The organism is Pectobacterium polaris (assembly GCF_002307355.1).
In the GTDB taxonomy this organism is placed as follows: domain Bacteria; phylum Pseudomonadota; class Gammaproteobacteria; order Enterobacterales; family Enterobacteriaceae; genus Pectobacterium; species Pectobacterium polare.
The window spans coordinates 3,399,653-3,457,051 of record NZ_CP017481.1 but is presented as its reverse complement, the minus strand read 5'-3'; the positions used below and the strand labels follow the sequence as shown (position 1 = coordinate 3,457,051).

55 protein-coding genes, 1 tRNA gene, 1 other RNA gene and 1 riboswitch (2 of these 58 only partly in view) are annotated in these 57,399 nt (G+C 49.9%); of the genes, 31 read left to right on the top strand and 26 right to left on the bottom strand.

Annotated elements, in window-relative coordinates; all coding sequences use genetic code 11:
• Positions 1 to 1,178 carry the 3' portion of a cardiolipin synthase gene (gene cls / locus BJJ97_RS15605; RefSeq protein WP_095699423.1) on the top strand. Its footprint begins 283 nt before the window's first position, so 1,178 of the gene's 1,461 nt are visible here — the last part of the coding sequence; its start codon lies off the left edge, out of view; its stop codon occupies positions 1,176 to 1,178.
• A gap of 55 nt (positions 1,179 to 1,233) precedes the next feature.
• On the top strand, positions 1,234 to 1,557 hold the full coding sequence (locus BJJ97_RS15600) for an HI1450 family dsDNA-mimic protein (RefSeq protein ID WP_010275303.1): 324 nt from the start codon (positions 1,234 to 1,236) through the stop codon (positions 1,555 to 1,557).
• Between the two features lie 71 nt (positions 1,558 to 1,628).
• Here the strand turns inward: BJJ97_RS15600 and oppF are convergent, their stop codons facing one another.
• The 6 genes from oppF to oppA (BJJ97_RS15570) form a co-directional block, all read right to left on the bottom strand.
• The gene (gene oppF, locus BJJ97_RS15595) at positions 1,629 to 2,663 is read right to left on the bottom strand and encodes a murein tripeptide/oligopeptide ABC transporter ATP binding protein OppF (protein WP_039487107.1); all 1,035 of its coding nucleotides are present in this window, start codon (positions 2,661 to 2,663) and stop codon (positions 1,629 to 1,631) included.
• On the bottom strand, positions 2,660 to 3,655 hold the full coding sequence (gene oppD / locus BJJ97_RS15590; RefSeq protein WP_039487104.1) for an ABC transporter ATP-binding protein: 996 nt from the start codon (positions 3,653 to 3,655) through the stop codon (positions 2,660 to 2,662). Before oppD ends, oppF begins: the two co-directional genes overlap by 4 nt.
• Before the next feature lie 11 nt (positions 3,656 to 3,666).
• A complete protein-coding gene (oppC, locus tag BJJ97_RS15585) occupies positions 3,667 to 4,575 on the bottom strand; it encodes an oligopeptide ABC transporter permease OppC (protein ID WP_039514141.1) in 909 nt (302 codons plus the stop codon).
• 11 nt (positions 4,576 to 4,586) lie between these two features.
• Complete coding sequence (gene oppB / locus BJJ97_RS15580; protein WP_095994517.1) at positions 4,587 to 5,507, bottom strand: oligopeptide ABC transporter permease OppB; 921 nt, start codon at positions 5,505 to 5,507, stop codon at positions 4,587 to 4,589.
• A gap of 53 nt (positions 5,508 to 5,560) precedes the next feature.
• Entirely contained in the window at positions 5,561 to 7,198 is a 1,638-nt protein-coding gene (oppA, locus tag BJJ97_RS15575; RefSeq protein ID WP_010295222.1) for an oligopeptide ABC transporter substrate-binding protein OppA, read from the bottom strand.
• 191 nt (positions 7,199 to 7,389) lie between these two features.
• Positions 7,390 to 8,988, bottom strand: coding sequence for an oligopeptide ABC transporter substrate-binding protein OppA (gene oppA / locus BJJ97_RS15570; RefSeq protein ID WP_264372094.1), 1,599 nt, complete (start codon positions 8,986 to 8,988; stop codon positions 7,390 to 7,392).
• Positions 8,989 to 10,070: 1,082 nt separating this feature from the next.
• Here oppA (BJJ97_RS15570) and adhE point away from each other — a divergent pair.
• The gene (adhE, locus tag BJJ97_RS15565; RefSeq protein WP_095994515.1) at positions 10,071 to 12,746 is read left to right on the top strand and encodes a bifunctional acetaldehyde-CoA/alcohol dehydrogenase; all 2,676 of its coding nucleotides are present in this window, start codon (positions 10,071 to 10,073) and stop codon (positions 12,744 to 12,746) included.
• 153 nt (positions 12,747 to 12,899) lie between these two features.
• Here adhE and BJJ97_RS15560 read toward each other — a convergent pair whose 3' ends face one another.
• Positions 12,900 to 13,496 (bottom strand): thymidine kinase, encoded by a 597-nt coding sequence (locus BJJ97_RS15560; protein ID WP_095994514.1) that lies wholly within the window; start codon positions 13,494 to 13,496, stop codon positions 12,900 to 12,902.
• A gap of 393 nt (positions 13,497 to 13,889) precedes the next feature.
• On the opposite strand from BJJ97_RS15560, the gene hns reads away from it, so the two are divergent.
• Entirely contained in the window at positions 13,890 to 14,297 is a 408-nt protein-coding gene (gene hns, locus BJJ97_RS15555; protein ID WP_010275331.1) for a histone-like nucleoid-structuring protein H-NS, read from the top strand.
• Between the two features lie 145 nt (positions 14,298 to 14,442).
• On the opposite strand, the gene galU is transcribed toward hns, so the two are convergent.
• From galU to rssA, 3 genes are all read right to left on the bottom strand, one after another.
• Positions 14,443 to 15,354: a UTP--glucose-1-phosphate uridylyltransferase GalU gene (galU, locus tag BJJ97_RS15550; protein ID WP_095699417.1), complete on the bottom strand. Its 912-nt coding sequence runs from the start codon at positions 15,352 to 15,354 to the stop codon at positions 14,443 to 14,445.
• Positions 15,355 to 15,559: 205 nt separating this feature from the next.
• A complete protein-coding gene (gene rssB, locus BJJ97_RS15545) occupies positions 15,560 to 16,576 on the bottom strand; it encodes a two-component system response regulator RssB (RefSeq protein WP_095699416.1) in 1,017 nt (338 codons plus the stop codon).
• A 118-nt stretch (positions 16,577 to 16,694) separates the two neighbouring features.
• A complete protein-coding gene (gene rssA, locus BJJ97_RS15540; RefSeq protein WP_095699415.1) occupies positions 16,695 to 17,600 on the bottom strand; it encodes a patatin-like phospholipase RssA in 906 nt (301 codons plus the stop codon).
• Between the two features lie 132 nt (positions 17,601 to 17,732).
• On the opposite strand from rssA, the gene BJJ97_RS15535 reads away from it, so the two are divergent.
• The 4 genes from BJJ97_RS15535 to BJJ97_RS15520 all read left to right on the top strand — a co-directional run bounded on the left by BJJ97_RS15535 (position 17,733) and on the right by BJJ97_RS15520 (position 19,547).
• On the top strand, positions 17,733 to 18,200 hold the full coding sequence (locus BJJ97_RS15535; protein WP_095994513.1) for a YchJ family protein: 468 nt from the start codon (positions 17,733 to 17,735) through the stop codon (positions 18,198 to 18,200).
• Positions 18,201 to 18,286: 86 nt separating this feature from the next.
• On the top strand, positions 18,287 to 19,135 hold the full coding sequence (gene purU / locus BJJ97_RS15530) for a formyltetrahydrofolate deformylase (protein ID WP_010295235.1): 849 nt from the start codon (positions 18,287 to 18,289) through the stop codon (positions 19,133 to 19,135).
• Positions 19,136 to 19,289: 154 nt separating this feature from the next.
• Positions 19,290 to 19,374, top strand: a tRNA-Tyr gene (locus tag BJJ97_RS15525).
• 43 nt (positions 19,375 to 19,417) lie between these two features.
• Positions 19,418 to 19,547, top strand: a non-coding RNA gene (locus BJJ97_RS15520) — RtT sRNA.
• A gap of 743 nt (positions 19,548 to 20,290) precedes the next feature.
• On the opposite strand, the gene BJJ97_RS22100 is transcribed toward BJJ97_RS15520, so the two are convergent.
• Positions 20,291 to 20,473, bottom strand: a complete 183-nt coding sequence (locus BJJ97_RS22100; RefSeq protein ID WP_157910784.1) for a hypothetical protein — start codon at positions 20,471 to 20,473, stop codon at positions 20,291 to 20,293.
• 532 nt (positions 20,474 to 21,005) lie between these two features.
• Complete coding sequence (locus tag BJJ97_RS15500; RefSeq protein ID WP_039487083.1) at positions 21,006 to 21,632, bottom strand: trimeric intracellular cation channel family protein; 627 nt, start codon at positions 21,630 to 21,632, stop codon at positions 21,006 to 21,008.
• A 21-nt stretch (positions 21,633 to 21,653) separates the two neighbouring features.
• Positions 21,654 to 21,749: riboswitch (glycine riboswitch) on the bottom strand.
• A gap of 301 nt (positions 21,750 to 22,050) precedes the next feature.
• Between BJJ97_RS15500 and xthA the strand changes: the two genes are divergently transcribed.
• Positions 22,051 to 22,857, top strand: coding sequence for an exodeoxyribonuclease III (xthA, locus tag BJJ97_RS15495; RefSeq protein WP_095994510.1), 807 nt, complete (start codon positions 22,051 to 22,053; stop codon positions 22,855 to 22,857).
• A 117-nt stretch (positions 22,858 to 22,974) separates the two neighbouring features.
• Here the strand turns inward: xthA and BJJ97_RS15490 are convergent, their stop codons facing one another.
• The 3 genes from BJJ97_RS15490 to BJJ97_RS15480 form a co-directional block, all read right to left on the bottom strand.
• A complete protein-coding gene (locus BJJ97_RS15490; RefSeq protein ID WP_095994509.1) occupies positions 22,975 to 23,265 on the bottom strand; it encodes a YnjH family protein in 291 nt (96 codons plus the stop codon).
• On the bottom strand, positions 23,262 to 25,187 hold the full coding sequence (locus BJJ97_RS15485) for a DNA topoisomerase III (RefSeq protein WP_095994508.1): 1,926 nt from the start codon (positions 25,185 to 25,187) through the stop codon (positions 23,262 to 23,264). Before BJJ97_RS15485 ends, BJJ97_RS15490 begins: the two co-directional genes overlap by 4 nt.
• A 96-nt stretch (positions 25,188 to 25,283) precedes the next feature.
• Entirely contained in the window at positions 25,284 to 25,835 is a 552-nt protein-coding gene (locus BJJ97_RS15480; RefSeq protein WP_095994507.1) for an NAD(P)H nitroreductase, read from the bottom strand.
• A gap of 268 nt (positions 25,836 to 26,103) precedes the next feature.
• Between BJJ97_RS15480 and sppA the strand changes: the two genes are divergently transcribed.
• The 3 genes from sppA (at position 26,104) to pncA (ending at position 29,751) form a co-directional block, all read left to right on the top strand.
• Complete coding sequence (gene sppA / locus BJJ97_RS15475; RefSeq protein WP_095994506.1) at positions 26,104 to 27,954, top strand: signal peptide peptidase SppA; 1,851 nt, start codon at positions 26,104 to 26,106, stop codon at positions 27,952 to 27,954.
• A 111-nt stretch (positions 27,955 to 28,065) separates the two neighbouring features.
• Positions 28,066 to 29,085 (top strand): asparaginase, encoded by a 1,020-nt coding sequence (gene ansA / locus BJJ97_RS15470; RefSeq protein WP_014915324.1) that lies wholly within the window; start codon positions 28,066 to 28,068, stop codon positions 29,083 to 29,085.
• 18 nt (positions 29,086 to 29,103) lie between these two features.
• The gene (gene pncA / locus BJJ97_RS15465; RefSeq protein ID WP_095994505.1) at positions 29,104 to 29,751 is read left to right on the top strand and encodes a bifunctional nicotinamidase/pyrazinamidase; all 648 of its coding nucleotides are present in this window, start codon (positions 29,104 to 29,106) and stop codon (positions 29,749 to 29,751) included.
• 57 nt (positions 29,752 to 29,808) lie between these two features.
• Here pncA and BJJ97_RS15460 read toward each other — a convergent pair whose 3' ends face one another.
• Together BJJ97_RS15460 and msrB are read right to left on the bottom strand one after the other, a co-directional pair.
• Positions 29,809 to 30,087 carry a YeaC family protein gene (locus tag BJJ97_RS15460; RefSeq protein WP_010295246.1) on the bottom strand — a complete coding sequence of 93 codons (279 nt, stop codon included), beginning with the start codon at positions 30,085 to 30,087 and terminating at the stop codon, positions 29,809 to 29,811.
• A gap of 131 nt (positions 30,088 to 30,218) precedes the next feature.
• Entirely contained in the window at positions 30,219 to 30,638 is a 420-nt protein-coding gene (msrB, locus tag BJJ97_RS15455) for a peptide-methionine (R)-S-oxide reductase MsrB (RefSeq protein WP_095699404.1), read from the bottom strand.
• A 343-nt stretch (positions 30,639 to 30,981) separates the two neighbouring features.
• On the opposite strand from msrB, the gene gapA reads away from it, so the two are divergent.
• On the top strand, positions 30,982 to 31,977 hold the full coding sequence (gene gapA / locus BJJ97_RS15450; RefSeq protein WP_048260224.1) for a glyceraldehyde-3-phosphate dehydrogenase: 996 nt from the start codon (positions 30,982 to 30,984) through the stop codon (positions 31,975 to 31,977).
• Positions 31,978 to 32,084: 107 nt separating this feature from the next.
• Positions 32,085 to 32,954 carry a D-hexose-6-phosphate mutarotase gene (locus tag BJJ97_RS15445; RefSeq protein WP_095994504.1) on the top strand — a complete coding sequence of 290 codons (870 nt, stop codon included), beginning with the start codon at positions 32,085 to 32,087 and terminating at the stop codon, positions 32,952 to 32,954.
• 91 nt (positions 32,955 to 33,045) lie between these two features.
• Here the strand turns inward: BJJ97_RS15445 and BJJ97_RS15440 are convergent, their stop codons facing one another.
• Both BJJ97_RS15440 and BJJ97_RS15435 read right to left on the bottom strand, forming a co-directional pair.
• Complete coding sequence (locus tag BJJ97_RS15440; RefSeq protein ID WP_095994503.1) at positions 33,046 to 33,897, bottom strand: aldo/keto reductase; 852 nt, start codon at positions 33,895 to 33,897, stop codon at positions 33,046 to 33,048.
• Positions 33,898 to 34,055: 158 nt separating this feature from the next.
• Positions 34,056 to 34,805: a MipA/OmpV family protein gene (locus BJJ97_RS15435; protein ID WP_095994502.1), complete on the bottom strand. Its 750-nt coding sequence runs from the start codon at positions 34,803 to 34,805 to the stop codon at positions 34,056 to 34,058.
• A gap of 455 nt (positions 34,806 to 35,260) precedes the next feature.
• Here BJJ97_RS15435 and yeaG point away from each other — a divergent pair, with 455 nt between their 5' ends.
• The 4 genes from yeaG to BJJ97_RS15415 all read left to right on the top strand — a co-directional run bounded on the left by yeaG (position 35,261) and on the right by BJJ97_RS15415 (position 40,443).
• Positions 35,261 to 37,195 carry a protein kinase YeaG gene (gene yeaG / locus BJJ97_RS15430; protein WP_095699399.1) on the top strand — a complete coding sequence of 645 codons (1,935 nt, stop codon included), beginning with the start codon at positions 35,261 to 35,263 and terminating at the stop codon, positions 37,193 to 37,195.
• A 36-nt stretch (positions 37,196 to 37,231) separates the two neighbouring features.
• A complete protein-coding gene (locus BJJ97_RS15425; RefSeq protein ID WP_039487111.1) occupies positions 37,232 to 38,506 on the top strand; it encodes a YeaH/YhbH family protein in 1,275 nt (424 codons plus the stop codon).
• A 137-nt stretch (positions 38,507 to 38,643) separates the two neighbouring features.
• On the top strand, positions 38,644 to 39,054 hold the full coding sequence (locus tag BJJ97_RS15420) for a hemerythrin domain-containing protein (RefSeq protein WP_095994501.1): 411 nt from the start codon (positions 38,644 to 38,646) through the stop codon (positions 39,052 to 39,054).
• 189 nt (positions 39,055 to 39,243) lie between these two features.
• The gene (locus BJJ97_RS15415) at positions 39,244 to 40,443 is read left to right on the top strand and encodes a multidrug effflux MFS transporter (RefSeq protein ID WP_095994500.1); all 1,200 of its coding nucleotides are present in this window, start codon (positions 39,244 to 39,246) and stop codon (positions 40,441 to 40,443) included.
• A gap of 24 nt (positions 40,444 to 40,467) precedes the next feature.
• Here BJJ97_RS15415 and BJJ97_RS15410 read toward each other — a convergent pair whose 3' ends face one another.
• Positions 40,468 to 41,721, bottom strand: a complete 1,254-nt coding sequence (locus BJJ97_RS15410; protein ID WP_095994499.1) for a D-amino acid dehydrogenase — start codon at positions 41,719 to 41,721, stop codon at positions 40,468 to 40,470.
• A 484-nt stretch (positions 41,722 to 42,205) separates the two neighbouring features.
• Here BJJ97_RS15410 and BJJ97_RS15405 point away from each other — a divergent pair, with 484 nt between their 5' ends.
• The 8 genes from BJJ97_RS15405 (at position 42,206) to BJJ97_RS15370 (ending at position 48,858) form a co-directional block, all read left to right on the top strand.
• Positions 42,206 to 43,186 carry a 6-phosphofructokinase gene (locus tag BJJ97_RS15405; RefSeq protein WP_095699395.1) on the top strand — a complete coding sequence of 327 codons (981 nt, stop codon included), beginning with the start codon at positions 42,206 to 42,208 and terminating at the stop codon, positions 43,184 to 43,186.
• 10 nt (positions 43,187 to 43,196) lie between these two features.
• Positions 43,197 to 43,490, top strand: a complete 294-nt coding sequence (locus tag BJJ97_RS15400; protein ID WP_039288047.1) for a PTS sugar transporter subunit IIB — start codon at positions 43,197 to 43,199, stop codon at positions 43,488 to 43,490.
• A gap of 13 nt (positions 43,491 to 43,503) precedes the next feature.
• On the top strand, positions 43,504 to 44,841 hold the full coding sequence (locus tag BJJ97_RS15395; RefSeq protein WP_095994498.1) for a PTS sugar transporter subunit IIC: 1,338 nt from the start codon (positions 43,504 to 43,506) through the stop codon (positions 44,839 to 44,841).
• Positions 44,842 to 44,885: 44 nt separating this feature from the next.
• Positions 44,886 to 45,164: a hypothetical protein gene (locus BJJ97_RS15390; RefSeq protein WP_095994497.1), complete on the top strand. Its 279-nt coding sequence runs from the start codon at positions 44,886 to 44,888 to the stop codon at positions 45,162 to 45,164.
• 6 nt (positions 45,165 to 45,170) lie between these two features.
• The gene (locus tag BJJ97_RS15385; protein ID WP_095994496.1) at positions 45,171 to 45,608 is read left to right on the top strand and encodes a PTS sugar transporter subunit IIA; all 438 of its coding nucleotides are present in this window, start codon (positions 45,171 to 45,173) and stop codon (positions 45,606 to 45,608) included.
• Positions 45,605 to 46,138, top strand: coding sequence for an AAA family ATPase (locus BJJ97_RS15380; protein WP_095994495.1), 534 nt, complete (start codon positions 45,605 to 45,607; stop codon positions 46,136 to 46,138). Before BJJ97_RS15385 ends, BJJ97_RS15380 begins: the two co-directional genes overlap by 4 nt.
• Positions 46,139 to 46,174: 36 nt before the next feature.
• A complete protein-coding gene (locus BJJ97_RS15375; protein ID WP_095994494.1) occupies positions 46,175 to 47,074 on the top strand; it encodes a tagatose-bisphosphate aldolase in 900 nt (299 codons plus the stop codon).
• Positions 47,075 to 47,316: 242 nt separating this feature from the next.
• Complete coding sequence (locus BJJ97_RS15370; protein WP_039319701.1) at positions 47,317 to 48,858, top strand: SpoVR family protein; 1,542 nt, start codon at positions 47,317 to 47,319, stop codon at positions 48,856 to 48,858.
• Positions 48,859 to 48,964: 106 nt separating this feature from the next.
• Here the strand turns inward: BJJ97_RS15370 and fadR are convergent, their stop codons facing one another.
• The gene (fadR, locus tag BJJ97_RS15365; RefSeq protein WP_095699389.1) at positions 48,965 to 49,684 is read right to left on the bottom strand and encodes a fatty acid metabolism transcriptional regulator FadR; all 720 of its coding nucleotides are present in this window, start codon (positions 49,682 to 49,684) and stop codon (positions 48,965 to 48,967) included.
• A gap of 230 nt (positions 49,685 to 49,914) precedes the next feature.
• Here fadR and nhaB point away from each other — a divergent pair, with 230 nt between their 5' ends.
• Positions 49,915 to 51,495 (top strand): sodium/proton antiporter NhaB, encoded by a 1,581-nt coding sequence (gene nhaB, locus BJJ97_RS15360; protein WP_095994493.1) that lies wholly within the window; start codon positions 49,915 to 49,917, stop codon positions 51,493 to 51,495.
• A gap of 194 nt (positions 51,496 to 51,689) precedes the next feature.
• Positions 51,690 to 52,220, top strand: a complete 531-nt coding sequence (gene dsbB, locus BJJ97_RS15355; protein WP_095994492.1) for a disulfide bond formation protein DsbB — start codon at positions 51,690 to 51,692, stop codon at positions 52,218 to 52,220.
• 74 nt (positions 52,221 to 52,294) lie between these two features.
• On the opposite strand, the gene BJJ97_RS15350 is transcribed toward dsbB, so the two are convergent.
• From BJJ97_RS15350 to BJJ97_RS15335, 4 genes are all read right to left on the bottom strand, one after another.
• Complete coding sequence (locus BJJ97_RS15350; RefSeq protein ID WP_010275471.1) at positions 52,295 to 52,492, bottom strand: DNA polymerase III subunit theta; 198 nt, start codon at positions 52,490 to 52,492, stop codon at positions 52,295 to 52,297.
• Positions 52,493 to 52,729: 237 nt separating this feature from the next.
• The gene (locus BJJ97_RS15345; RefSeq protein ID WP_015840178.1) at positions 52,730 to 53,176 is read right to left on the bottom strand and encodes a YcgN family cysteine cluster protein; all 447 of its coding nucleotides are present in this window, start codon (positions 53,174 to 53,176) and stop codon (positions 52,730 to 52,732) included.
• A gap of 122 nt (positions 53,177 to 53,298) precedes the next feature.
• Complete coding sequence (locus BJJ97_RS15340; RefSeq protein WP_095994491.1) at positions 53,299 to 53,955, bottom strand: fumarylacetoacetate hydrolase family protein; 657 nt, start codon at positions 53,953 to 53,955, stop codon at positions 53,299 to 53,301.
• Positions 53,956 to 54,297: 342 nt separating this feature from the next.
• Entirely contained in the window at positions 54,298 to 54,555 is a 258-nt protein-coding gene (locus BJJ97_RS15335; RefSeq protein WP_095994490.1) for a YcgL domain-containing protein, read from the bottom strand.
• A gap of 136 nt (positions 54,556 to 54,691) precedes the next feature.
• On the opposite strand from BJJ97_RS15335, the gene minC reads away from it, so the two are divergent.
• Genes minC through minE form a run of 3 tightly spaced genes read left to right on the top strand, consistent with a single transcriptional unit; the run spans position 54,692 to position 56,484 of the window.
• A complete protein-coding gene (gene minC, locus BJJ97_RS15330; protein ID WP_095994489.1) occupies positions 54,692 to 55,378 on the top strand; it encodes a septum site-determining protein MinC in 687 nt (228 codons plus the stop codon).
• A gap of 20 nt (positions 55,379 to 55,398) precedes the next feature.
• Positions 55,399 to 56,211, top strand: coding sequence for a septum site-determining protein MinD (minD, locus tag BJJ97_RS15325; protein ID WP_095699383.1), 813 nt, complete (start codon positions 55,399 to 55,401; stop codon positions 56,209 to 56,211).
• A gap of 3 nt (positions 56,212 to 56,214) precedes the next feature.
• Positions 56,215 to 56,484: a cell division topological specificity factor MinE gene (minE, locus tag BJJ97_RS15320; RefSeq protein WP_005968801.1), complete on the top strand. Its 270-nt coding sequence runs from the start codon at positions 56,215 to 56,217 to the stop codon at positions 56,482 to 56,484.
• A gap of 221 nt (positions 56,485 to 56,705) precedes the next feature.
• Here the strand turns inward: minE and rnd are convergent, their stop codons facing one another.
• On the bottom strand, positions 56,706 to 57,399 hold the 3' portion of the coding sequence (gene rnd, locus BJJ97_RS15315; protein ID WP_095994488.1) for a ribonuclease D. 431 nt of this gene lie beyond the right edge of the window; only the last 694 of its 1,125 coding nucleotides appear in the window; its start codon lies off the right edge, out of view; it ends in the stop codon at positions 56,706 to 56,708.

Below are 57,399 nucleotides of genomic sequence, written 5' to 3'. Positions count from 1 at the left end.
AAAATAGTGAAGTCGCCAGCTCTTTATTTCAGCTGTGTGAGAGACGGCAAGGGGTTGGCGGCGTAAAAGGCAACCAGTTGCAGTTAATGACCACGTTTGATGACACCATTAAAGCGTTATTGCGTGATATTGAACTCGCACGCAGCAACATCGAAATGGTGTTCTACATCTGGCAACCCGGCGGTCTGGTTGAGCAAGTCTCCTCTTCCCTTATCGCCGCGGCACGACGCGGGGTACACTGCCGTATTCTGTTGGACTCTGCCGGCAGCGTACAATTTTTCCGCCAGCATCACCCCGAGCTGATGCGCACCGCCGGGATCGAGGTGGTTGAAGCCCTGAAAGTGAATCTGTTCCGTGCTTTCCTTCGCCGCATGGATTTGCGACAGCACCGTAAAATCATCCTGATCGACAACCGTATTGCCTATACCGGCAGCATGAACATGGTCGATCCCCGTTTATTCAAACAAGATGCTGGCGTTGGGCAATGGATTGACCTGATGGCGCGTATTGAAGGCCCGGTAGCGACCACGCTGGGGATTATTTACTGCTGCGACTGGGAAATGGAGACAGGCAAGCGCCTGCTTCCGCCGCCGCCGGATGTTAACGTTATGCCGTTCGAACAGGAGAGCGGCCACACCATTCAGGTTATTGCTTCTGGCCCCGGTTACCCGGAAGAAATGATTCATCAGGCGCTGCTGACGTCCGTCTATTCGGCACGTAAGCAGTTGATCATGACGACCCCCTACTTCGTGCCCAGCGACGATTTGCTGCACGCCATCTGTACCGCCGCTCAGCGCGGGGTCGATGTCAGCATTATCGTTCCACACAAAAATGACTCCGTGCTGGTCGGCTGGGCCAGTCGCGCATTCTTCACGGAACTGCTGGCCGCTGGCGTAAAAATTTATCAATTCAAGGACGGGCTGCTGCACACCAAAAGCGTACTGGTTGATGGACAACTCAGCCTGGTCGGCACGGTGAATCTGGATATGCGCAGTCTGTGGCTGAATTTTGAAATTACGTTGGTGATTGACGATGCCGGGTTCGGCAGCGATTTAGCCTGCGTACAGGAAGATTACATCGCCCGTTCACGCCTGTTAAACGCGACGCAGTGGCAAAATCGCCCTTACTGGCAACGCATCGTCGAGCGGCTGTTCTACTTTTTCAGCCCTCTGCTATAAATACGCGTTTTCCCGTGTTCTAATAAGGCTATTGGGAATTAACAGGAATGACGTTATGGATTTGAATAATCGCCTGACCGAAGACGAAGCATTGGAACAGGCCTACGATATCTTTTTGGAACTCGCGGCTGATAACCTCGATCCGGCAGATATTCTGCTATTCAACCTGCAATTTGAAGAGCGCGGTGGTGCAGAGTTATTCGACCCTGCTGAAGACTGGGCCGAGCACGTTGATTTTGACCTGAATCCTGACTTTTTTGCCGAAGTCGTGATTGGGCTGGCCGAAGAAGACGGTGAAGAAATTACGGATATTTTTGCCCGCGTGCTGATTTGCCGGGAAAAAGACCACAAACTTTGCCACATTTTGTGGAAAGAGTAATTCCGCTTACTTAAAAGTAAGGCGTCTCCCGCAGGAGACGCCTTTTTTACATCGATAGCCGATAAAACAGATTACTGTGCTTCAGCTTCTGCCACCGGTAATAACGCCTGCGGATCGACCTTCAGACACGAAACGGCATGCGTAAAGCTCCCTTCCAGCAAGGGACGGGTTTTCGAGCACTCAGGACCGACAATCGGGCAACGCGTGCAGAACACACAGCCCGATGGCGGATTGATTGGCGAAGGCAAATCCCCTTCCAGCAGCTGTATCTTCTTGTTCCGCTCCTGATCGGGATCGGGCGTCGGCACAGCGGACATCAGCGCGCGGGTATACGGGTGCTGCGGGTTTTTATAGACCTGATCGTATGTTCCCAGTTCTACCGCATGACCCAGATACATCACCAACACGCGATCGGAGATGTGTTTCACAACCGATAAGTCATGAGCGATGAAAATCAGCGACAGACGCATTTCGCGCTGTAGCTGACGCAGCAGGTTAACCACCTGCGCCTGAATCGACACGTCCAACGCGGAAACCGGCTCATCACAGATAATCAGTTTCGGCTCCAGAATCAGCGCGCGCGCGATGCCAATACGCTGACACTGCCCGCCAGAGAATTCATGCGGATAGCGGTTGATCAGGTTCGGCAGCAGCCCAACCTTCAGCATCATCGCTTTCACACGATCTTTTACCGTCTGTCGATCCAGCTCTGGGTGATAAACCTTTAACGGCTCGGCAATAATTTCGCCAATGGTCATACGCGGATTCAGTGATGCCAGCGGATCCTGGAATATCATCTGAATATCGCTACGCGCAGCACGCCATTGAGCAGCGCTCATACCCAGCAAGTCTTTGCCCAGCCAGGTGACGCGTCCGTCGGTCGCTTTTACCAGACCAATAATCGCACGCGCAAGCGTGGACTTGCCGCAGCCGGATTCACCCACCACGCCCAGCGTTTCGCCTTCATATAAACGTAGCGTCACGCCATCAACGGCTTTCAGTTTTTTCGGCGGCTGCCAGAACCACTGTTTATCATCTCTGACATCAAAGTGGACTTTCAGATCGTCCACTTCTAACAACACCTTTTTCTCGTCCGCGTTGTTCATACCACCTCCTCAATCGCTCTAAAGCAGGCGCGCAAGCGGCCATCACCAAAAGATTCCAGCGCCGGTGCGCTATGGCAGACATCCATTGAATACGGGCAGCGTGGTTGGAACGGACAGCCTTTCGGCAAACGTAATAAGTTAGGCGGATTGCCCGGAATGGTTGCCAGCACGTCATCTTCCGCATCCAGACGCGGCACGGCGTTGAGCAGGCCGACAGAATACGGGTGGCTCGGATGATAAAAGACGTCGCGTGCAGCGCCGTATTCCATGGTACGTCCGGCGTACATCACCAGCACTTTGTCACAAATACCCGCCACCACGCCCAGGTCGTGGGTGATCATGATGATGGATGTATTGAACTCACGTTTCAGCTCGTTCAGCAGCGTCATAATCTGTGCCTGAACCGTCACATCCAGCGCTGTTGTCGGTTCATCGGCAATCAGCAGCTTCGGACGACACAGCAGTGCCATTGCGATCATCACGCGCTGACGCATCCCACCGGAAAACTCATGCGGATACATCTTCATACGCTTGCGCGCTTCCGGCATTTTGACCGCATCCAGCATTTTGACGGATTCTTCAAACGCTTCGCTTTTGCTCAGGCGTTTGTGCAACATCAGCACTTCCATCAGCTGTTCGCCAACGCGCATGTAAGGGTTCAGCGAGGTCATCGGGTCCTGGAAGATCATGCTGATTTCTTCAGCGCGCAGCTTATTCAGCTGGCTTTCAGGCAAATTGAGAATCTCTTTGCCACGAAAACGTGCCGATCCACCAATACGACCATTGCGAGCCAGCAGCCCCATCAACGCAAACGCGGTTTGTGATTTACCGGAGCCGGACTCACCAACAATCCCCAGCGTTTCACCGGCGTTGAGCGTGAAGTTCAGGTCGTTAACCGCCGTCACATCACCATCCTGCGTTTTGAACGTTACCCGGAGATCCTGAACATGTAGCAGCGCGTCGTGCGCGCCAGTTAATTCAATCTTGCTCATGTCGATATTCCTCAGCGATCTTTCGGGTCGAGGGCATCACGCAGGCCATCGCCGATAAAGTTAAAACAAAACAGCGTGACAACCAGAAACGCCGCCGGATAGAACAGTAACCACGGCGACACTTCCATTGAGTTCGCACCATCATTCAGCAAGGCCCCCCAGCTGCTTAACGGTTCCTGCGTTCCCAGACCCAGGAAGCTCAGGAAGGATTCGAACAGGATCATGCTTGGCACCAGCAGAGAGGCGTAAACGACCACTACGCCCAGCACGTTAGGCACAATGTGGCGCAGCACGATACCGCGCGTGGAGACACCGGAAACCATCGCTGCTTCAATGAACTCTTTACGTTTCAGGCTCAGCGTCTGGCCGCGCACGATACGCGCCATATCCAGCCAGGACACCATGCCGATAGCCACGAAGATCAACAGCATGTTCTGCCCGAAGAACGTCACCAGCAGAATAACGAAGAACATGAACGGGAATGAGTTGAGGATTTCCAGCAGACGCATCATCACCGAATCCACTTTCCCGCCCAGATAACCCGACATCGCGCCGTACAGCGTTCCGACGATCACCGCAACCAGCGCCGCCGCGACGCCAACCATCAGCGAGACGCGGCCCCCGATGGCAACGCGGACCAGCAGATCACGACCCGAGGAGTCCGTACCAAAATAGTGACCAGACGTCATATCCGGCGCAGCTGACATCATTCCCCAGTCCGTATCGGCGTAGTCAAATGCAGACAGCATCGGGGCGAAAATCACGAACACGGTAATCACGGCCAAAACAAGCAGGCTAGCCAGCGCCGCACGGTTGTGGATAAAGCGCAGACGCGCATCCTGCCACAAACTGCGTCCTTCAATCTCAGACTGCTCGGTGAAGTTCTCTAACGCTTCAACGTTTTTTCGATTCCAAAACATAACGCCCCCAATTAATAGCGAATTTTCGGATCGATAACAGCGTAGAGCACGTCAATGATCGCATTAAATAGAATGGTTAAGCCGCCGACCAGAATCGTCAGGCTCAGTACCAGTGAATAGTCGCGGTTCAGTGCACCGTTTACGAACAGTTGCCCAATACCGGGTAAACCAAAAATGGTTTCAACAACCATCGAACCGGTAATAATCCCCACAAACGCCGGCCCCATATAAGAGAGCACGGGCAGCAGCGCAGGTTTTAACGCATGGCGCAGGACGATGCGGCGCATCGGCAACCCTTTAGCGCGCGCGGTGCGAATAAAGTTAGAGTGTAAAACCTCGATCATCGATCCTCGGGTAATACGCGCGATGCTGGCGATATAAGACAGAGACAGTGCCACCATCGGTAAAATCATGTATTTGGGTGCCCCACCGTTCCACCCTCCGCCGGGTAGCCACCGCAGCGTAATGGCGAAAACCAGCACCAGCAACGGCGCGACGACAAAGCTGGGAATCACCACCCCCGTCATGGCAAAGCCCATCACGGTATAGTCCCATTTCGTATTCTGATTCAGCGCGGCGATCACACCGGCACTCACACCAAAAATAACGGCCAGAACGAATGCCGCAGCCCCCAGTTTTGCAGAAACAGGGAAAGACGTCGCGACCAGATCGTTCACGGAATAGTCTTTGTATTTAAAAGAAGGACCGAAATCACCCTGCACCAATTGCAGCAAGTAGTTGCCGTACTGCGTCATAATGGGGTCATTCAGATGGTATTTGGCTTCAATATTCGCCATCACTTCCGGCGGTAAATTGCGCTCACCGGTAAAAGGGCTACCGGGTGCCAATCGCATCATGAAAAACGAGATGGTGATCAGGATAAATAGCGTTGGAATCGCCTCTAAACAGCGGCGAAGAATAAATTTTAACATTGCTCGTACCTATAAAAGGCTGGCAGCACAGCAGCGTGCGCCAGCCATTATTATTAGTGCTTGATGATATAAAGATCTTTCACGTAAACATTATCCTGCGGATCATTGCCCGTTAATCCACCCACATAAGGTTTCACCAGTCGGGTATTCGCATAGTAATAGACCGGTATGGTGACAGCGTCTTTATCCAGCTGCGATTCCGCCTGCTGGTAAACCGCAGCGCGCTCCTCATCGGTTTTCACCTGCAAGGATTTCGCCACCAGTGCATCAAACTCTTTGCTCTTATAGTGCGAGGTGTTACTGCTGCTGTCAGACAGCATGCTGTTCAGGAAGGTTGAAGGTTCGTTATAGTCGGCACACCATCCGGCGCGTGCAACATCATAGGTACCCTGATGACGCGTGCTGAGGAAGGTTTTCCATTCCTGATTTTCCAGCTTAACGTCCACACCGATATTCTGTTTCCAGATAGAAGCCGCCGCGATCGCCATTTTCTTGTGCAAATCGGAGGTGTTATACAGCAGGTTCAGCGTCAGCGGTTTGTCTGCGGTATAGCCCGCTTCTGCCAGCAGTTTTTTCGCTTCTTCATTACGTTTCGCCTGTGGCCAGGTGAACCACTCTGGAACGGATGCTTTCAGACCATCGATATACGGTGGAACAAAGCCATAGGCAGGAATATCGCCCTGATTCTTCACCTTGTTGGTCAGAATATCCTGGCTCAGGCCCAGACGCAGCGCGGTACGGACTCGTACATCGTTAAACGGCGGCTTCTGGTTGTTAACTTCGTAGTAATAGGTACACAGGTACGGGTTAACCTTCACTTCATCCGGGATTTCTTTCTTCAGCTTTTGGAAGAGCTCAATTGGCAGGTTGTTGTACGTCATGTCGATTTCACCGCTGCGGTAGCGGTTGACGTCCGTCACTTCAGACGCAATCGGCAGATACGTCACCTGATTAATCACGGTGTGGGCGTTATCCCAATATTGCGGGTTACGCTCCAGCACCATTTTTTCGTTTACGACCCAGCTTTTCAGCTTGTAGGCACCGTTGCCGACCCAGTTTTGCGGCTGCGTCCATTTTTCACCGAATTTTTCAACGACGGCTTTATTGATTGGGGACATCGCGACGTAAACAGGCAGCTTATAGAAGTAAGGCACCGCTTCAGAAAGCGTCACCTCAAAGGTATGATCGTCGATCGCTTTCACGCCCAGCGTATCTGGGGATTTTTTGCCAGCGATGATGTCATCGATATTCAGCAGATGACCATATTGCAGATAGCTAGCGTAAGGCGATGCTGTCTTTGGATCGGCCAGACGCTGCCAGCTATAGACGAAATCTTGTGCGGTAACCGGCTCACCGTTGGACCATTTGGCATCTTTACGCAGGTGGAACGTCCACACTTTAAAATCTTTGTTATCCCAGCTTTCTGCTACGCCGGGACTGGTTTTACCGTTAACGTCGGAAATAACCAACCCTTCCAGCAGATCGCGCGACACGTTGGATTCCGGTACACCTTCGATTTTATGCGGGTCAAGGGAGGAAACTTCAGCACCGTTGTTACGGACCAACTCCTGTTTTTCTGCTAACTGAACGCCTGCGGGAACGGTCGCGGCGAAGGCAGAAACAGCCATCGTGCTACTTAATGCCGCGATAATAGCGGCAGCTACTCTTTTTTTAGTTGTGATGTGTGTCATTATTTTCTCCTGTAATGTTGTCGTGCTAGTTATCCCAGCACGATTCCTGAATTAGAGCCCGGTGAGAAAACGATTAATCGATTCGACTCACGACCCATTCCCACATGGCAGGAATGGGTAACCAGAGATTAAACACCAAATTAATCACTGCTTGCTCACTTCATTTGCATCAAACCGTAAACAGCTGCGGATTAATGCTTAATGATATAGAGATCCTTCACCCGTATATTATCCAACGGATCCTTGCCAGTGATGCCACCGACATAAGGTTTGATCAGTCTAGCGTTCGCGTAATAATAGACCGGTACAATCGCGGCATCTTTATCCAACTGCGATTCTGCCTGCTGATAAACTTGCGCACGTTCGTCGTCCGTTTTCGCCTGAACCGCCTGCTCCATCAGTTTGTCGAACGCCGCGCTCTTATAATGCGCGGTGTTGTTGCTACTGTCTGACAGCATGCTGTTCAGGAACGATGTCGGTTCATTATAGTCCGCACACCATCCGGCACGCGCAACGTCATAATTGCCCTGATGACGCGTGCTGAGATAAGTTTTCCACTCTTGGTTTTCCAACTTCGCGTCAACGCCCAGATTCTGTCTCCAGATCGATGCCGCCGCGATCGCCATCTTTTTATGCAGATCTGACGAGTTATAGAGCAAATTAAATGTCAGCGGTTTCTCGGCGGTATAACCCGCTTCCGCCAGCAGTTTTTTTGCTTCTTCATTACGTTTCGCCTGTGGCCAGGTAAACCACTCTGGCGTATGCGCTTTCAAGCCGTCCGTAAACGGAGGAATATAGCCATAGGCAGGAATATCGCCCTGATTTTTCACTTTATTGGTCAATATGTCTTGATCAAGCCCCATGCGCAGAGCCGTACGTACTCGAACATCGTTAAATGGCGGTTTCTGATTATTGATTTCGTAATAATACGTGCAGAGGTAGGGATTGATGTTAACTTCTTGTGGGATTTCTTTTTTCAGCTTCTGAAATAGCTCGATGGGTAATTTATTATTGGTGACATCAATTTCACCCGCACGGTAGCGGTTAACATCCGTCACTTCAGAAGCAATCGGCAGATAGGTGACCTGATTAATCACGGTCTTGGCGTTATCCCAATATTGGGTATTACGCTCCAGCACAAGCCGCTCATTCACAACCCAAGATTTAAGGCGATAGGCGCCATTCCCTACCCAGTTTTCCGGCTGGGTCCATTTATCACCAAACTTCTCCACCGCGGCTTTATTTACTGGCGACAGGGACGAGTGATTGAGTAATTTATAAAAGTAAGGGATCGGTTCGCTTAATGTGACTTCCAGCGTATGGTCGTCGAGGGCTTTTACGCCCAGCGTATCGGGAGATTTCTTGCTGGCGATAATGTCATCGATATTCAGCAGATGACCATATTGTAAATAGCTGGCGTAAGGAGAAACGGTTTTCGGATCGGCCAAACGCTGCCAGCTATAAACGAAATCTTGTGCGGTAACCGGCTCGCCATTGGACCATTTGGCATCTTTACGTAAATGGAACGTCCAGACTTTAAAATCGCTGCTTTCCCACTTCTCAGCGACGCCAGGAATCGGGTGTCCATCAGGATCGGAAATCACCAGCCCTTCATATAAATCGCGCGCGACGTTGGATTCCGGCACACCTTCTATTTTATGCGGATCCAGTGATGACACCTCAGCGCCATTGTTTCTCACCAGAACCTGTTCTTTCGCCAGCTCAACACCGGCAGGTACATTAGCAGCCTGAACATTCACGCATGACGCCATCACTGCTGCGGCAATCATACTGGTAACAAAGCATCGTTTTGTTTTGCGAATTTTCACTTTATAAACGCCCCTGTCTTGATACAACGCCATACCGGACCCTATGTATAAAAATCGCCGTCACATAGAGCAGAAAAGATCGCCTATTATCCAAATAAATCATAAAATTAATTTATGGGTGAATAACGAATAGCAGGTCGATACTCGAAGCTATCAAAAGCAGACACATTCGCCAATATTTTTACATTGATGTTGCTTAATTTTCTTTACTACAGCTTGGTAAACGTTTTATTTCAATCATTCGATACGTTCATTAACCCCATGATAAACAATGTTTTTTCTGTTTATTTGCAGATATTTTTTAAATATTCAGCAATTTATAGATTTTGGACAAAAAAACATCGTAGTGGGTTTCATCATTTTCACAGCACAAAAATGATGATGCATGCTTACCTGTCCGCGTCATTATCTGAGCAGAATGTTATTATTTTAACAACTCCGTTACTCATCTTGCACGACAATAGCACACGATTCCCTTACGGTAGGCCACACGTAAAATAACTAACTCGATTAAGATATAAGCGTCGTTTATGCGAACACGTTTTATACGAACAGATCATTCCGATTATGTGCACAACATCGTGCCCGGAATTTCCCCCCTAACAATGTCCTGCTCCGGTACCCACCTCATCCCTTACAATCCCTTTTAGGTAGAAAAGCCGCTGATTTTGTCTGGTTAATGATAGGCGTTATCAATACCAGCCTGCTGAATGGTGTCAGCTTAAAGAAAAGTCGATATAGATCACAAAAAAGGCACCTATAAATAGGTATGCTCATTTCATACCGTAACGGACGCGTAGATCTTCTTAATTTTGACGTAATTTCAAAACAATATTTCAAAAATTTACGATATCGGCGGTTACAGTATTTTAAAAAGCAACAATCGCGCCACAACGGCGGCTAACAAGCTCTTTGAGTCAATTAATGCGAAATAGGCAGAAAAGAATAGCAAGGTAACGAAAACGCCCCCCGCTCGTTTATCTATACTGTTCTATCCGGCGAACAATTGACTGAAAGAGTTTAACATTTATCAGGAGAGCATTATGGCCGTAACCAACGTTGCTGAACTTAACGCATTGGTCGAAAGAGTGAAAAAGGCACAGCAGGAATTTGCCACTTACACTCAGGAACAAGTGGACAAAATCTTCCGCGCCGCCGCACTCGCTGCATCGGATGCCCGTATCCCGCTGGCAAAAATGGCGGTTGCCGAATCTGGCATGGGGATCGTGGAAGACAAAGTCATCAAAAACCACTTCGCATCTGAGTACATTTATAACGCCTACCAGGATGAAAAAACCTGCGGCGTCCTCTCTACTGATGACACTTTTGGTACCATTACGATTGCCGAGCCGATTGGTCTGATCTGCGGTATTGTTCCCACCACCAACCCCACTTCTACCGCAATTTTTAAAGCGTTGATCAGCCTGAAGACCCGTAACGGGATTATCTTCTCTCCCCATCCACGTGCAAAAAATGCGACCAATAAAGCCGCTGACATTGTTCTGCAAGCGGCAATTGCGGCAGGTGCACCGAAAGATATCATCGGCTGGATCGATCAGCCTTCTGTCGACCTGTCCAACCAGCTTATGCACCACCCAGATATCAACCTGATTCTGGCGACTGGCGGCCCGGGCATGGTGAAAGCCGCATACAGTTCCGGTAAACCAGCAATCGGCGTAGGTGCCGGTAACACGCCTGTTGTCGTTGACGAAACCGCGGATATCAAGCGTGCCGTGGCGTCTATTCTGATGTCGAAAACCTTCGATAACGGCGTAATTTGCGCGTCAGAACAGTCCGTCATCGTGGTAGACAGCGTCTATGATGCTGTGCGTGAGCGTTTTGCCACCCACGGCGGCTACATGCTGAAAGGCAAAGAACTGCATGCCGTACAGGGTATCTTGCTGAAAAACGGTTCACTGAACGCCGACATTGTTGGCCAGCCTGCACCGAAGATCGCAGAAATGGCGGGCATCACCGTCCCAGCGAACACCAAAGTGCTGATCGGTGAAGTGACGGCCGTCGATGAATCCGAACCGTTTGCGCATGAAAAACTGTCGCCGACGCTGGCGATGTACCGTGCGAAAGACTTCAACGATGCCGTCATTAAAGCGGAAAAACTGGTCGCAATGGGTGGCATCGGTCACACATCCTGCCTGTATACCGATCAGGACAATCAGCCAGAGCGCGTGAATCATTTCGGTAATATGATGAAAACGGCGCGTATCCTGATTAACACCCCAGCTTCTCAGGGTGGTATCGGCGATCTCTACAACTTCAAACTCGCTCCGTCTCTGACGCTGGGCTGTGGCTCCTGGGGCGGAAACTCCATCTCCGAAAACGTCGGTCCGAAGCACTTGATCAACAAGAAAACGGTAGCCAAGCGAGCAGAGAATATGTTGTGGCATAAACTTCCTAAATCCATTTATTTCCGTCGTGGCTCACTGCCTATCGCACTGGAAGAAGTCGCCTCCGATGGTGCAAAACGTGCATTTATCGTGACCGACCGCTTCTTGTTCAACAACGGCTATGTCGATCAGGTGACGTCCGTACTGAAACAGCACGGACTGGAAACCGAAGTGTTCTTCGAAGTTGAAGCTGACCCGACGCTGAGCATCGTGCGTAAAGGTGCGGAACAAATGCATTCCTTCAAACCGGATGTGATTATTGCGCTGGGTGGCGGTTCTCCAATGGATGCCGCGAAGATCATGTGGGTGATGTATGAACACCCGACGACACACTTCGAAGAGCTGGCGCTGCGCTTTATGGATATCCGTAAGCGTATCTACAAGTTCCCGAAAATGGGCGTCAAAGCCAAGATGGTGGCGATAACCACCACATCCGGTACCGGTTCTGAAGTCACGCCGTTTGCCGTGGTGACCGACGATGCAACTGGACAGAAATATCCACTGGCGGACTACGCGCTGACGCCAGATATGGCGATTGTTGATGCCAATTTGGTCATGAATATGCCGAAATCGCTGTGTGCGTTTGGCGGACTCGATGCTGTAACCCACTCGCTGGAAGCCTATGTTTCTGTGCTGGCAAACGAATATTCAGATGGCCAGGCGTTACAAGCGCTGAAACTCCTGAAGGAAAACCTGCCAGACAGCTACCGCGACGGCGCGAAAAACCCGGTTGCCCGTGAGCGTGTGCATAACGCCGCAACGATTGCAGGTATCGCGTTTGCCAACGCCTTCCTCGGCGTTTGTCACTCCATGGCGCATAAACTGGGCTCTGAATTCCATATTCCGCACGGCTTGGCTAATGCCCTACTGATCTCAAACGTGATTCGCTATAACGCAAACGACAACCCGACCAAGCAGACGACGTTCAGCCAGTATGACCGTCCGCAGGCTCGCCGTCGTTACGCGGAAATAGCCGACCACCTGCGTTTGACTGCTCCAAGCGATCGTACCGCGCAGAAAATCGAGAAATTGCTGAACTGGCTGGAAGAAATGAAGACTGAGCTGGGGATCCCAACGTCCATTCGTGAAGCGGGCGTACAGGAAGCCGATTTCCTGGCTAAGGTCGATAAGCTGTCAGAAGATGCGTTCGACGATCAGTGTACTGGCGCTAACCCGCGTTACCCGCTGATTTCCGAACTGAAACAGATTCTGCTGGATACTTACTATGGTCGTAAGTTCTCTGAAGAAGAAAAAGCAGAAGCGGTTGAACCTGTAGCAAAAGCCGCTAAAACCAGCAAGAAAGCCGCACATTAACGTTCTGGCTGTAACCGCCTTAACCTAAAGGCGGTTTATCTCTCAACGATGCCCAACCTTTTAAGGTTGGGCATTTTTATTACTCGTACTCCGCATCGACACGCACCAATACGCCGTTTATTACTCGCCCTACCTGCCGGATATTTAACCGCCTTACTCGCTTTCTTTACGGGTTAATCCCAGCGCAATTTTATAATGCTTACGGCACACAGAAACATAGCTCTCATTGCCGCCAATAACGACCTGCTCTCCTTCGTGGACGGCATTACCTTGTGCATCTAACCGCAATACACAGTTGGCTTTACGGCCGCAATGACAGACCGTTTTTAACTCGATCAGCTTATCTGCCCACGCTAATAAATAGTGACTTCCGGAAAACAAATCACCACGGAAATCAGTACGCAATCCGTAACACAATACCGGGATATCTAATTGGTCCACGACATCGGAAAGCTCCCCCACCTGCTCGCGGGTTAAAAATTGACATTCATCAATTAATACACAATCTACGGGCTGAGCGCGATGATCTTTCTCCAGCAATCCAAATAAGGATGTCTGCGGATTAAACAATAATGCCGGAGAAGAAAGGCCGATCCGTGAACTGACTATCCCCACGCCATGCCGATTATCTATTTCTGCAGTGAACACCAGCGTGCGCATCCCACGCTCCTGGTAGTTATATGACGACTGCAATAGTGCCGTCGATTTCCCTGCATTCATTGCAGAATAATAAAAATAAAGTTGGGCCACTCGGTCACTCCAAAAGGCAGGCTATATGATCTTCGGGTCGTAAAAACTTATTGTAACAACTCGTCTTCACGCTGCGCAATGGGCTATTCCTCGGCCACATTTTGACCATACGCCCGCCAGCGACGGCCTGTTATGATAAAAGATATAAACGTTCCTTATAACAACGGTGCGGCATCAATAAGTCATTCTCTGCCTTTTGAGGTAGAAAAGCGGCATACCAAATGTATTTTTTTGATAACAGGAAAGTATTTATATTTATGTAACATAGGATGTGAGATCTGTTTTAAAAATGACGTTTTTTAACAAACTTACAAATTTGACTATTGCAGAAAGGAAAATAGCACTCTATTATCACACTACACGCCACCAATAATATTATTTGAGATTATCACAATGAGCGAAGCACTAAAGATTCTTAACAACATCCGTACTCTGCGTGCCCAGGCAAGAGAATGTACCCTGGATACTTTGGAAGAAATGCTGGAAAAACTGGAAGTCGTGGTTAATGAACGCCGCGAAGAAGATAGCCAGGTTCAGGCTGAAGTTGAAGAACGTGCGCGTAAATTGCAGCAATATCGCGACATGCTGATTGCAGACGGTATTGACCCTAACGAATTATTGCAGTCTTTAGGTTCAGTTAAGGTTGCAGGTAAAAGCAAGCGCGCTGCCCGCCCGGCAAAATATCAATACACTGACGAAAACGGCGAACTTAAAACCTGGACTGGCCAGGGTCGTACACCGGCAGTAATCAAGAAAGCAATCGAAGAGCAAGGTAAATCTTTAGACGATTTCCTGCTGTAATCGTTTATAAGTACTGAATACAAAAAAACCCCGATAATTATCGGGGGTTTTTCTTTGATAACGCATATTGCAAAGAGAAACAGATATGTCGCCGTTTTTTGGCTGCTCTCTGTTTTTGTAAACAGAGAGCAATCATTACATTCTGTTATTTTTCTTCTGCTTCAATCGTTTCCTGCAGCCACTGCGCAAATTCCTGGCCTAATCCATCATGGCGTAAACCATATTCCACAAATGCCTGCATATAGCCTAATTTATTACCACAGTCATGGCTCACACCTTTCAGGTGATACGCTTCTACTGTTTCTTTTTCCATCAACATCGCGATGGCATCGGTTAACTGAATTTCATTACCAGCGCCAGGCGGTGTTTTCTCCAGCAGAGACCAAATATCCGCAGAGAGGACATAACGGCCAACGACGGCTAAATTAGACGGGGCTTCGGAAGCTTTAGGTTTTTCAACCACACCAACCATCGGTGCGCTATCCCCTGCTTTTAATTCCACACCTTTGCAGTCAACCACGCCATAGCTACTTACATTTTCAACGGGCTCAACCATAATCTGGCTACGGCCTGTCGTAGAAAAGCGCTGCAGCATTTCGCTCAGGTTATCTTTCTTCAGATCGGATTCATATTCATCAATAATCACATCCGGCAGAATAACCGCAACAGGCTCATCCCCAACTAACGGGTGCGCGCACAATACGGCATGGCCAAGCCCTTTGGCTAACCCCTGACGTACTTGCATAATGGTGACGTGCTTAGGACAGATGGACTGAATCTCTTCCAACAGCTGACGTTTAACGCGTTTTTCTAGTATGGCTTCCAGTTCAAAACTGGTATCGAAATGGTTTTCGATAGAATTTTTAGAAGAGTGTGTAACGAGAATAATTTCATTAATCCCTGCTGCGATACACTCATTAACAACATATTGGATCAGCGGTTTATCTACCAACGGCAGCATTTCTTTAGGAATGGCTTTGGTGGCAGGCAGCATACGCGTCCCTAATCCAGCAACCGGTATGACCGCTTTTTTTACTTTTTTATTCACAATAGACATAAACAGCCTCTTATATACCGTTCAAATAATGAACTTTATTTATCTAATCAAGATAACCGCAAGAGTATAACGACTTTAACAAGAGCACGCTTGTCCCAACGTTACCGTTCAATAAAAATAAGATAACTCCCTACATAGTAGGAAATAAAAAATAATACCGAAAGATGGGTATTACCTGAAACCGGCACCATCTCGCGCTATCAGACTATTCTGTAGTCAACATCAGTCGTAAACGGCCGCCGCCGCCCCATATCTGGCATTGCCATGCTTCGCACTGATAATTCAACTGGTTGAGATAAGCACCTTCAAGCGTGCCTAAAGGGACGCCACTATTCAGCGCTATCTGCTGTTCGTTAACATTCAACGTCGCATTTAGCCCGGCGGAAATCAGTATCAGCTGTTTTAACTGCTGATGGTAATACCCCACAAGCAAAGGAAAACGACCGTCCAGACTCGCCTGCCGCAACAACTGGTTTACCTGCTTTAATAGCGTTGGCAGATACGGCAAACGGTGTTGTTGATCGGCCAAATGCTCCTGAAGCACCCCATTGAACAAGGTTCGAAGCAGTAACGCTGCCAGCGTCCCACTATTATTGACGCCCTGAGTGACATCAAGACAATAGAATGCCAGCTCAGTCTCCGAAAGCGCGGCAATATCCAACACTAGCCCCGGTTGTTCCGCTGCCGTCAACTGACGATAGTTAATACGGCACCGAGCAAGCGTTTGCTGAACGGGCGGCTGTAGTTGGGCAAGCAGTTTGGTGACGGCTTCAGGAGATTGATTCAGGGAATCCATGTCCTGCATGAGTTGATCCATCTCATTCAGCTGTGAGGTGAACATATCAGGATATAGGCAGGACATCACAGCTTCACGCAAACGTGCATAATCACGAATCGGTTTTAGCAACACATCCTGAACACCAAGCCGCAAGACTTTGGCAATGTCCGCCATCTGGCTGGTTGCAGAAATGATCAGTATTGGCGTGTCGTTGTCTTTCAAGCGCAGACGTTCAAGGAACTCGATTCCTCCCATCGTCGGCATACTCAGATCGCAAATCATTAAATCGGGTTGGTAATGTTCAAGAGTGCTTAGCGCATCTAATCCGTTAATCGCTTCCTGAACTGAAGCCCCAAGAGAAGTCAGATAACCAGCGAGCACAGATCTAAAAACGGCCTCGTCATCAATGACTAAAATATGCTTACCCGCTAGTGGTTGTTCCATCAGTACCCCTTACTTCAAACACCGAATAATCACACCTGCTTTAGCGCCAGTGTGCCGGATAGACGGCACACCCTGTCTTCTTCGCTACATGTACTTTAACTACATGCAGCGCGCTTCACTATGCCTCTTTGGCGAGCGGCAACAATTCATCACGCATCTTTTCCACCGCCTTATAACCCGCCTCAATCGCCTCCTGCGCCCGATGAAAATCTAAGGTAGCAATCTGGGGACAATGCGGTTGCAGCAGCACATCCGGCGGATCGCCCGCCATCCGCGTCATCTTCAACCGATTTTCCAGAATTTGGATCGACGTACTCATTATCTCCATCGCCGTTGGCGAACTTTCCGCTGGCTGACGGCGGCCCCGCAGTAAGCGTTCCCGAATTCTGCTACGCCAACCTTGCGGAACATTCTCCACATCAATGTCTGACGCTGTCGGTTTGATCGACAGCAAATCCTGATGATTAAGACTGGCGTCGTGCTGGAGATCAACTGCGATAACAATGTCGGCCCCCATTGCCCGCGCCAGAGACACGGGAACAGGGTTTACCACCGCGCCATCCACCAGCCAGTAATCGTTAAATCGAACGGGGGATAGCAGGCCTGGCATACTGCAAGACGCCCGCATAGCCTGATGCAAGTCGCCTTCCGTCAGCCAGAGTTCACGCCCTGTGCTGAGGTTTGTCGTCACTACGCCGTATTTGATATCACAGTCTTCAATCTGTGTTGTATGTAACAAATGCTTCACACTATTAAAAACACGATCGCCACGCAACAAACTACCGCGCTGCCAAGAGAGATCCATCAGTCGAATCACGTCCCAGTAGCCAAACGCCCTCACCCAGCGATCCATTGAGGATAAATTGTTTGTGGCATACGCCGCACCAACCAGCGCACCGATAGAACAACCGGCCACAACATCAACCTTTACCCCCATTTCTGTTAACGCATTAAATACACCAATATGCGCCCATCCTTTCGCTGCCCCAGATCCCAAGGCTATTCCAATTTTTTTCCGCTGCATGATCGATCCACCTGCCTTCATTTTAGCGCACATTGCTACACGTAGAGTTTCTTAGGTAACATATCGGCATCCTGCATAGTGATCTGTTTATTATCTATCAGTTTTTATCTTAAATTTTCTTCAGGAGACGTTGTGTCAGAATCTTGCCCCTGTTGCAGTGGGTTGCAGTATAACGCATGCTGTCAACCGTACCTCACGCATGCCGCAACAGCGGCTGAGCCAGCCATATTAATGCGATCGCGCTATACCGCCTATGTCAAACGCGATGTCGATTACCTTATCGCCACCTGGCATCCCGATCTTCAACCCGAGCAATGGCGCGGGTCCCTCGCTGAAAGCTGCCAGCATTCGCAGTGGCTCGGCCTTACTATACTAGCAACGTCTCCCGGAAAAACGCCCGATGAGGGCTATGTGGAATTCGCCGCACGTTATATATCGGAAACCGACAACCAGCGAACAGAAGTGATGCGAGAGCGCTCACGCTTCCTTCGCCAGCATAATCGCTGGTACTATATAGACGGCGTTCATTTGCAGACTGGCAGAAATGAACCTTGCCCGTGTGGTTCCGGCAAAAAATACAAAAAGTGTTGCGGACAATAGAACACAGGCAGCAGTCGCCCACGCAGCCTTACCGCTGCGTTACCATAAGATCGTTATTTTAGTTTTTGGACAGGATCCACACGCTCATGCAATCCCAAAATATACAAAGAAAAGTATTACGAACCATTTGCCCCGACGCAAAAGGGCTCATCGCGAAAATTACGAATATTTGTTATAAGCACGAACTGAACATCGTGCAAAACAATGAGTTTGTCGATCATCGCACGGGGCGCTTTTTCATGCGGACCGAGTTGGAAGGGATTTTCAACGACACTACGCTGTTAGCCGATCTAGATAGCGCGCTTCCCGAAGGGTCTTCTCGCGAATTAACCGCAGCTGGTCGTCGTCGCATTGTCGTTCTGGTGACAAAAGAAGCCCACTGTCTGGGCGATCTGTTGATGAAAAGCGCCTATGGTGGTTTGGACGTCGAAATCTCTGCCGTCATCGGCAACCACGATACCTTGCAGACGCTGGTCGAGCGGTTTGATATTCCTTTCCATCTGGTTAGCCATGAAGGGCTGACTCGCGAAGAGCACGATCAAAAAATGATCGCGCAGATCGATCAATACAAACCCGATTACGTCGTGCTGGCGAAATATATGCGCGTTCTGACACCAGCGTTTGTTCAGCACTACCCGAATCAGGTGATCAACATTCACCATTCGTTCTTACCCGCCTTTATCGGTGCTCGCCCGTACCACCAGGCTTATGAGCGCGGAGTAAAAATCATTGGCGCGACAGCACACTACGTCAACGATAATCTGGATGAAGGCCCAATCATCATGCAGGACGTCATTCACGTCGACCATACTTATTCAGGCGACGACATGATGCGTGCAGGCCGTGACGTTGAGAAAAATGTCCTGAGTCGTGCGTTGTACCGCGTGCTGGGACAGCGTGTTTTTGTCTACGGTAACCGCACCATTATTCTGTAATTGGTTGATCGGGCATCTTTTTGTATAAGGATGCGTCGAACGGAATAAAAAAACGGCAACCGCATTTATTTTTGATATATACCGCTTTACAGGGGCGCGTCATTTGATATGATGCGCCCCGCTTGAAGCGAAAGCTTATTGCAGCAAGGCCAGTGGTGGGGTTCCCGAGCGGCCAAAGGGAGCAGACTGTAAATCTGCCGTCACAGACTTCGAAGGTTCGAATCCTTCCCCCACCACCATTTCAAAGCAGTACTTCTGAATTAAACTCCAACGCTAAAGCATCAGATTCCCATCAGGGGAAGGTGAGAACCTTCGACCAAGGTTCGACAAAACCGGCACGGTTTTGAGCAACGCGCAGCGTTGACCCGCAGGGTGAGGTGCGAAGCACCGAATTATCCTTCCCCCACCACCATTTCAAAGTAATACTTCTGAATTAAATCCCAACGCTAAAGCATCAGATTCCCATCAGGGGAAGGTGATAACCTTCGACCAAGGTTCGACAAAACCGGTATGGTTTTGAGCAACACTCAATGCATTTTCCCCAACATATCCCGCCCATAATTTCAGCAGTTTTGCTTAGTCTCTCCCTTATCCAAAAACGCCCAATGAGTAAAAATAGACTTCACAATGAATAAGTTATATGCATTAATAGCATTATTGTCCAGAAAGGGAATTCTTGAGACTCGATACTATGAGTGAATATTACAGCCGTAATTTTATACCCATCAGACCTCAAACTGCTTGTGCGTTGGCTCCTCTTACCCAACTCGAATTATTTAAGGCATAGGGACTTTGTTTGTGAAATTACCCTATCAAAATTATCGCTAAGAAAAATCATGAGCTTTTTATATATTCTACTATCAAGCGCCATGCTTGCCCCTCTTTACATACTTATTAAAAAGTTGACATCCTCTAACTTCATTTATAGCAGACTTACTGCAATTATATTAGCCACGATTTTTATGCTTTTTCACCTTTATATATTCCATGCAGGGGAAATACCAATCTTAGGCATTTCCATAAAAGACAATGATTTCATCTTCAATAGTTCATTTATATTCGCCTTACTGTGCGCGATGACTTGCGCAGTCGCTCACAATAGAAATTAAATAATTTAGAGGGTTAATCAAGATGGCATTTTTTTATATATCCATATCAACACTCGCTTTCATTCCCGCCTATTTTTCTATAAAAAAACTTACCGAATCCGGCGATGTTTACTATAAATTTCTTGGTATTGTCATCTCTTGCACATTCATGTTTTTTCACTTTTATACCTATCATGATGGAAAAATACCATTTTTTGGCATACCCATTGAAAATAATGATGTCGCCCATTACAGCGCCTTCATATTGGGATTAATTAGCGGGTTTGTAGGTTGGGCAGCGTACCACGAGGACTAACAGCTCATAAATGACATCAAACACATTGAAAAGATTGATAAAAATGACATTAACTTACATCTTCTTATCATTACTCATGCTCACTCCAACTTACTTGATCATAAAAAAACTCACCTCATCCGAAGATATTTACCATAAGTTCTTTGGAGTTCTTGCTTCCTGTGTATTTATGTCTTTTCATTTTTACACCCATCATGCTGAAAGAATTCCTTTTCTTAATATATCTATCGTAGATAACGATGCAATGTATTACAGCGCCATCATATTTGGGTTTATCAGTGGATTTATAGGCTGGGCGGCTCATCACAAAAATTAAAAATAAGCCCCAGGAAGGCAGCAAGGCTGGACGAATTCGTCCAGCTAACACACATACAGCTTGAAGTATGGCGGAAATATGCAATTTACTAACTGTGCCACCCCACCGAAATAATCGACACAACATCTCATTCGGTGGGAAAATATAACCTTACGCCTTCCCTTTCCAGCGCCCAGGAACATAAGAAAATACAGGGAGCTGCCACGACCAGCGAATTGCTGCCAGACGCACGGCCAAACCAATCGTGAATGACGCCAGCAGGTTAATATCGTGATTAATATTAAGCGACTTTAGTCCCAGATATAAAAGTGCGACTAAAAGCGAGACGCTGGCGTACAGCTCTTTCTTCAGCACCATTGGCGTACGGTTGCAGAAAATATCACGCAATATTCCACCGAAAATTCCGGTTACGATACCCGCCATCACCACCACCGTCGTTGAGTAATTCAGTTGCAGTGCGACGTTGCAGCCAATAACCGTAAAAGCAATCAGCCCCATCGCATCCAGAACCAGAAAGAGTCGGTGCAGATGATGCATGAAGCGTGCAATGATAATTGTGAAAAGACCCGCACCAATGGTGAGGTAGATATAGCCGGGATGTTGCGTCCAGCCAATGGGATAATTACCGAGGAGAATATCGCGAACGGTGCCACCGCCAAGCGCGGTGATAAAGGCAATCATGCCTACGCCAAAAATATCCATATTACGACGTCCAGCGGCCAGCGCCCCGGACATCCCTTCAGCCGTAATCGCGATCAGATAGATGTAAGTCAGCACACAAGTTATCCTGTGAAATGTGCCACTCCCTCTGTCCGCTTTACCTGAGAGTTTACGCAGCAGTGCTGCTTGCCCCTTCGGTGGGTTGCATTGCAACCTCTCTCCAGTTGGCTTCAATGGAATTCGCAGTTAGGGTAGCCTGAGCGATTATGGGAGTTTGCGCCTTCGGCGGAGCGTCATAGTATTACTGATACTATACGCCCTCTCTCCTGCGAGGAGCGGAGTATAGCGGTCGACAAGCCTCGTGTTCAACTGAATATAAGTGAATCTTATTTTTAACGATTCTCATCTGCGCCAACCGTCTCTGAAGCCACAGCAATAAGCCCATCAACGCCGTTAGAAAGTGCCGCCTCACCGTGACGGCATCCCTCATTTTCTGCTACCATCTGGTCACATTTTTTAGCGAATGGCAGCGAACATGAAATTTGTATCTTTTAATATCAATGGCCTGCGGGCGCGCCCTCATCAGTTAGCCGCCATTATCGAACAACACCAGCCGGATGTGATCGGGTTGCAGGAAACCAAAGTCCACGATGACATGTTTCCGTTAGAGGATGTCAGCCAGTACGGCTACCACGTTTATTATCACGGACAAAAAGGTCACTACGGCGTCGCGTTGCTGTGTAAAACGCAGCCCATTGAGGTTCGTCGCGGTTTCCCAACGGATGAAGAAGACGCACAGCGCCGGATCATCATGGCGGATTTTGCCACTGAGCACGGCACGCTCACGGTCGTTAACGGGTATTTCCCGCAGGGAGAAAGCCGCGACCATCCGGTGAAATTCCCCGCCAAGACGCGCTTTTATCAGGACCTCCAAACCTATCTGGAACAGCACCACAGCGCGACACAACCGCTGATCGTGATGGGTGATGTCAATATTAGCCCTACCGATCTGGATATCGGCATCGGCGAAGAGAACCGTAAGCGCTGGTTGCGTACGGGTAAATGTTCTTTCCTGCCGGAAGAGCGTGAATGGATGGCGCGTTTGCAAGGCTGGGGGCTTATCGACACCTTCCGTGCCGCGAATCCCGACAGCAACGATCGTTTTTCGTGGTTTGACTACCGTTCTGCCGGGTTCGATGACAACCGAGGCCTGCGTATTGACCTGATTCTCGCCAGTACGTTCCTGGCCGAACGCTGCGTCGCTACCGGTATTGATTACGATATCCGAGGGATGGAAAAACCGTCTGACCATGCACCGATCTGGGCACAGTTTTCGTTGTAGAAATCGTACGTTGTAAAAGATCGTACGCAGTAGAAATAACATCACCGCTGTGCATTAAAGCCACAGCGGTGATTAAAATTAGCAGAAATATTAGTCGTAGTGCTTTTTAACGCAAGATTATTGCTTAACCAACTGCCATATCAGGTTATTCGTTCCCAGCGTTTGCTTGTCGCGCACGCATTGCAGAATCACCCCTTCAACCTTTACCACCGCGCCCTCAGAATAGTTCCGGTTTTCATACACGCAGCAGCGCAGGCAGTTGTTACTTTGCTCACGCACCGCGGTCCCAGCGCCCCACACTTCCGGTGGAACAGGAACAACAATATCCGTTCCGCCACGATTAGCCTGTGCCAGCGTAGGCAGTACCAGCATCACACTGGCGAAACACAAAGACACTAACGATTTCATTGCTCCTGCTCCTTCGCTTTTTTAGTCTGAGGCTTACGCCGTTTTGAAGCACCTGACGGCGGTGCAGAAAGCCCTTTAAACGCCCTCACCGCGCCGTTCTGTTTCGCTTGCTGAATCAGTTCCTGCAAGGAGTGGGTCAACGGTTGCATAAAATCCTGATAGCGACATTTCTTCTCGCTGATTTGCGTCAACGTAGCTTCCCAATGTGCTGTCATGTCAGGGTGCGCCGCGCTCGCAGGCAGTGAGTGAATCAACGCCCGCCCCGCTTCGCTCGCGTGAATATAGCGGGCTTTCTTAAACAGAAATGTCCGTTTAAACAATAGCTCGATAATACCCGCGCGCGTCGCCTCGGTTCCTAACCCATCGGTCGCCCGCAGGATTTTCTTTAGTTCTTTATCCTGCACAAAACGCGCGATGCCTGTCATCGCTGACAACAGCGTGGCATCGGTAAAAGGCCGCGGCGGCTGTGTTTGACGCTCGACTACCTCGCCGCGCTCACACAATAGCTCATCACCTTTTGCCACCACGGGCAGCGGCGTCCCTTCGTTTTCTTCGTCCCGCTCTTTGCCACCTAACAACGTGCGCCAACCGGCTTCGGCCAGGAATCGCGCTTTGGCAATAAATTTACCACCCGCAATATCCAGTTCAATGACACACTTGCGAAACACGGCGTCCGGGCAGAATTGCATGATGTACTGCCGCGCGACTAAACCATACACCTTGCGCTCATTCTCCGTCAGCGAGGCACTTGCGCTGCGGGCGGTGGGAATAATCGCGTGGTGAGCATCAACCTTACCATCGTCCCAGCAGCGATTACGTCGATCCACATCCATGACCGGTTGTGGCAACAGATCGGGCTGGTGTACGGATATCGCATTCAAGACGGCATGACGCCCGGCAAAATGCTCCTCTGGCAGATAGCGACAGTCAGAACGCGGGTACGTAATCAGCTTATGGGTTTCATAGAGCTTCTGGCACACGTCCAGTACCTGCTGCGCACTCAGCCCGAAACGCTTCGCGGCTTCGATCTGTAACGTCGACAGCGAATAAGGCAACGGCGCGATTTCTGATTCCCGTTTATCATTATAGCTGGTGACAATCGCGGGCTGGCCTTCGATACGCTTGACGACATGATCCGCCAACGATCGATGCAGCAATCGCCCTTCTTCATCCTGATAAGGTTCACAGGATTCGCTGGGCTGCCACATCGCGACAAAACGCTCATCGGCAGGCGTCACGATATGGGCTTTCACTTCAAAGTAATCTTTGGAAACGAAGTTTTCTATCTCTTCATCTCGGCGCACCACCAGTCCCAGCACCGGCGTTTGCACGCGGCCAACCGACAGCACGCCGTCATAGCCCGCATTGCGCCCTAATATCGTATAGGCGCGGGTCATGTTAATGCCATAGAGCCAATCTGCACGGGAACGCGCCAGCGCCGACACGCACAAAGGGATGAATTCTCGGTTCTCACGAAGACGAGAAACAGCACGTTCTACCGCCTGTGGATTGAGATCGTTAACCAGGCAACGACGTACCTGCTGGCGTTTTTCTTCCGGCAGCGAAAGATATTCCAGCACCTCATCCACCAGCAGTTGTCCTTCACGATCGGGGTCTCCCGCGTGAATCACTTCGGTGGCATCATTCAGGAGCTTTTTTATGGCGTTGAGCTGCTTACTAACCGAGGGTCGCGGCTGCAATAGCCATTTCTGGGGAATGATAGGGAGATCGGCAAGCGACCAACGAGCATAGCGCGCATCATAAACATCCGGTTGCGCCTGCTCCAGCAGGTGCCCCACGCACCACGTCACAACATCATTTTGACCGCAGGCAATAAAGCCATCGCCGCGTCGATGCGGTTTGGGTAACACGTCTGCAATCGCCCGCGCAAGGCTGGGCTTTTCGGCAATAAAAAGTCGCATTATTCACCATCAAGCAGACTGGGCATTTCCCGCGTAACTCGCGGGAAAGCACGCTGTAAAACAGGGTGGAAATCGATATTCTTCAAGAGATGACGATCAGAAGTAGTGAACAAACGCGTCGGGATCAAGCGGCGTGACCGTTGTCGAGGCTTTGAGCACGGGCGTCCCCAGATAGAGGAAACCGACGATTTCATCCTGTTCACGGCAGTTGAACGCTTCACGCACCAGCGTATTGTGCGTCCAGGCACCGCTACGCCAGACACCGTTAAAGCCCTGCGCCAATGCCGCCATCTGCATGGCCTGAACCGCACAGCCAGCGGAAACAATTTGTTCCCAAAGCGGGACTTTCGGGTTCTCTTCACAATGCGCAACAACGGTGATAATCAGCGGTGCGCGATAAGGTGCCTGACGCGCTTTATCGATACCGGCGTCGTCCAACCCTTCCTGCTGTGCTGCACGGGTCAGTAGCGAACTAAAACGATCCAAACCGTCATTTTCGATCATAAAAAAGCGCCACGGCTTCATTGCGCCATGATCCGGCGCACGCATACCGGCGTGGATAATGTTATTCAATGCGTCACCCGTCGGTGCTGGCGCGGTCAGGCGCGAGGCCGAACGACGATTCAATAGCAATTCAAGAGCATCCATCGCACATCTCCTGTCTGGCAATATAATTTCTGCGGTACAACCCATTTCTACGGTAGAAACGACTGAACGGCAACGTTGCGCGCCACGTTAGCACAAGTAGAAGTTTTGTTACAAGATAACCCCGCCAGCGCGCGCTCCCACGGTGATTTAATGCTGACTTTTTACTGTCCGCTCATTAGGATACTATCACTCCTTGTGCTTCATCACTTGCCAGAGGGCGAGTTGAAGGACGTAGGGCACACGCTGTTTACCCGTTCATGGAGATATCATGCGCACATTGTGGCGAATTTTTAGCGGATTTTTTAAGTGGACATGGCGTCTGCTTAATTTTATCAGAGAATTTATTCTCAATATTTTCCTTATTGCTCTGATTTTAGTGGGTGTTGGGATCTACTCACAGGTAAAAACGACGCCTGAAGAAGCCACGAAGGGTGCGCTGCTGGTCGATCTGACGGGCGTGGTCGTTGATCAACCCACCGTTAACAACAAATTGCGTCAATTAGGACGCGAATTCTTCGGCGCATCGAACAACCGTCGCCAGGAGAACTCACTGTTCGATATTGTCGACAGTATTCGTCAGGCAAAGAGTGACGACAACATCACGGGAATGGTGCTGGATCTCAGCGACTTTACCGGTGCCGACCAACCGTCTATGCAATACATCGGTAAGGCGCTGCGCGAATTTCGCGATAGCGGCAAACCTATTTATGCAGTCGGCGACAGCTACAACCAGTCTCAATACTATTTGGCCAGTTTTGCCAATACGGTGTCATTGACGCCACAAGGCAGTGTTGATCTGCACGGTTTCGCAACCAACAACCTCTACTTCAAGTCCATGCTGGACAAGCTGAAAGTGACCACCAATATCTTCCGTGTGGGAACCTATAAATCAGCCGTTGAGCCGTATCTGCGTGACGATATGTCTCCTGCTGCGCGCGATGCCGATGGCCGTTGGATCAATGCCCTGTGGCAGCAGTATTTAAATACCGTTTCTGCTAACCGCCAGATTACACCTCAGCAGCTCTTCCCGGGCGCAACCAGCATCCTTGCAGGCTTGCAGGCCGTTCAGGGCGATACCGCACGCTATGCGCTGGATAACAAACTGGTCGATGAAGTGGCATCACGTTCCGTGACTGAGCAATCGCTGGTTAAAGCGTTCGGCTGGAATAGTCAGAAGAACAACTTCAACTTCATCAGCATTTACGACTACACCATCAAACCACCGGTACAAAACAACAACCAGATCGCGGTTGTGTTTGCCAATGGCGCAATCATTGATGGTCCGGAAACGCCGGGAATGGTCGGCGGTGATACCACGGCAGCACAAATCCGCGCCGCGCGCCTCGATCCTAAAGTCAAAGCGCTGGTATTACGCGTCAATAGCCCCGGCGGTAGCGTTACCGCGTCGGAGCTGATTCGCTCAGAACTGATGGCGCTCCGTTTGGCGGGTAAACCGATCGTGGTATCCATGGGCGGCATGGCGGCATCAGGCGGCTACTGGATCTCAACGCCTGCGAACGCAATCATCTCCAGCGCCAGTACGCTGACCGGTTCTATCGGTATTTTTGGCGTGATTACCACGTTCGAAGATTCGCTGGAAAACCTTGGCGTCCACACGGATGGCGTGGCTACCTCGCCGTTGGCCGATCTGTCGATTACGAAATCACTGCCGCCTGAATTTTCCCAGATGATGCAGTTGAGTATCGAACGCGGTTATAAGAACTTCATCGATATCGTGGCGCAGGCTCGTAAGAAAACGCCTGAGCAAATCGATCAGATCGCACAAGGTCACGTTTGGGTCGGTAGCGATGCGAAAGAAAATGGTTTGGTCGATCAGATCGGCGATTTTGATGATGCCGTGAAGAAAGCCGCTGAGTTGGCAAAACTGGGACAATATCAGTTGAACTGGTATGCCGAACAGCCAGGCCTGCTCGACACGATGCTGAATCAGGTGAACGCTTCCGTTTATACCCTGCTGCCCGTTGCCGTCCAGTCTATGCTGCCAGCGCCGGTCGCACAGCTGGCGGAAGTCATGCGGTCACAGCCGTCCATCATGAATAACCTGAACGACCCGCAGAACCGGTACGCATTTTGCCTCAACTGCGGAGAAGTCCGGTAGCGTTTAGACAGACCTCAAGTCTAGCCCGGTAGTAATAGTCATTACTTATGATGATATTATCGGGCTACTTTTCCCTCTATAATTTTCGGTTTAATCCTGACTCACACCACCATGCGAAAGAAATCCATTTATGTCGCCTACACGGGCGGCACCATCGGTATGCAGCGCTCGGCCAATGGCTATGTTCCGGTATCCGGTCATTTACAGCAGCAGTTGGCAAAAATGCCGGAATTCCACCGTGAAGAGATGCCGTCGTTCACGATTCATGAATATGACCCGCTGATCGATTCGTCTGATATGACGCCAGCAGATTGGCAATCCATCGCGGACGATATTCAAAACCATTACGATGATTACGACGGTTTCGTGATTCTGCATGGTACTGACACGATGGCGTTCACCGCATCCGCGCTCTCGTTTATGCTGGAAAATCTTGCCAAGCCGGTTATCGTGACAGGGTCACAAATTCCGTTAGCGGAATTGCGCTCGGACGGCCAGACCAACCTGCTGAACGCGCTGTACGTTGCGGCTAACCATCCGATTAATGAAGTCGCCCTCTTCTTCAATAACAAACTGCTGCGCGGCAACCGCACCACCAAAGCTCACGCGGATGGCTTTGATGCCTTCGCCTCCCCCAATTATCCACCACTGCTGGAAGCCGGTATCCATATTCGTCGGCTGGCACCGACCGTAGAATGCAGCAACTGTCCGCCGCTAAAAGTACATCACATTACGCCACAGCCTATCGGGGTGATTACGATTTACCCCGGCATTTCTGCAGATGTCATCAGCAATTTCCTCCGTCAGCCAGTGAAGGCGCTTATCCTGCGCTCCTACGGCGTTGGCAACGCGCCGCAAAGCCCCGGGCTGCTGCATGAATTACGTGAAGCCTCCGCACGCGGCATTGTGGTCGTCAACCTGACACAGTGTATTTCTGGGCGCGTAAATATGGGCGGCTATGCGACAGGCAATGCGCTGGCGCATGCGGGCGTTATCAGTGGCTTTGACATGACCGTCGAAGCCGCATTGACCAAGCTGCATTACTTACTGAGCCAGCAAGACTTAAGCGCCGATGACATTCGCCAGTTGATGCAGCAAAACCTGCACGGGGAATTGAGCGATAAAGATTGAGTTAATCACGGAGTCGTAATGAAAAAAGCATTGCTATTAGTTGATCTGCAAAATGATTTTTGTCCCGACGGTGCATTGGCTGTTAACGAAGGCGACCGCGTCATCGAGGTGGCTAACCGCGCTATTGAGGCCTGCATAGCCGCTGGCATCGCGGTAATTGCCAGTCAGGATTGGCACCCCGCTAATCACGGCAGCTTTGCGGTTAATGCAAATACCAAGATCGGAGAACTCGGTGAGTTAAACGGGTGGCCACAGATTTGGTGGCCGATTCACTGCGTACAGGGAACATCCGGCGCTGATTTTCATCCAGCACTGAATCAGTCGGCTATTCAGTGGGTGGTGCAAAAAGGAACCCAGCCGGAGATCGATAGCTATAGCGCTTTTTTCGATAACGGACATCGGGTGAAAACCGAATTAGATGAGTGGCTACATGCCAACTACATCACCCATCTGATTATTCTGGGGCTGGCGACCGATTATTGCGTCAAGTTCAGCGTGTTGGATGCGATTGCTCTGGGCTATCACACTGAAGTCTTGGTGGATGGCTGTCGTGGCGTAAATCTTTCGCCCGATGACAGTGAATTCGCATTACGGGAAATGGCGCAGCGTGGGGCGATACTGACGGATATGACGCAGTTTCTTACTACGTTGTCTGCCGCCCACTAACGCGCTACGGCTACTGACAACAAATAGCGGCAGCCGTTGCGGCTGCCTGCTTATGTTTTACGCGTTGGGTTTCAGCGTAATAATGGCGTCAGCGATGTTAAACTCGCGCTTAAGCTCCTGCTTGCTCTTCATCACGATTTCGCCATCGGTGCCAATCGTCATGTGCTCAGCCTGTTCGTTATGGCGAGCCTGCCACATCATCACCATTTGCAGACAGTTTTCTTTCTGTTCAGCTGTCAACGCGACACCGTCTGGCCATTTGCCCAGCTCCACCGCCGTGACTAACCGTTGGTAAATTTCTGGCGTCATGGCGTCGATCAGATCATTGAGTTCCATATCCGGTTTCTGCTCCGAGAAAGGTCAGATTTATTCTTACTGGGTTCTTGTGCTAAAAGCGTTTTTAGTAGCTGAATCGTTTAAAGCAAGCTATCATCTAGCTTACCGCCGTCGCACCTATCGCAGACAGATTACCCGTCAACGCGTTCGCCATCAACGTCGTCGATGAAACTCAGTGAAGCCGAATTCACGCAGTAGCGTTCGCCCGTGGTTTTCGGGCCATCAGGGAACACGTGCCCCAGGTGCGCATCACACTGCCCGCAGCGGATCTCGATACGGCGCATGTTGTGTGACTCATCTTCCAGATAGCGAATAGCCTCTGAGGAGACCGGTTGATCGAAGCTCGGCCAGCCACAGCCGGAGTCGTATTTGCTGTCGGAATAAAACAGCGGAGCCTGGCAGCACAGGCAGTGATAAGCGCCAGTGCGCTTGTTATGCAGCAATTTGCCTGAAAACGCAGGTTCCGTACCACGTTGCTGGGTGACATAGCGCTGCATCTCTGTCAATTCAGTATTGTCGGACGGAGTACGTGAAGCGGAGTCGTTAGTCATGGAAGTCTCACAGCGGGTGTTATCAATTCAACTAATCCTTGATTATAACAAAAAATTAACAACCTGACAGGCTGTTCTGACCTAATATTAGGAATGTTATTAGCACGAACATTTAATTGTGATACGCATCACATATTGAGATTACACAGGCTTTATATGATGCATTCCGCCCTCATATCAGGCTTAGATGTTACTTAGTTACAGGGTCGAGCGGTTTTCGCACAAAGTTTGGTCATAGGTTTGACTTACAGCAACTATTGACACGATTCCGCTTGACGCTCAGCAAGGTTTTTGTAATTTTACAACCAACCTTTTATTCACAAACCAATAGCTGGTGGAATATATGACTATCAAAGTAGGTATCAACGGTTTTGGCCGTATCGGCCGTATTGTTTTTCGCGCTGCGCAAGAGCGTTCTGACATCGAGATCGTTGCAATCAACGACCTGTTAGATGCTGAGTACATGGCGTACATGCTGAAGTACGACTCAACTCATGGTCGTTTCAACGGCACCGTTGAAGTTAAAGATGGCCACCTGGTTGTTAACGGCAAAACCATTCGTGTTACCGCAGAGCGCGATCCTGCGAACCTGAAGTGGAACGAAGTCAACGTGGACGTTGTTGCTGAAGCAACTGGTCTGTTCCTGACTGACGACACTGCACGTAAACACATCGCTGCTGGTGCGAAGAAAGTCGTTCTGACTGGTCCATCTAAAGATGACACCCCGATGTTCGTTATGGGCGTAAACCACAAAACTTACGCTGGTCAGGAAATCGTTTCTAACGCATCTTGCACCACCAACTGCCTGGCGCCACTGGCAAAAGTTATCAACGACAACTTCGGTATCGTTGAAGCACTGATGACCACCGTTCACGCAACCACTGCAACGCAGAAAACGGTTGATGGCCCGTCTCACAAAGACTGGCGCGGCGGCCGCGGCGCAGCACAGAACATCATCCCATCTTCTACCGGTGCTGCTAAAGCAGTAGGTAAAGTGATTCCTGAGCTGAACGGCAAACTGACTGGTATGGCGTTCCGCGTTCCTACCCCGAACGTTTCTGTTGTTGACCTGACTGCACGTCTGGAAAAACCAGCGTCTTACAAAGAAATCTGTGCAGCAATCAAAGCCGCTTCTGAAGGCGAGCTGAAAGGCGTTCTGGGTTACACCGAAGACGAAGTGGTTTCTACCGATTTCAACGGTGAAAAACTGACTTCCGTATTCGATGCTAAAGCAGGTATCGCACTGAGCGATAACTTTGTGAAACTGGTTTCTTGGTACGACAACGAAACTGGTTACTCAAACAAAGTTCTGGATCTGATCGCTCACATCTCTAAATAAGCGTCAGCGATGATTCTGTGAAAAAAGGGCGACGTGATGTCGCCCTTTTTTATTGTCTATTGCAGATTTCTTTTTACCACGAAAAACAATCAAAAAAAGGCACTATCATGCATAACACAATGTTCTCACTCCCCGTCACGAAGCAAATTAGCGCAACCCTCACCCAACGTCAGTTGGACCAATTACCTATTATCGTCGTTGACCATCCTGAAGTTCGCGCGGCAGTCGCCTTACAAGGTGCGCACCTGCTTAGCTGGCAGCCAACAAACGAAGAGCCGGTGCTCTGGCTGAGCGACAATACGCCTTTTACTCATCACGTTGCGATTCGCGGCGGTGTCCCGATCTGTTTCCCTTGGTTCGGCCCTTTCGCCGATCCTAATCACGGTTTTGCCCGTCTGCTGCCGTGGGAATTTACCGCCCACAGCGAAGATGAACACGGCGTACAGCTCACGTTCACGCTGCAAGACAATGAAGAAACGCGCAAGAGCTGGCCGCATGCATTCACGCTCATCGCCCGTTTCAAGCTGGGCAAGGAATGTGGCATTGAACTGGAAGCGCATGGCGATTACAGCATTACCAGCGCGCTGCACACCTATTTCAATATCGGCGATATCAGCGATATCCGCATTGCGGGTCTGGGTGAGACATTCATTGATAAGGTGGATCAGGGCAAGCTGGCAACGCAGCAAGGCGATCTGGTCTTTACCGACCGTACAGACCGCATTTATACCCAGCCGCAGGACACCAGTGTGGTACATGACGCTGTGCTGAAACGTGCTATCGAAGTGCACCATACGCACCATAGCGATGTCGTATCATGGAACCCCGGTGCAGAGCTCTCTCGTACGATTAGCGATATGACCGATGAGGGATATAAAACGTTCGTGTGTGTGGAAACTGCGCGCATTAATCAACCGTTTGTCGCATCCGCCAACGCACCAGCGCGTCTGGCGACGGTTATCCGCATCAAGAAATAACCACAGCGATACCTTAGCTATATCGGTGTATGGCGATGTCGCCATACACCCTATTTCTGCAAATCCTTTTCCGCCAATCCTTTCGCTTTCGCTACACCACGTCCAGATGCTGCTTACGCGTCGGCGGTGGAAAAGCCTGATCGAGCTGCGCGATATCTTCCGTCGATAGCACCACGTCCAGCGCTTTCGCATTCTCCTGAACATGCTTCACAGAGCTGGCTTTAGGAATCGCGATCACGCCCGGTTGACGAATTGCCCACGCCAGTAAAAGTTGAGCAGACGTGATGCTATGTTCGCGTGCAATGCGGTTCACCACCGGATGCGAGAATAATCCATCACGTAAGCGCCCTGCCTGCGCCAGCGGACAATACGCCATTACCGGAAGCTGTTGTTGCTGACACCACGGTAACAAATCAAACTCAATACCGCGCGATGCCAAATGGTAAAGCACCTGATTGGTCATGCAACGCTGCCCGCCATTTAGCGACCACAGCTCCTGCATATCCTCAAGGTCGAGATTGGAGACACCCCACTGGCCGATTTTCCCCGCCTGCTGCAATCGCTCCATCGCCGCAATTGTATCCACTAACGGGATACCACCGCGCCAGTGCAGCAGATACAGGTCAATACGCTCGGTTTGCAGTCGCTTCAGGCTGCGTTCACACGCCTGTATCGCCTTTTCGCCTCCCGCATTGTGCGGATAGACTTTCGACACCAGATAAACGCGGTCACGGCGGCCACGTATCGCTTCGCCGACGACCTCCTCCGCTCGGCCTTCCGCATACATTTCGGCCGTATCAATCAGCGTTAATCCAAGGTCGATGCCCGCTTGCAGCGCCGTTACTTCCTGCGCTTTCATTCGAGCATCTTCGCCCATGTACCACGTTCCCTGACCGATCGCCGGTACGCGGGTGTCATCTGGAAAACGAATCGCTTTTGTCATGCGTTCCTCCGTGTTTGCCGTCAACGTAACGAGTTTGCCGTTAAACCTAACATGGCATTCAGTGCACCATAAATGTGCAAATGGGGTGATATCACCCCATTATTGTACGGCAGATGCACTATGCTTACGAAGAGCATTAAAAGCGCTCACGAAAAGCATCAGAAGCGATAGCTGACGCCTGCGCTCATTAAGATGCTGTGGTTACTATCAACAATCGGGCTGTCTTTCATTTCGTCAGACAGACGCGTGTAACGGCCCACGGCCCAGGCGCTCCAGCTTTGGTTAATCTGATAACCCGCGCTCAGTTCAAGATACGGGGCCCAGCCATCGCCAGGGCTATACTGGTTAAAGCCAGAACGGGCTGACTCCTGTGCGCTAACGCCGTAGTAATACTGGTTCATGTTTTCACTGAACCAGGTGGCACCGATACCGGGAGTGAGACTCAGATCGCCCATTGAGAAGCGGTAAAGGTAAGCGGTATCCCACGCAAAGCCGTTGCTGTAATCCAGCGTGTCACCGGCCAGCACAGTACGAATTTCACCCCAGTCGGCGGTATGACGATAAGCCGCACCCGCCATCAGCGTACTGCGGCGTTTGTCCAACTGCTTCATACGCAGATCGTCGCTATCTCCCGGCTTAAACCCTAAAGGCAGGTAGTACGCCGTTAAAGAGAAACGATTTGCGCCGTCATTCCACAGGTAGTATCCACCACCCAGCCCGCGGAAATAAAAACTTTCACTTTCATAATTCAGTACAGGAAGCGGATAAACATCATTATCAACACCACGGTATACGGACGTTGAACCCGCAGCGCCAAGGCCCAGAGAGACATCTGCGGCATAGGCTGAAGGCAGGAGCACAGCACCAGAAATCAGTGCGGCCAGCACACATAGTTGAGGTTTTTTCACAGTTTTCTATTTCCTATTACAGATAAATATCATGAAACATGATAAGCCAATTACACACGTTCGCGTTCAGGTTATATAAAAATAACATTAACGAATAACCTATATATTCGATAGGTTTTACGTGCGCTAACGTCGGTAATAGGCAGTGTCCTTAAGGCTGAACGCCCATTCCCTATAATGTTACACGGATTTTCCTGAAAGTGAGTCCTTGAAATATCTTAAAAATACGTCTGTGGACTAGAGGAAATTTTACGGATGCAAACTACGCTTTAATACAGAAGGTGACGTCTTCCTGACCAGCCGGTATGAATAAAATCACGACGCCCTGACGCTACAAGTTGGCATAAGGGTTGCTGGACTCAGGAGATTTCTTCTTTCGGAGGGCAATACATTAATAGGCATATATTCCACACGCTCTCTTAATCTGTGCTAATCGACGAAGGACGGGCATCGCTATGAACATATTTGATCACTACCGCCAGCGCTACGACGCTGCCAAGGACGAAGAGTTCACTCTGCAGGAATTCCTTACCATCTGTCAGCAGGATCGCAACGCGTATGCGAACGCGGCTGAACGATTGTTAACGGCTATCGGTGAGCCTGTAATGGTGGATACCGCCCAAGAATCACGAATGTCACGCCTATTCTCGAACCGGGTGATTGCTCGCTACCCTGCTTTTGAAGAATTTTACGGCATGGAAGAGGCTATCGAACAGATTGTCTCTTACCTGAAACATGCCGCGCAGGGACTGGAAGAGAAGAAACAAATTCTGTATCTGTTGGGGCCGGTCGGCGGCGGGAAATCTTCTCTGGCCGAACGCCTGAAAGCGCTGATGCAGCGCGTACCGATTTACATCCTCAGCGCCAACGGCGAACGCAGCCCAGTGAATGACCATCCGCTCTGCCTGTTCAATCCGCAGGAAGATGCCGCGATACTTGAGAAAGAGTATGCCATTCCACGTCGCTATCTCGGCACCATTATGTCGCCGTGGGCGGCTAAGCGTCTCCAGGATTTCGGCGGCGACATTACCAAGTTCAAAGTCGTCAAAGTGTGGCCATCGATTCTGGCACAGATTGGGATCGCGAAAACCGAGCCCGGCGATGAGAACAATCAGGACATTTCAGCGCTGGTCGGTAAAGTCGATATCCGCAAGCTGGAGCATTATGCTCAGAACGATCCCGATGCCTACGGCTACTCCGGCGCATTGTGCCGCGCGAACCAGGGCATTATGGAATTCGTCGAAATGTTCAAAGCGCCAATCAAGGTGCTTCACCCGCTGCTGACTGCGACACAAGAAGGCAACTATAACGGGACGGAAGGCATTGCCGCCCTGCCGTTCAACGGGATTATTCTGGCGCACTCCAATGAATCCGAATGGGTGCAGTTCCGTAACAACAAGAACAATGAAGCGTTTCTTGACCGCGTGTATATCGTGAAAGTGCCGTACTGCCTGCGCGTATCTGAAGAGGTCAAGATCTACGACAAGCTGCTGGATCACAGCGAACTGACGCACGCCCCTTGCGCACCCGGCACGCTGGAAACGCTAGCCCGTTTCTCCATTCTGTCGCGTCTGAAAGATCCCGAAAACTCCAGCATCTACTCCAAGATGCGGGTTTACGACGGAGAAAGCCTGAAAGATACCGATCCGAAGGCGAAGTCCTATCAGGAGTATCGCGATTATGCGGGCGTCGATGAGGGAATGAACGGTCTGTCGACTCGCTTCGCGTTCAAGATTCTGTCGCGCGTCTTTAACTTCGATCACAGTGAAGTTGCGGCCAACCCAGTACACCTGTTCTACGTGCTGGAGCAGCAGATCGAGCGCGAACAGTTCCCACAGGAGCTGGCAGAGAAGTATTTAGAGCACCTGAAAGGCTATCTGACGCCGAAATACGCCGAATTTATCGGTAAAGAAATCCAGACCGCCTACCTCGAATCCTATTCCGAATACGGCCAGAACATTTTTGACCGTTATGTTACCTATGCGGATTTCTGGATTCAGGATCAGGAGTACCGTGACCCAGATACTGGCCAGCTGTTTGACCGCGAATCGTTAAACGCCGAGCTGGAAAAAATCGAGAAGCCTGCGGGCATCAGCAACCCTAAAGACTTCCGTAACGAGATTGTCAACTTCGTCCTGCGCGCCCGTGCCAGCAATAGCGGCCGGAATCCAAACTGGACCAGTTACGAGAAGCTGCGTACGGTCATTGAGAAAAAGATGTTCTCCAATACGGAAGAGCTGCTGCCTGTGATTTCGTTTAATACCAAAACCTCAACGGATGAACAGAAAAAACATGACGACTTCGTCGATCGCATGATGGAGAAAGGCTACACCCGGAAACAGGTTCGTTTGCTGTGCGAATGGTATCTGCGGGTGAGGAAGTCATCATAATGACGCACGATGCTGGCGACAGCGTTTGGGGGAAACATGGCCTATTTTATTGACCGACGACTGAACGGCAAAAACAAAAGCACGGTGAACCGCCAACGCTTTCTGCGCCGCTATAAGTCGCAAATAAAACAGTCGATTTCCGAGGCCATTAATAAGCGTTCGGTGACCGACATCGAAAGCGGGGAGTCAGTCTCGATCCCCAATGCAGACATCAACGAACCGATGTTCCATCAGGGCCGTGGAGGACGCCGACACCGCGTCCACCCGGGCAACGATCACTTCGTACAGAATGACAAAATCGAGCGGCCACAAGGAGGTGGCGGCGGTGGTTCCGGTCAGGGGGACGCCAGTAAAGATGGCGAAGGCGAAGATGAGTTTGTCTTTCAGATCTCCAAAGATGAATATCTGGACTTGCTGTTTGAAGATCTGGCGCTGCCGAATCTGAAGAAGACCCAGCATCGGCAGATGAACGAGTACAAAACGCACCGCGCCGGGTACACCGCTAACGGCGTTCCTGCCAATATCAGCGTGGTGCGGTCGCTGCAAAACTCGCTGGCACGCCGTATGGCGATGACAGCGGGTAAACGGCGCACGCTGCATGAGTTGGAAGAATCACTGGAACAGCTGGCGCATACCGAACCCGCACAGTTGCTGGAAGAGGAACGGCTGCGGCAGGAGATTACCGAACTACGCCAGAAAATCGCCCGCGTGCCTTTTATCGATACCTTTGACCTGCGCTACAAGAACTACGAGCGCCGAGCCGAGCCGTCGAGCCAGGCCGTGATGTTCTGTTTGATGGACGTGTCCGGCTCGATGGATCAGGCGACGAAAGACATGGCGAAGCGCTTTTATATTCTGCTGTATCTGTTCCTCAGCCGAAATTATAAAAACGTCGACGTCGTCTACATTCGCCACCATACCCAGGCCAAAGAGGTCGATGAACAGGAGTTCTTCTACTCTCAGGAAACCGGCGGCACCATTGTCTCCAGCGCGTTAAAGCTGATGGAGGAAGTGGTTCGCGAGCGTTACGATCCGTCGCAATGGAATATCTACGCAGCACAGGCCTCGGATGGCGATAACTGGGCTGATGACTCACCGCTGTGCCACCAGATTCTGGCAAATCAACTTCTGCCGATGGTGCGTTACTATAGCTACATTGAAATCACCAGGCGTTCACACCAGACGCTCTGGCGTGAATATGAAACGCTGCGCGATAAATTCGATAATTTCGCCATGCAACATATTCGCGATCAGGATGATATCTACCCTGTCTTCCGTGAACTCTTCCGTAAACAAACGGTAGGGCATTGACCCCTCTCGATCGGCCAGTTATCTGTTAATGATTAATCGTTAGCTGGCTGATTTTTTCTCTCTGGGCATTTTTCTATAAACATGTATTTAAAATACATGTATTATAAATGGCATTATACCTGCACAGAGAATCGCTTATGAACATTGATAAATTCAAACACCAGCACAACGAAATACTCGAAAGTATTGATACCCTGCGTCAGCTATCCCGGGCCGGTGTGACAGAGAACGCCACTGACATCGCCCGCGCCATCGTCGCCATGAGCTCAACCATCAAGCTGCACCTTTCCGCAGAAGATCGCGTGCTTTACCCTTCACTTCAGCGTAGCGGTGACGAGCAGTTAACGAAGATGAGTCAGCATTATCAGAATGAAATGCAAACCATTGCCGCCGATTACGATGCGTTTTCCCGTCGCTGGAATACAGCTTCACAGCTGATGGGTCACGACAGGGATTTCCGGGCGGATGCCAATAACGTGTTGCGTAAGGTCTATGAACGCATGCAACGGGAGAATCATGATTTTTATCCCCGCATTGAAACGGCCTGAGTGGATTAAGCACGTTTGACTAAAGGGCGGAAAATCTCTGCTCCGCCCTGTTGATTAGCGTCTTCATGCAACCTCGCCACGCCAGTTCCCTTCGCATCATAGTGACATTGTCACAAAGATAACGCTTTCTTTCCGCCTGTGTGCGCATTACCCTGTCGAACCCATAAAACATAGATTTCTGCTTTTGTTATGCAACGATTTGTTCTGATTTTACTGACTCTGGTTCTACTCGGCCCTCTGGGCATCGACATCTATTTACCGCTTATTCCCGCCATCGCCGTGGCGCTGAACAGCCCTGAATCGCTGATTCAATCCACCGTCGCACTTTTCATTCTGATCATGGGATTAGGCCAGCTGCTGGCGGGGCCACTGGTCGATAAGTACGGTCGACGCCCTATGGCGCTGGCTGGCGTGATTATCTACCTCATCGGTGCGATCATGGCCGCGCTGGCTACCAGCGCCACGCTGTTCATCCTCTCACGCCTTTTTCAGGGACTGGCCGTCTGTTGTACCGCCGTCGCCATTTTCAGCAGCGTGCGTGACAAACTGAACGGCGACGATGCCGCCAGAACCTATGGTTTTCTTAACGGCACGCTGAACATTGTGCCAGCGCTGGCGCCGCTATTAGGTGGGCTTTTGGCCGAAGCCTTCGGCTGGCGAGCCCCCTTCTGGTTCCTCGCAGGCTACAGCATTCTGGTACTGGCACTCGTCATCCGCTTCCTGCCCGAAACGCGCCCGGATTCAACGTTGCCCGTACACGGCTTGCCGCTGCGCCAATACGCACGTCTGTTGTCCGATCGCCAATTTTTGGGATTCTCCTCAGTCAACGCGGGAGCCATGGGGATGGCATTGACCTATGTCACCTTCTCTCCCGTGGTATTGATGAACGAGGCTCAGCTCACGCCGCTTGAGTTTTCGATTGCCTTTGGCGTAAACGGTTTTTGGATCATGCTGGTCAGCTTCTTTGCAAATCGCATCATTCGCAAAGTCGGCCGACCCCGCTGTCTGGCTATCGGTAGCCTGCTGATGGGTGCTGGGTTTGTTTCGCTGCTGAGCGGCGTCGTTCTCTTACCCGACGCGATGCAAGACACCTGGCCGACCTACATGCTGCCCGTCGCGCTGGCCTGTGCCGGTCTGGCATTTTTGATCGGGCCGTCCACCAGCTATGCGCTGGAGCCTTATTCCAATGAGGCGGGGATTGCGTCAGCGATGGTAGGATTTGTGCAGATGGCGGGCGGCGCAGCGCTGGGCTTGATGGCTATGGCTATTCCTCTGCCGTCAAAAGTATCACTGGCGCTGGTGATGCTCTGTGCCGCTCTGCTAGCGGTACGCGCCCGCCTGCTGACGCGGCACCACAAGAGCAGCATTACGTCACTGCCCCGCACCTAGTTCAAAGTATCGAATACAGCTCACCTAACGAGCATATCTTTCCACGGACAAATCATCGGACTCAATCTCCGGTGATTTGTTCGACAGAATATCCGCCAGCAATTTCCCCGATCCACAAGCCATCGTCCAGCCCAACGTGCCATGCCCCGTATTCAGGTACAGATTTTTCAGCGGTGAGCGCCCTACCAGCGGCGTGCCGTCTGGCGTCATCGGACGCAATCCCGTCCAGAATGTTGCTTGCTCAATCGGGCCACAATGGGGATACAGATCGCGCACCACCATTTCCAGCGTTTCACGGCGCTTGGGATTCAGCTCGGTGTTGAAACCCACGACCTCGGCCATTCCTCCGACGCGAATGCGACGATCAAAGCGAGTAATCGCTATTTTATAGGTTTCATCCAATACGGTAGAAACCGGTGCAAAAGCGTCATCCGCCAGCGGAATCGTCAGTGAATAGCCTTTCAGCGGATAAACCGGAATATCGAACCACTGATGCAGTAATCCGGTGGAATAGGAGCCGCAGGCCATCACATAGGCATCTGCCACAATCATTTCATCGTCACACTGCACGCCCGTAACGCTTTGCCCTTCCACTCGCAGCTGGCGAACGTTACGCCCCAGTTTAAAGATAACACCGGCATCGGCAGCCATCGCCGCCAGTTGGCGAGTGAACAGCTGGCAGTCGCCCGTCTCATCATGCGGTAAACGCAGCCCGCCGGTCAGTTTTCCCGCTACGTGCGCCAACGCAGGTTCAACCGTGGCCAGCTCATGGCGAGTCAACAATTGATACGGTACGCCAGCCTCTTCCAGCACGGCGATATCACGTGTCGCGTTTTCATACTGCTGCTCAGTGCGGAACAGTTGCAGCGTTCCACCTTGCCGACCTTCGTACTGGATACCAGTATCTCGCCGCAGCGCTTGCAAACAATCGCGGCTGTATTCCGCCAGACGCACCATCCGCGCTTTATTGGTTTTATAGTGGCGCGCGTCACAGTTGAGCAACATTTGCCACATCCAGCACAGCTGTGCGGCCGTGAAATCCGGCCGGATGGCCAGCGGTGCATGACGCTGAAACATCCACTTTATCGCTTTCAGCGGTATTCCCGGTGCAGCCCAAGGTGCGGCATAGCCGGGGGAAATCTGTCCGGCATTCCCGGCGCTGGTTTCCAACGCGGGCTCCGGTTGTCTGTCTATAACGGTAACATCATGCCCTGCCTGCGCAAGATACCAGGCGGTACTTACGCCAACTACACCACTTCCCAGAATCACAACCCGCATGCTACCGCTCTCCCTTTCGCTCCGCCAAAGACCGTCTAATCTGCTGGAAAAATGCTTATTGAATGGAATAAAACACTAGTTAAAAGGTAAAACTGAAGACTACTCTAGCAGTTGGGAAGGAATTGTCACCCGTCTCGACGATAACATTTATCTATTGTTATCTCTTCGATCCGAAGATTCTCCACTGAGATCGTAACGAAATAACTGTGAAATCATTCACAAAATATGTATTCAGTTTTTAGCTGAAAAGAGTAATAAAGATAAAAAAGGTGAAAATGTTAAATATCAATTTAATTAATAAGTTAGTTATATTGCTTATTTTTAAATCGTGATAATCATCACAGCAATAGAACCAACAACATCACTGTCAAGACACACGACCTCGTAGTTAAATACAAAATTGCGACATTCATCAAAAAAACGCCTTATCAGTTTAATAACATTGTGTTCACACGATGGTTATTCATATTTCCAGAGGGCGACGATGAAAATTGGATTAGTCATTAGCGGCGGCGACGTTAGCGGAATAAATAATTTCATCTTTCAGGTGAATAGAATGACTGCCTCTGATATCGTCATTTTCGATGGCGGAATTAATGGCCTGATCGATAACTGCTGTAAAGTCCTCACTCGCCGCGATTTGGTGGATTACTCCATCTCAGCAATGCCCCTGATTACGTCAGGGAGAAAAACTGGGAAATGCAGAAAAACAGACTATGAGCAAATCGTCAAAAACATTCAAAAACAAAAACTCGACGCGCTCATTATGGCTGGCGGAGATGGCTCATTCCAGTTTTTAAAAAAACTCAGTCACTATGGCGTTCATTGCTATGGCGTAGGCATGACGATTGATAATGATATTTCAGGGAATAGCTATACGATCGGTTTTTCTACCGCCTGCGAGCAGGTAATGAGTGAAGTAGAAAAATTGCGAAATACAGGCCGGGGGTTACAAGGCCGGGTATTCATGATCGAATTACTCGGTGGATATTGTGGCGAATTAACCTTGCAGGCAGCATTAAAGAGCAACGCAGACATCGCACTCATTCCAGAATCACCGTGGGAGATTGATAAATTATCACAATGTATTCGGGAGAAAATCGCAGAACAAAACAGCGTGATTATTTTATGCTCTGAAGGCTATACCCATGAATATACTCCTGGCTTTCAGGGCGCTATCGATACCATTATCAAGAAACTAGAGCACAAGATTGGCATCCGTATCCGAAAAACCATTTTGGGATATGGTTTACGAAATGGCGCGCCCACCGGGGAAGAAATTATTCAGGGCACCCTGTTAGCAGAAGAAGTCGTTCGGTGTATTAATTCCGGACTGACCAATAAAATCATCATTATCAATAATAACAACAAGGCTATTCCTATCGACCTGGAGGATTCAGAACGACGTTTGGTTGATGTAGAAAGTCATTTTTATAAGCTCGCGAAAGCCCATCACCTTATATGAGGCCATGATTATGTTGAAAGTACTTTGCGTTTGCGGTTGTGGATTAGGTTCCAGTTTCGCTATCGAAATGACAGCCAAGTCCGTACTAAAAAAATTAGGTATTGATGCAGAAATAAATCACACCACGATTTCAGAGGCCTCTGCCTTCAATTATGACGTCATCCTAACCCAGAAAATATTTGCTGACATTCTGAACAGCGATGCCAGTGAAGATGAGAAAAAAAGAGTCATCATTCTTAATAAACTGACTGATAAAGATGAAATAGAAGAAAAAATTTTAACGTATATCCAGGCTCATCAATAGCATGAGGTGAAATATGAACACCGTTATCAATTTCATTGTGAAAGATTTATTAGGCCAGGCATCCATATTAATCGCACTGATCGCCATGATCGGGTTGATTTTGCAGAAAAAATCGGTAGGAAAAACCGCAGAGGGGACGTTCAAGACGCTGCTGGGTTTCCTCATCATGATGGCAGGGATTAACATCATCGTTGATACCCTGACTTATTTGAACAGTATCTTCACTCAAGGCTTTGGCATGAAAGGCTACATCACCGATGTCGCCGCCATCGCCGGGTTGGCAAACCGCGAACTTGGGTCAGAAGTCGCGTTAACGCTCATGGTGATCTTTGCCGTCAACATCCTTATTGCGCGCATTACCCCCTTTAAATATATCTTCCTGACGGGACAGGCTCTGCTGTGGATGGCAACAATCGGTACCGTAATTGGCTATAAGGCAGGTTTGACCGGCGCAACGCTGATCCTAACCGGCGGCATATTTGGCGGCATTATGGCCGTGCTGATGCCCGCGCTAGCACAGCCGATTGTCCGTAAAATCACGAATTCCGATGATGTAGCTCTGGGGCATTTTTGTACCATCGGGTATCTGGTGCAGGCCGCCGTTGCGCGGTTAGTCGGCAAAAACTCCAAATCCACAGAAGATTTAACGCTGCCCGATAACTTCAAATTTTTGCAGGATACCTACCTGTCGATGGCCGTCGTCATGGTGCCGATGTACCTCATCCCAGCCGTAGCAGCGGGGCCAGCCTACATCGCGCAGTACGCCAACGGCGTCAACTATCTGATGTATTCCTTCATGCAGTCCATGCAGTTTGTCGCAGGCGTTTTCGTTCTCTACAGCGGTGTCCGTCTGCTGCTTAATGAGCTGGTTCCCGCATTTCGAGGGATCGCCATGCGGCTGGTCCCTAATGCCAAACCCGCGTTGGATTGCCCGGTTCTCTTCCCCTATGCGCCTAACGCCGTCATTGTCGGGTTCCTCGCCACCACCGCCGGTTCTATTCTCGGAATGTTGATCTTCCCGATGTTTGGGCTGGCGATGATTTTGCCAGGTTTATTGACCAACTTCTTCGCGGGCGGCACAGCCGGTATTTTCGGTAACGCGCTGGGAGGACGGCGCGGCGCAGTCATCGGCGGTGTCGTGCATGGCCTTTTCATTACGCTCTTGCCCGCCATTCTGGTGCCATTACTGGAAGATTTCGGATTTACCGGCGTCACCTTCAGTGATTCTGATGTCATCAGTACTGGCCTGATATTAGGACACGCTTTCCAGCAAGACTGGTTATTTGTCGCCGCCTTTGTCGCATTCGTTGCATTCATTGCCTTTATTGCGAATCGTAAACTATCGCAATAGCGTATTGGCCTGTCGTCATTATGCAAATAGCTTAAGGAGTCACTATGTTTTCTCTACTCAAACGCTTTTTATCCCCGGGTCCCTCTTCCGGCCCTCGCGATAATAAGGATGACAATCGCGTCAGGGAAATTGAGGAAGAATTAGCGGAGCTTGAGTCTCGTTTAGTTCAAGATCCGGCACATAGTGAAACGCAAAAAGCGCTAATGATTAAATACAATCAGGCCATTCAGGTATTTTCTTCTCATCCTGACTATCGGGATCGCGTTGATGATATTTTTATTCAGATAGATGAACTCAGAAACACCATTCGGAAAAATATATGAGGATTTATGAGCATAAAAAATTTCCTTTTGCAGCACGATTGCATTCAACTGGGCGTGATATGTAAGACATGGGAAGAGGCTATTTATTGCGCCGCACAACCGTTAATCCGTGCAGGATGTATTACGAAGAACTATCCCATCGCGGTGATAGAAAGTACGAAGGAATACGGGCCTTATTATGTTTTTGATGAAGGCATCGCTATTCCCCATGCGCGCCCTGAATGCGGGGTTAAGGAGAATTGTTTCAGTTTACTGACGCTACAGACTCCGCTCTCGATTCAGGGAAGTGAACCGGTGGATATTTTAATTATGTTCGGCGGCGTTAACAGCGATGCGCATATTACAGAGGGTATCGCCTCAATCATCAATCTATTGGAAAAGGACGATATGCTCTCTCGTATTCGAAGCGCCACTACGTCAGATGATATTGTCGGAGTATTATGAAAAAGCTTATTTTAGTCAATGGTATTCCCGCATCAGGGAAAAGCACGGTAGCACGTATCATTGCGGACGAATTGAGTCTCTATCGGTTAAGTCTTGATGAAATAAAAGAGCCGTTCATGATGCAGTTTTGCGATGTGATTAATAGAACGTTAAACAGAAAGCTGGGATACGCCGCCTATCAGGCCATGTTTAATATTGTTAGACAGGCTCCTGAAAATAGCATCCTGATTCTTGATGCTTGGTTCGGATTTCGCGAGAAAGCCGTATTGCAAGATTATCTGGCTTCATGTGATATCCACCATACGCTTGAAATATGGAATGCCATCTCATCTGATCGGGTAGCAGAGCGATATCAAGCCAGAGTTAATGAAAGAATAAAAGGCCATCCCGGCGATGAATATCTCCCAGAATTAATGTCACTCGCGCATCAGGCCCAACCGATGCGTATTGGAAAGTGTTACACGGTTGATCAGGATAAGGAAATTAATCATCAGGAATTAATTCAATGGATCAAAACACACCTGGATTAATCGCTTATTTATATTACTTTTATGAGGGTAATTATTATGAACACCATGACAACTGCTGAACACCGAGGATATCAATTAATTTGTAACGCGACAGGCGCTATGATGGTTATTGCCTGCGATCAACGTGGCGGTATGCGAACAGTATTGGCACCGACATCAGAAGCACAGGCCGCGATTACCAATGAAACATTAGGAAAAACAAAATATGACATCACTCGCTATCTGGCGGCAAAGGCTGGCTGTGTGCTGGTTGATCCGATCTGCGCCATACCCGGTCTGATAGACGAAGACATTCTGCCCCGCGATACGGGCCTGCTCATCGGGCTTGACGCATCAGGGTGGGAAACAACGCCAGAAGGCTACCGGATCTCCACGATGGTTGAAGGCGTAACGGCACGTAAAGTGCGCGAATGGGGTGCCACTGGCGGAAAAATCATGATCTACCTTCGCCCAGATAGACCAGCCGCCAATACCCGTAACCTTGCCACACTTCGTACCGTGATTCAGGATTTTGCGCAGGAAGATTTACTGCTCGTCGTCGAATTCCTGACCTATCCGCTGGAAAATGAATCTCGTGAAGACTATACCCGCCTCCTGCCCGAACTCATTCCAGCAGGCTGTCAGGCTTGTATCGACCAAGGCGCAAAGGTCTTAAAAATTCCTTACCCTGGATCTGATGAGGCCTGTGCACGCGTGACCGCACTCTGCGGTAACATTCCCTGGGCCGTCCTATCCGCTGGCGTCGATCACGCGACGTTTCTCCCTCAAGTAGAAAGCGCGTTGAAAAATGGTGCCTCTGGCGTGATTGCCGGACGTTCTCTGTGGAAGGATTGCATCTCACTCGATCGAGACATCTCTAAAGAGAAGCTGTCTACGATTGCCGTTTCCCGTCTCAACGACATTCAGGCGCTGTTAAAACGGTATCAACGCCCCTAGTCCAAACGGCATTTCGCGCTCTCTCCGGGGAGCGCATTTCCCTATCAATCGACAGCGTAATACCGGTTTCTTTTTTCTCCCCTCAGCGGCCTTTCTCCATCAAACACGCTCAATTCGTCAATTGCCGCGTGTCCAAAGCTCAGCTATAACTAAATGAACCACGATGATTTTTTGACAGGAGCCAGCGGGAAGGCAGTAAACGAGATCTCACGTACAGACTTGTTATGTTAGGGGGCGCGCTGATGGCTATATCGACGGATAATCAGGTAAAAAAAACACTTCGCCTGAGTGATGGACCGGACTGGACGTTTGAGTTATTGCAGGTTTACCTTGATGAGATTGATCGGGTGGCGAAGTTGTATCGTCTGGCAACCTACCCTCATCAGATTGAAGTCATCACTTCAGAACAAATGATGGACGCCTATTCCAGTATAGGCATGCCGATCAACTATGCCCACTGGTCGTTCGGGAAGAAATTTATCGAAACCGAACAGCGTTACAAACACGGGCAGCAGGGGCTGGCCTACGAAATCGTCATTAACTCCGATCCCTGTATCGCGTATTTGATGGAAGAGAACACGCTGCCGATGCAGGCGCTGGTGATGGCGCATGCCTGCTACGGGCATAACTCGTTTTTCAAAGGTAATTACCTATTCCGCAGTTGGACCGACGCCAGCTCCATTGTCGATTATCTGCTGTTTGCCCGGCAGTATATCGCGCAATGCGAAGAGCGTTATGGCGTGGACGAAGTGGAACGCCTGTTAGATTCCTGCCATGCGCTCATGAATTATGGCGTTGACCGCTATAAGCGCCCGCAGAAGATTTCGCTCGAAGAGGAAAAGTCCCGCCAAAAAAGCCGTGAGGCCTACCTGCAAAGCCAGGTTAACGATCTCTGGAAAACCTTACCGCGCCGCGAACAGGGTGCCGCACCAGAACAGGCAAGGCGTTTTCCGCAAGAACCGCAGGAAAATCTGCTCTATTTTATGGAGAAAAACGCGCCGCTGCTGGAGCCTTGGCAGCGTGAGGTTCTGCGTATCGTGCGGAAAGTCAGCCAGTATTTCTATCCACAGAAGCAGACTCAGGTGATGAATGAAGGCTGGGCCACGTTCTGGCACTACACCATTCTGAACCATCTCTATGATGAAGGCCGAGTCACCGAGCGCTTCATGCTGGAGTTCCTGCACAGCCATACCAATGTGATCTATCAGCCGCCGTACAATAGTCCGTACTACAACGGGATAAATCCGTATGCGTTGGGCTTCGCGATGTTTCAGGACATCAAGCGTATTTGTCAGTCACCGACGGACGAAGACCGCTACTGGTTCCCCGATATCGCGGGTAAAGACTGGCTCGATACGCTGCATTTTGCGATGCAAAACTTCAAGGACGAGAGTTTCATCAGCCAGTTCCTGTCACCGAAGTTGATGCGTGATTTCCGGCTGTTTACGGTTCTGGACGACGATCGCAATAATTATCTGGAAATTGCCGCGATTCATGACGAAGAAGGCTATCGTTTGATCCGACAGGAGCTCTCCGCGCAGTACAACCTAAGCCATCTGGAACCGAACATTCAGGTCTGGAACGTGGATTTACGCGGTAATCGCGCGCTGACGCTGCGTTATGTTCCGCATAATCGCGCCCCATTGGATAAAAGTAGTCAGGAAGTGTTGAAGCACGTCCATCGCCTGTGGGGATTTGATGTTTATCTGGAGCAGGCTAACACGGATGGTAGCATCGAGTTGATTGAACGCTGCCCGCCGCGTAACGGAACAGCAGCCACATAACGAAACTCGGTTCACAGGTCAGCGATACGACTAAAGAAAAAAGGGGATTCAGGCAGCAACCTGAATCCCCTTTTCATATTTTCACAATGACGCTGCGGTATGAGCCTTAGCGGCGTACTTCCGCGATGTCCCGCGGGATCGCACTCTGCATACTGTGCCAGATCGCCCCACTTTCTTTACCGTAATGCCTGACGACATCCATCACCTGATCGTAAAGCTCTTCGCTGCGCAATGCGTCCAACCGACCATAAAAATTCACCGCCAGCTTGCGGGCTTCCGGATTGGAAAAGTAGTAGCGCCCTACACGAATATACAGCCCTTTCAGACCGTTCAGGATCAGACCATAAATCGGATTGCCAGAGGCAAAGGCCAAACCACGAAACACGTTGTAGTCAAGTTGTGCAAAGGCTTCTGCGCTATCGTCTACCGCGCTTGTCTGAGTTAATACATCACGCACTTTTTCCGGGTTATGGCGTAACGCCGTCCGAATAAAAATGGCGGCGATGTTGGTTCGCACGGCCAACAGGTTATCGATCAGTTGCGGCACGCTATCGTGATCGAGTCGCGCCAGCGTTTCCAGAATATTGAGCCCGGAGGTTTCCCAAAAGTTGTTAATCTTTGTGGGTTTCCCGTGCTGTATCGTCAGCCAGCCATCACGGGCCAGACGCTGAAGTACTTCACGCAGCGTAGTACGGGTCACGCCAATCAGTTCGGAAAGCTCTCTTTCCGCGGGCAAAATAGAGCCAGGAGGAAAGCGGTTATTCCATATACTTTCGATAATGTATTCTTCCGCGAATCCAGCCGGACTTTGCGCCTTTATAACCATGTGTTTGATAATCCGTAGCGGTGATTGCCGAAAAAAGCTAAGTCATAATACCAGACGAAAGAATCATGATATAGCGCCGCACTCGGGCACCAGGCAATTTCAATGAAAAATTGTGACTGCAAACCGCCCTCTCACGCCTTAGAACGGTAGACTTCTGCCCGTTTGTAAAGTTTTTACGATATGATAAAAACCATCAAACTATTCTAACGAATAAGGATTCCCCTTCCATTATGATCGCCATGCCCCTCCACCGCGCGCTGTTAAAAAATTTCCTGGGATACGCGCCAGACTGGTACAAACTGACTATTTTTTGCTTCTTGCTGATTAATCCGCTGCTGTTTTATTTTGTCAGCCCGTTTTGGGCCGGTTGGTTACTCGTCGTGGAGTTTATTTTTACGCTAGGCATGGCGCTGAAATGTTACCCATTACAGCCTGGCGGCCTGCTGGCACTACAGGCAATCTTCATCGGTATGACCAGCCCGCAGCAGGTGTGGCATGAAATAACGGGGAATATTGAAGTCCTCATGCTGCTGGTGTTTATGGTGGCAGGCATCTACTTCATGAAGCAACTGCTGCTCTTTGTGTTTACCAAACTGCTGCTGCGCATTCATTCCAAGACGCTGCTTTCACTTGCTTTCTGTATCGCCGCCGCCTTTCTTTCCGCGTTCCTTGATGCCCTGACCGTGATTGCCGTTATTATCAGCGTCGCGATCGGGTTTTATGGTATTTACCACCGCTTTGTTTCCAAGCAAGGTGAAGACGAGGCCGATATCAGCGATGACAGCGCGCTAAACAGCGAGGAGCAGCATCGTACGTTGGAGCAATTCCGGGCATTCTTGCGCAGCCTGCTCATGCACGCTGGCGTCGGTACGGCACTGGGCGGCGTGATGACGATGGTTGGCGAACCTCAGAATCTGATTATCGCGAAAAGCGCCGGTTGGGATTTCGTCAGCTTCTTCCTGCGCATGTCACCGGTGACCGTCCCGGTGTTTGTTTGCGGTATCCTGACCTGCGTGCTGGTCGAGCGCTTTAAACTCTTCGGCTATGGCGTAAACCTGCCAGACAACGTACGTCGCGTGCTTGAGGATTACGATCGGGATATGACAGAAAAGCGCACGCCGCAGGATAAAGCGCGTTTAATCGTGCAGGCGGTGATTGGCGTCTGGCTCATCGTCGCGCTGGCGTTTCATCTGGCTGAGGTCGGGTTGATTGGCCTTTCCGTGATTATTATGGCTACGACGTTCTGCGGCGTAACTGAAGAGCATGCCATTGGTAAAGCGTTTCAGGATGCCATGCCGTTTACCGCGCTGCTGACGGTCTTCTTCGCTATCGTCGCCGTCATTATCGATCAGCAACTGTTTTCACCGATTATCCACCACGTTCTGCAATCTTCTGAGAGTGCGCAACTGACGCAGTTTTATCTGTTCAACGGCCTGCTCTCATCGATATCGGATAACGTCTTCGTTGGCTCGGTTTATATTAACGAAGCGCGCAACGCCTTTGAGAACGGTCAGATCTCGCTTCCTCAGTTCGAGCTGCTCGCGGTCGCGATCAATACCGGCACCAATCTGCCTTCCGTCGCCACGCCGAATGGGCAAGCCGCGTTTCTGTTCTTGCTGACGTCCTCTCTGGCACCGCTTATCCGTCTGTCTTACGGGCGCATGGTGATCATGGCACTGCCTTACACCATTGTAATGACGCTGGTCGGGTTACTTTGTGTTGAGTTCACGCTGGTGCCGTTCACCGATTTTCTGATGAATAAACAATGGATTTCTTTGCCAGACTTGACCATATCGGGCAGTCACTCATAATCACGATCGTGTATAGTAATCACCGTGGCGACAATTTCGGTCTTGATGACATCATCAACATCATTTTTGTCGCGACAGAATGATATAAAAGCATCAAATAAACATATCGTTACGTTTTGCACAGTGAAATGATGGCAGTGAAGCCAGAACGGTTTACACTGCTGCTTCAATCATGTTTAGCATGGAATATTTTTATGTTGCGATTTCTTAATCGTTGCTCACGCGGGCGTGGTGCGTGGCTGCTGCTGGCGTTTACTGCTTTAGCGTTGGAATTGACCGCGCTCTATTTTCAGCATGTGATGTTATTAAAACCGTGCGTGCTGTGTATCTATCAGCGCTGTGCGCTGTGGGGCGTGTTCGCGGCAGGTATTGTTGGAGCCATCGCGCCAACAACGTCGTTGCGTTACCCGGCCATCGCACTATGGATATACAGTTCTTATGAAGGGTTCCGTCTGGCATGGAAACACACGGATATTTTGTTAAATCCGTCGCCGTTTACCACCTGTGATTTCTTTGTCAGCTTCCCTTCATGGTTGCCTTTAGACAAATGGCTTCCGGCCATTTTCAATGCGACAGGTGATTGCTCAGTACGTCAGTGGGAATTCCTTTCCATGGAAATGCCGCAGTGGCTGCTTGGCATCTTTGCCGCTTATCTGTTGGTTGCCGTGCTGGTATTGATCGCTCAGCCTTTCCGCCCTAAACGCCGCGACCTCTTCAGCCGTTAATGATAGACCGAAAAGCCCGACGAGAGTCGGGCTTCTGGTAACTGTTTCTACGCTTCACAGGCTTGTACTACCCCTCACTGCTGTGGTCTGTAGATATCGCGATAGTGGCCTAATCTTTCGTTAAAAAAAGGTCTTTTTTCCTGCGGGATTCTTCGTGATATTTCATCTGCGTCGATCTTTTTTTCCTGACTTTCCATAAAAGCAATGGTGGAGGCAGCAAAGTCGGTGTACTGCTCGCTGTACTCAAGAATAATTTTCTCAAAGTTAATCACATGCTCTCCCTCCTGCTGGTTTAACCGCTTTAAAATTATACAACACGTCACGATTTGTGCCGGAGATGACAGCATGATTCGCACAATGAAAAAGAGAAATGTGAAGTGACAGGCAAAAACAGATGGGATGACAAATGAACGCTGATTATCCCAACCAATAAAAAGCCCCTCTTCTGAGTGATTCAGATTGAGGGGCCTCTTGTTTTAATCAGATAACAGCCTAGCGCCGAACAGAAACTATCGCGCCCATTCAGGTTTGTTTAAAATATGATCCTGCCAGTCCACCACCTCTGTCTCACGCACGGCGATATGACGCACGGAGATACGCTCACGGTGCATGGCCGTTTTAGTACCGCAGACCAGCGGGTGCCACTGCGGTAAATCTTCACGCTCATGAATCAGGCGGTAAGCACAGGTCGCTGGTAGCCAGTTAAACGTCAGCAGGTTTTCACGCGTCAGCTTGATGCAGTCCGGCTCGTACTCAAAGCGTTTCTCATAGTTACGGCACTGACAGCTTTTAATATTCAGTTGATTACAGGCGACGTTGGTAAAGTAGATTTCCTCCGTATCCTCATCAATCAGTTTATGCAAACAGCACTGACCGCAGCCATCGCACAGCGACTCCCATTCATCGTCGGACATCTCAGACAACGTTTTTTGCTGCCAAAAAGGGCGTTCAGTCATGTCTCTTCCAGTTACCTTAAGTTGTATAAATCGATAGCGTTGTAAATAAAGATACGTGATTCTGGCAGGCGCAGCGGGGAATTTTTGCTGCCCGTCGTTCAACACGGGCAGCCGGGGGAGCGTTAGATAATACGCGTGCTTAACGTCCGGTCATTTACCGTAATCGTTAGCATATCGCCAGACAGGATCGGACCGACCCCTTTTGGCGTACCCGTTAAAATAATATCGCCCGCGCGCAGCGTAAAGAAACGGCTCATGTAAGCAATCAGCGGCAGAATCGGCGTAATCATATCACGCGTGTTGCCCTGCTGGCGCACTTCATCATTCACTTTTACACCCAGATCGGTTTGCTGCGGATCGCCAAACTCGGCAACCGGGATAAAACCAGAGATCGGGCAGGAACCATCAAACGCTTTGGCTTTTTCCCACGGCTGACCCGCCTTTTTAAAGTCGGACTGCAAATCACGCAGCGTCAGATCCAGTGCTACACCATAACCCGCAATCGCCCGGGCGACGCGTTCTTCATTCGCCTGCTTTAACGGCGTACCGATCAGCACAGCCAGCTCGACTTCGTGATGAACCGAGCCCAGATTTTTAGGGATGGCAACGGGCTGGCGTAAGTCACACAGTGCGGTTTCAGGCTTGATGAATAAAACAGGCTCACTTGGAATCGCATTGCCCATTTCTTTGATGTGTTCTGAGTAGTTGCTCCCGACGCAAACGACTTTGTTTACTGGGAAATCAAGCAGCGCGCCCTGCCAGTCTCTGTGTTGATACATGGGTATTCTCCTGCCCTGTCTGTTGGATTATCGCTGCTTTCGTGGCACAGAACACGACCAAAAGGAAAACAGCTATATAAGAACACGATGGTGCAAAACCATCGTTATATCATCGCAACGGGGGTTACCCCAACAGATTTCAGGCGCGCAAGGCTGGGGATCCGATGAGGGAGAAACGAAGCCCTATCCCATCAAAAAGGGAAACAATTAAATTGTGGCGGGATAAAACTCAAAAGGTGAATATTTATCGCGCGGAATATCATGCAAACGGCTGAGATATTCCACGCCAAATTATGTTTGCGGCTTTATCTGAAATTGCACTTTGGTATTATTTTTTTACACTTATACCGGCGTGGTTAATAAGCTCTCGACCGGTGGAGGAACTTGCAGATAAAAGCCCTGTTCCTGTAGCGCAAGTTTCACTTTTTCTATATCGGCATTCGCCAATTTTTTGCGCCCATCCAGCGGTAAGAGCATGGCCAACTGCGGCGTGCCGAAACTTTTCATTAATTCTTCCGGCACGCGTGAGAAATCGTCTTTTTTTTCAACATAAAGATAGGTCTGATCGCGTTTAGCACTTCGATAGATCACACAAAACATTTTTTTTACTCTATTTGATGGGAATGCCATCTTGCCTGTATATAATTGTGACTATAACATGCTTACAGCGCTCTGGAATATCATGCCTTAAATGTTACTCTAGGGATTAAAAGATGCTGAAACTGAGTCAGGATAGATGTCACAAACGCCAATAGAGCTAAAAGGCAGCAGCTTTACCTTATCGGTTGTTCATTTGCATGATTCCCAACCCGAGGTAATTTACCAGGCACTACAGGAAAAAATAGAGCAAGCGCCTGCTTTCCTGAAAAATGCCCCCGTTGTCATTAATGTTGCTGCATTAACAGCGGAAACCGACTGGATAAAATTGCAGCAGGCCATTTCGTCAACCGGCCTGCATGTCGTTGGCGTCAGCGGATGTACCGACGACGCATTAAAGAAAACCATTGCGCAGGCGGGGCTTCCCCTTCTGAGCGAAGGTAAAGCACAACGCCGGGTAGTCGAGCCCGTCGCCGCCGTTCCTGCTGCGGTGAAAACGAAAGTTATCAACACCCCCATACGTTCCGGCCAACAGATTTACGCCCGGAACTGTGACTTGATTGTCACAAACGGCGTCAGCGCAGGGGCGGAGGTGATTTCCGATGGCAATATTCATATTTACGGCATGATGCGCGGCCGAGCCCTCGCAGGCGTTTCTGGCGATGTTCAGAGCCAGATATTCTGTACGCATCTGGCCGCAGAACTGGTCTCGATTGCTGGCCGTTACTGGCTAAGCGACCAGATCCCTGAACCGTATTTTGGGCAGCCAGCACGGATCAATCTGAACCAGCTGGACAATGTTTTAACGATAAAACCTCTAGACTAGAATCTCCCAAGGAAACATTTATGGCACGCATCATTGTTGTTACATCGGGTAAAGGGGGCGTTGGCAAGACCACATCAAGCGCGGCCATTGCTACCGGTTTAGCCCAGAAAGGAAAAAAGACGGTTGTCATCGATTTTGACATTGGTCTGCGTAACCTCGACCTGATCATGGGATGCGAGCGTCGCGTAGTGTATGACTTCGTCAACGTGATTCAAGGTGATGCCACGCTGAATCAGGCGCTGATCAAAGATAAGAGAACGGATAATCTCTACATTCTGCCTGCATCACAAACGCGTGATAAAGATGCGTTAACGCATGAAGGTGTAGAGAAAGTGCTCAACGATCTGGGCGAGATGGAATTCGATTTTATCGTGTGTGACTCACCCGCCGGGATTGAAACCGGTGCGTTGATGGCGCTCTATTTCGCTGATGAAGCGATTATCACCACCAACCCGGAAGTCTCTTCCGTTCGTGACTCCGACCGTATTTTGGGCATTCTGTCTTCGAAATCACGTCGTGCAGAGCGTTCTGAAGATCCGATCAAAGAGCATTTGCTGTTGACGCGCTACAACCCAGGGCGGGTGAGCCGTGGCGACATGCTGAGCATGGAAGACGTTCTTGATATCCTGCGGATTCCTCTGGTTGGCGTCATCCCAGAAGACCAATCCGTACTCCGCGCCTCTAACCAGGGCGAACCCGTCATTCTGGATGCGGAAGCCGATGCAGGTAAAGCCTACGCGGACACCGTTGAACGTCTACTTGGTGAAGAACGCCCTTTCCGTTTTGTTGAAGAAGAGAAGAAGGGTTTCCTTAAACGACTTTTTGGGGGATAAATTATGGCTTTACTGGACTTCTTTCTGTCCCGCAAAAAAACGACAGCCAATATTGCCAAGGAACGGCTGCAAATTATTGTCGCGGAGCGACGCCGGGGAGATAGCGAACCCCATTATCTGCCGCAATTAAAGCGAGACATTCTTGAGGTTATCTGTCGATATGTACAGATTGATCCTGAGATGGTGACAGTTCAGCTTGAGCAAAAAGGAGATGATATTTCCGTGCTTGAGTTGAACGTTACATTACCGGAAGCGGAAGAAACGCCTAAATGATTTTTCTGCTGTAGTATCCCCTGCTTTTACGCAGGGGATATCTATTCCCGCTACACTTCAAATTAAGTGCGTTTCATTTCACAATAAACTGTATATTTAGCCAGTCTTTTATTTCTTATTTTGTTTTTTTCACCGCACTCTTATCACCCTATTTGCTGCTTTTTTCATGATTTCATCATCACAGCAAATAAGGCGTATTGATAAGACGTGTTTACCGGTGATTAATAACCTTGCACAATTTCACGCAGTTCATCGCCATATAACTGGCCGCGCCAGCCAGACAACATTTCCGGCGTTCCCGCATCTTGCCCGCTTAATTTCCAGTGCCAGTTCAGCAGACGATTAATTTGGCGACGTGAGGCCAATAGTTCGGCGGATAATCCGCTCTGTTCGCTCACGCGCTGCACCAGCGCTTTGATATCTTTAAACGCTTTTTTATAGCCGGGATAGTCGATCAAATTAATCACCGGCGGTGGGCAATCCGCATCAGCAATACCGTCCGTCTGTGCAACGCAGTCCAGCAGCGTTTTGCCATGGTAGCGAATTTCCGGGCCGCTCAGCCCCAGCGAGCTCAGTTCACCCAGCGACGTCGGCAGACAACGCGCCACCTGCAACAGGTTCTCTTCACGTACGACAAAATTCACTGCGCTGTCTCGCTCACGCGCTTTACGCAAACGCCACTCAGCCAGACGCTGAAGGCAAGCCAGATTCCGGCCACGCAGCTGCCAGGCGTTGCCAAATTCGCGATAGGCCAGCGCCGGTGCCAAAATATCCTGTTTACGCTGACACAGCAGGAGACACTCATCCAGCGCAGCGTTCATCCACCCTGCGGCTTCCGTATCAGCCACCAGTTGAATGGCCATCGGCAGCAGATAGAACACATCGGCAGCGGCATAATCGCACTGTTTTTCGCTC

What these genes read in the sequence shown, in the direction of transcription:
- BJJ97_RS15600 (WP_010275303.1), top strand. Translation starts at nt 1,234, where the DNA reads ATGGATTTGAATAATCGCCTGACCGAAGACGAAGCATTGGAACAGGCC.
- oppF (WP_039487107.1), bottom strand. Translation starts at nt 2,663, where the DNA reads ATGAACAACGCGGACGAGAAAAAGGTGTTGTTAGAAGTGGACGATCTG.
- oppD (WP_039487104.1), bottom strand. Translation starts at nt 3,655, where the DNA reads ATGAGCAAGATTGAATTAACTGGCGCGCACGACGCGCTGCTACATGTT.
- oppC (WP_039514141.1), bottom strand. Translation starts at nt 4,575, where the DNA reads ATGTTTTGGAATCGAAAAAACGTTGAAGCGTTAGAGAACTTCACCGAG.
- oppB (WP_095994517.1), bottom strand. Translation starts at nt 5,507, where the DNA reads ATGTTAAAATTTATTCTTCGCCGCTGTTTAGAGGCGATTCCAACGCTA.
- oppA (WP_010295222.1), bottom strand. Translation starts at nt 7,198, where the DNA reads ATGACACACATCACAACTAAAAAAAGAGTAGCTGCCGCTATTATCGCG.
- oppA (WP_264372094.1), bottom strand. Translation starts at nt 8,988, where the DNA reads ATGATTGCCGCAGCAGTGATGGCGTCATGCGTGAATGTTCAGGCTGCT.
- adhE (WP_095994515.1), top strand. Translation starts at nt 10,071, where the DNA reads ATGGCCGTAACCAACGTTGCTGAACTTAACGCATTGGTCGAAAGAGTG.
- hns (WP_010275331.1), top strand. Translation starts at nt 13,890, where the DNA reads ATGAGCGAAGCACTAAAGATTCTTAACAACATCCGTACTCTGCGTGCC.
- galU (WP_095699417.1), bottom strand. Translation starts at nt 15,354, where the DNA reads ATGTCTATTGTGAATAAAAAAGTAAAAAAAGCGGTCATACCGGTTGCT.
- rssB (WP_095699416.1), bottom strand. Translation starts at nt 16,576, where the DNA reads ATGGAACAACCACTAGCGGGTAAGCATATTTTAGTCATTGATGACGAG.
- rssA (WP_095699415.1), bottom strand. Translation starts at nt 17,600, where the DNA reads ATGCAGCGGAAAAAAATTGGAATAGCCTTGGGATCTGGGGCAGCGAAA.
- purU (WP_010295235.1), top strand. Translation starts at nt 18,287, where the DNA reads ATGCAATCCCAAAATATACAAAGAAAAGTATTACGAACCATTTGCCCC.
- BJJ97_RS22100 (WP_157910784.1), bottom strand. Translation starts at nt 20,473, where the DNA reads ATGGGCGACATCATTATTTTCAATGGGTATGCCAAAAAATGGTATTTT.
- xthA (WP_095994510.1), top strand. Translation starts at nt 22,051, where the DNA reads ATGAAATTTGTATCTTTTAATATCAATGGCCTGCGGGCGCGCCCTCAT.
- BJJ97_RS15490 (WP_095994509.1), bottom strand. Translation starts at nt 23,265, where the DNA reads ATGAAATCGTTAGTGTCTTTGTGTTTCGCCAGTGTGATGCTGGTACTG.
- BJJ97_RS15485 (WP_095994508.1), bottom strand. Translation starts at nt 25,187, where the DNA reads ATGCGACTTTTTATTGCCGAAAAGCCCAGCCTTGCGCGGGCGATTGCA.
- BJJ97_RS15480 (WP_095994507.1), bottom strand. Translation starts at nt 25,835, where the DNA reads ATGGATGCTCTTGAATTGCTATTGAATCGTCGTTCGGCCTCGCGCCTG.
- sppA (WP_095994506.1), top strand. Translation starts at nt 26,104, where the DNA reads ATGCGCACATTGTGGCGAATTTTTAGCGGATTTTTTAAGTGGACATGG.
- ansA (WP_014915324.1), top strand. Translation starts at nt 28,066, where the DNA reads ATGCGAAAGAAATCCATTTATGTCGCCTACACGGGCGGCACCATCGGT.
- pncA (WP_095994505.1), top strand. Translation starts at nt 29,104, where the DNA reads ATGAAAAAAGCATTGCTATTAGTTGATCTGCAAAATGATTTTTGTCCC.
- BJJ97_RS15460 (WP_010295246.1), bottom strand. Translation starts at nt 30,087, where the DNA reads ATGGAACTCAATGATCTGATCGACGCCATGACGCCAGAAATTTACCAA.
- msrB (WP_095699404.1), bottom strand. Translation starts at nt 30,638, where the DNA reads ATGACTAACGACTCCGCTTCACGTACTCCGTCCGACAATACTGAATTG.
- gapA (WP_048260224.1), top strand. Translation starts at nt 30,982, where the DNA reads ATGACTATCAAAGTAGGTATCAACGGTTTTGGCCGTATCGGCCGTATT.
- BJJ97_RS15445 (WP_095994504.1), top strand. Translation starts at nt 32,085, where the DNA reads ATGCATAACACAATGTTCTCACTCCCCGTCACGAAGCAAATTAGCGCA.
- BJJ97_RS15440 (WP_095994503.1), bottom strand. Translation starts at nt 33,897, where the DNA reads ATGACAAAAGCGATTCGTTTTCCAGATGACACCCGCGTACCGGCGATC.
- yeaG (WP_095699399.1), top strand. Translation starts at nt 35,261, where the DNA reads ATGAACATATTTGATCACTACCGCCAGCGCTACGACGCTGCCAAGGAC.
- BJJ97_RS15425 (WP_039487111.1), top strand. Translation starts at nt 37,232, where the DNA reads ATGGCCTATTTTATTGACCGACGACTGAACGGCAAAAACAAAAGCACG.
- BJJ97_RS15420 (WP_095994501.1), top strand. Translation starts at nt 38,644, where the DNA reads ATGAACATTGATAAATTCAAACACCAGCACAACGAAATACTCGAAAGT.
- BJJ97_RS15415 (WP_095994500.1), top strand. Translation starts at nt 39,244, where the DNA reads ATGCAACGATTTGTTCTGATTTTACTGACTCTGGTTCTACTCGGCCCT.
- BJJ97_RS15410 (WP_095994499.1), bottom strand. Translation starts at nt 41,721, where the DNA reads ATGCGGGTTGTGATTCTGGGAAGTGGTGTAGTTGGCGTAAGTACCGCC.
- BJJ97_RS15405 (WP_095699395.1), top strand. Translation starts at nt 42,206, where the DNA reads ATGAAAATTGGATTAGTCATTAGCGGCGGCGACGTTAGCGGAATAAAT.
- BJJ97_RS15400 (WP_039288047.1), top strand. Translation starts at nt 43,197, where the DNA reads ATGTTGAAAGTACTTTGCGTTTGCGGTTGTGGATTAGGTTCCAGTTTC.
- BJJ97_RS15395 (WP_095994498.1), top strand. Translation starts at nt 43,504, where the DNA reads ATGAACACCGTTATCAATTTCATTGTGAAAGATTTATTAGGCCAGGCA.
- BJJ97_RS15390 (WP_095994497.1), top strand. Translation starts at nt 44,886, where the DNA reads ATGTTTTCTCTACTCAAACGCTTTTTATCCCCGGGTCCCTCTTCCGGC.
- BJJ97_RS15385 (WP_095994496.1), top strand. Translation starts at nt 45,171, where the DNA reads ATGAGCATAAAAAATTTCCTTTTGCAGCACGATTGCATTCAACTGGGC.
- BJJ97_RS15380 (WP_095994495.1), top strand. Translation starts at nt 45,605, where the DNA reads ATGAAAAAGCTTATTTTAGTCAATGGTATTCCCGCATCAGGGAAAAGC.
- BJJ97_RS15375 (WP_095994494.1), top strand. Translation starts at nt 46,175, where the DNA reads ATGAACACCATGACAACTGCTGAACACCGAGGATATCAATTAATTTGT.
- BJJ97_RS15370 (WP_039319701.1), top strand. Translation starts at nt 47,317, where the DNA reads ATGGCTATATCGACGGATAATCAGGTAAAAAAAACACTTCGCCTGAGT.
- fadR (WP_095699389.1), bottom strand. Translation starts at nt 49,684, where the DNA reads ATGGTTATAAAGGCGCAAAGTCCGGCTGGATTCGCGGAAGAATACATT.
- nhaB (WP_095994493.1), top strand. Translation starts at nt 49,915, where the DNA reads ATGATCGCCATGCCCCTCCACCGCGCGCTGTTAAAAAATTTCCTGGGA.
- dsbB (WP_095994492.1), top strand. Translation starts at nt 51,690, where the DNA reads ATGTTGCGATTTCTTAATCGTTGCTCACGCGGGCGTGGTGCGTGGCTG.
- BJJ97_RS15345 (WP_015840178.1), bottom strand. Translation starts at nt 53,176, where the DNA reads ATGACTGAACGCCCTTTTTGGCAGCAAAAAACGTTGTCTGAGATGTCC.
- BJJ97_RS15340 (WP_095994491.1), bottom strand. Translation starts at nt 53,955, where the DNA reads ATGTATCAACACAGAGACTGGCAGGGCGCGCTGCTTGATTTCCCAGTA.
- BJJ97_RS15335 (WP_095994490.1), bottom strand. Translation starts at nt 54,555, where the DNA reads ATGTTTTGTGTGATCTATCGAAGTGCTAAACGCGATCAGACCTATCTT.
- minC (WP_095994489.1), top strand. Translation starts at nt 54,692, where the DNA reads ATGTCACAAACGCCAATAGAGCTAAAAGGCAGCAGCTTTACCTTATCG.
- minD (WP_095699383.1), top strand. Translation starts at nt 55,399, where the DNA reads ATGGCACGCATCATTGTTGTTACATCGGGTAAAGGGGGCGTTGGCAAG.
- minE (WP_005968801.1), top strand. Translation starts at nt 56,215, where the DNA reads ATGGCTTTACTGGACTTCTTTCTGTCCCGCAAAAAAACGACAGCCAAT.